This window comes from Algivirga pacifica (assembly GCF_039543525.1).
GTDB lineage: Bacteria > Bacteroidota > Bacteroidia > Cytophagales > Flammeovirgaceae > Algivirga > Algivirga pacifica.
The window spans coordinates 1-57671 of the sequence record NZ_BAABJX010000052.1 but is presented as its reverse complement, the minus strand read 5'-3'; the positions used below and the strand labels follow the sequence as shown (position 1 = coordinate 57671).

Annotated in this window: 43 protein-coding genes and 6 tRNA genes (1 of these 49 running past the window's edge); 27 read left to right on the top strand and 22 right to left on the bottom strand. The window is 38.3% G+C overall.

The genetic code is table 11. The features are described from left to right. Positions 1 to 99, bottom strand: the 5' end (the start) of a protein-coding gene (locus ABD985_RS16565; protein WP_345373665.1) for a hypothetical protein. Its footprint begins 1167 nt before the window's first position; the window shows 99 of its 1266 coding nt (coding positions 1-99); it begins with the start codon at positions 97 to 99; its stop codon lies off the left edge, out of view. A 162-nt stretch (positions 100 to 261) separates the two neighbouring features. Here ABD985_RS16565 and ABD985_RS16560 point away from each other — a divergent pair, with 162 nt between their 5' ends. Beyond that, positions 262 to 792 carry a DUF3575 domain-containing protein gene (locus ABD985_RS16560; protein WP_345373664.1) on the top strand — a complete coding sequence of 177 codons (531 nt, stop codon included), beginning with the start codon at positions 262 to 264 and terminating at the stop codon, positions 790 to 792. Between the two features lie 224 nt (positions 793 to 1016). Then, a complete protein-coding gene (locus ABD985_RS16555; protein WP_345373662.1) occupies positions 1017 to 1919 on the top strand; it encodes a hypothetical protein in 903 nt (300 codons plus the stop codon). A gap of 69 nt (positions 1920 to 1988) precedes the next feature. Here the strand turns inward: ABD985_RS16555 and ABD985_RS16550 are convergent, their stop codons facing one another. Beyond that, positions 1989 to 4973, bottom strand: a complete 2985-nt coding sequence (locus tag ABD985_RS16550) for a M16 family metallopeptidase (protein WP_345373660.1) — start codon at positions 4971 to 4973, stop codon at positions 1989 to 1991. A 311-nt stretch (positions 4974 to 5284) separates the two neighbouring features. Here ABD985_RS16550 and secA point away from each other — a divergent pair, with 311 nt between their 5' ends. Both secA and ABD985_RS16540 read left to right on the top strand, forming a co-directional pair. After that, positions 5285 to 8644: a preprotein translocase subunit SecA gene (gene secA / locus ABD985_RS16545; RefSeq protein ID WP_345373659.1), complete on the top strand. Its 3360-nt coding sequence runs from the start codon at positions 5285 to 5287 to the stop codon at positions 8642 to 8644. Between the two features lie 72 nt (positions 8645 to 8716). Next, positions 8717 to 9286 carry a lipoprotein gene (locus ABD985_RS16540; protein WP_345373657.1) on the top strand — a complete coding sequence of 190 codons (570 nt, stop codon included), beginning with the start codon at positions 8717 to 8719 and terminating at the stop codon, positions 9284 to 9286. A gap of 166 nt (positions 9287 to 9452) precedes the next feature. On the opposite strand, the gene ABD985_RS16535 is transcribed toward ABD985_RS16540, so the two are convergent. From ABD985_RS16535 to rpmH, 5 genes are all read right to left on the bottom strand, one after another. Further along, positions 9453 to 10340: an SDR family oxidoreductase gene (locus ABD985_RS16535; RefSeq protein WP_345373655.1), complete on the bottom strand. Its 888-nt coding sequence runs from the start codon at positions 10338 to 10340 to the stop codon at positions 9453 to 9455. 152 nt (positions 10341 to 10492) lie between these two features. Next, positions 10493 to 12154, bottom strand: a complete 1662-nt coding sequence (locus tag ABD985_RS16530) for a S41 family peptidase (RefSeq protein ID WP_345373653.1) — start codon at positions 12152 to 12154, stop codon at positions 10493 to 10495. 410 nt (positions 12155 to 12564) lie between these two features. After that, the gene (gene rnpA / locus ABD985_RS16525) at positions 12565 to 12960 is read right to left on the bottom strand and encodes a ribonuclease P protein component (protein ID WP_345373651.1); all 396 of its coding nucleotides are present in this window, start codon (positions 12958 to 12960) and stop codon (positions 12565 to 12567) included. 39 nt (positions 12961 to 12999) lie between these two features. Then, on the bottom strand, positions 13000 to 13128 hold the full coding sequence (locus ABD985_RS16520; protein ID WP_345373649.1) for a hypothetical protein: 129 nt from the start codon (positions 13126 to 13128) through the stop codon (positions 13000 to 13002). 29 nt (positions 13129 to 13157) lie between these two features. Continuing rightward, positions 13158 to 13313: a 50S ribosomal protein L34 gene (gene rpmH / locus ABD985_RS16515; protein WP_345373647.1), complete on the bottom strand. Its 156-nt coding sequence runs from the start codon at positions 13311 to 13313 to the stop codon at positions 13158 to 13160. A gap of 266 nt (positions 13314 to 13579) precedes the next feature. Between rpmH and ABD985_RS16510 the strand changes: the two genes are divergently transcribed. Together ABD985_RS16510 and ABD985_RS16505 are read left to right on the top strand one after the other, a co-directional pair. Further along, positions 13580 to 14602, top strand: coding sequence for an agmatine deiminase family protein (locus tag ABD985_RS16510; protein ID WP_345373644.1), 1023 nt, complete (start codon positions 13580 to 13582; stop codon positions 14600 to 14602). A 415-nt stretch (positions 14603 to 15017) separates the two neighbouring features. Continuing rightward, positions 15018 to 15404, top strand: coding sequence for a response regulator (locus ABD985_RS16505; RefSeq protein ID WP_345373642.1), 387 nt, complete (start codon positions 15018 to 15020; stop codon positions 15402 to 15404). A 61-nt stretch (positions 15405 to 15465) separates the two neighbouring features. Here ABD985_RS16505 and fabD read toward each other — a convergent pair whose 3' ends face one another. Next, positions 15466 to 16338, bottom strand: coding sequence for an ACP S-malonyltransferase (gene fabD, locus ABD985_RS16500; protein ID WP_345373640.1), 873 nt, complete (start codon positions 16336 to 16338; stop codon positions 15466 to 15468). 392 nt (positions 16339 to 16730) lie between these two features. Here fabD and yihA point away from each other — a divergent pair, with 392 nt between their 5' ends. From yihA to ABD985_RS16465, 7 genes are all read left to right on the top strand, one after another. After that, the gene (gene yihA / locus ABD985_RS16495; protein WP_345373638.1) at positions 16731 to 17336 is read left to right on the top strand and encodes a ribosome biogenesis GTP-binding protein YihA/YsxC; all 606 of its coding nucleotides are present in this window, start codon (positions 16731 to 16733) and stop codon (positions 17334 to 17336) included. 152 nt (positions 17337 to 17488) lie between these two features. After that, positions 17489 to 17562, top strand: a tRNA-Asn gene (locus tag ABD985_RS16490). 23 nt (positions 17563 to 17585) lie between these two features. Beyond that, a tRNA-Asn gene (locus tag ABD985_RS16485) sits at positions 17586 to 17659 on the top strand. 26 nt (positions 17660 to 17685) lie between these two features. Next, positions 17686 to 17759, top strand: a tRNA-Asn gene (locus ABD985_RS16480). Positions 17760 to 17785: 26 nt separating this feature from the next. Then, a tRNA-Asn gene (locus ABD985_RS16475) sits at positions 17786 to 17859 on the top strand. A 27-nt stretch (positions 17860 to 17886) separates the two neighbouring features. Continuing rightward, positions 17887 to 17960 (top strand) — tRNA-Asn (locus tag ABD985_RS16470). 28 nt (positions 17961 to 17988) lie between these two features. Continuing rightward, a tRNA-Asn gene (locus ABD985_RS16465) sits at positions 17989 to 18062 on the top strand. Positions 18063 to 18106: 44 nt separating this feature from the next. Here the strand turns inward: ABD985_RS16465 and ABD985_RS16460 are convergent. Beyond that, positions 18107 to 20431 (bottom strand): GAF domain-containing protein, encoded by a 2325-nt coding sequence (locus ABD985_RS16460; RefSeq protein WP_345373636.1) that lies wholly within the window; start codon positions 20429 to 20431, stop codon positions 18107 to 18109. A gap of 394 nt (positions 20432 to 20825) precedes the next feature. On the opposite strand from ABD985_RS16460, the gene mutS reads away from it, so the two are divergent. Beyond that, complete coding sequence (mutS, locus tag ABD985_RS16455) at positions 20826 to 23405, top strand: DNA mismatch repair protein MutS (RefSeq protein ID WP_345373919.1); 2580 nt, start codon at positions 20826 to 20828, stop codon at positions 23403 to 23405. A gap of 114 nt (positions 23406 to 23519) precedes the next feature. Here the strand turns inward: mutS and ABD985_RS16450 are convergent, their stop codons facing one another. Together ABD985_RS16450 and ABD985_RS16445 are read right to left on the bottom strand one after the other, a co-directional pair. After that, entirely contained in the window at positions 23520 to 24509 is a 990-nt protein-coding gene (locus tag ABD985_RS16450) for a hypothetical protein (protein ID WP_345373634.1), read from the bottom strand. 138 nt (positions 24510 to 24647) lie between these two features. Continuing rightward, on the bottom strand, positions 24648 to 25094 hold the full coding sequence (locus ABD985_RS16445) for a nucleoside deaminase (protein WP_345373632.1): 447 nt from the start codon (positions 25092 to 25094) through the stop codon (positions 24648 to 24650). Between the two features lie 615 nt (positions 25095 to 25709). Here ABD985_RS16445 and ABD985_RS16440 point away from each other — a divergent pair. Both ABD985_RS16440 and ABD985_RS16435 read left to right on the top strand, forming a co-directional pair. Then, on the top strand, positions 25710 to 26312 hold the full coding sequence (locus tag ABD985_RS16440) for an RNA polymerase sigma factor (RefSeq protein ID WP_345373630.1): 603 nt from the start codon (positions 25710 to 25712) through the stop codon (positions 26310 to 26312). Then, a complete protein-coding gene (locus ABD985_RS16435) occupies positions 26284 to 26529 on the top strand; it encodes a hypothetical protein (RefSeq protein WP_345373628.1) in 246 nt (81 codons plus the stop codon). Before ABD985_RS16440 ends, ABD985_RS16435 begins: the two co-directional genes overlap by 29 nt. A gap of 152 nt (positions 26530 to 26681) precedes the next feature. Here ABD985_RS16435 and ABD985_RS16430 read toward each other — a convergent pair whose 3' ends face one another. Continuing rightward, positions 26682 to 27383 (bottom strand): potassium channel family protein, encoded by a 702-nt coding sequence (locus tag ABD985_RS16430; RefSeq protein WP_345373626.1) that lies wholly within the window; start codon positions 27381 to 27383, stop codon positions 26682 to 26684. Then, a complete protein-coding gene (locus tag ABD985_RS16425; protein WP_345373624.1) occupies positions 27376 to 28005 on the bottom strand; it encodes a uridine kinase family protein in 630 nt (209 codons plus the stop codon). Before ABD985_RS16425 ends, ABD985_RS16430 begins: the two co-directional genes overlap by 8 nt. Before the next feature lie 175 nt (positions 28006 to 28180). On the opposite strand from ABD985_RS16425, the gene ABD985_RS16420 reads away from it, so the two are divergent. The 5 genes from ABD985_RS16420 (at position 28181) to ABD985_RS16400 (ending at position 33410) form a co-directional block, all read left to right on the top strand. Beyond that, positions 28181 to 29209: a DHH family phosphoesterase gene (locus tag ABD985_RS16420; protein ID WP_345373622.1), complete on the top strand. Its 1029-nt coding sequence runs from the start codon at positions 28181 to 28183 to the stop codon at positions 29207 to 29209. A gap of 429 nt (positions 29210 to 29638) precedes the next feature. Beyond that, positions 29639 to 30979: an FKBP-type peptidyl-prolyl cis-trans isomerase gene (locus ABD985_RS16415; RefSeq protein WP_345373620.1), complete on the top strand. Its 1341-nt coding sequence runs from the start codon at positions 29639 to 29641 to the stop codon at positions 30977 to 30979. A 184-nt stretch (positions 30980 to 31163) separates the two neighbouring features. Next, positions 31164 to 32093 carry an FKBP-type peptidyl-prolyl cis-trans isomerase gene (locus tag ABD985_RS16410; protein WP_345373618.1) on the top strand — a complete coding sequence of 310 codons (930 nt, stop codon included), beginning with the start codon at positions 31164 to 31166 and terminating at the stop codon, positions 32091 to 32093. Between the two features lie 3 nt (positions 32094 to 32096). Continuing rightward, positions 32097 to 32675 (top strand): FKBP-type peptidyl-prolyl cis-trans isomerase, encoded by a 579-nt coding sequence (locus ABD985_RS16405; protein WP_345373616.1) that lies wholly within the window; start codon positions 32097 to 32099, stop codon positions 32673 to 32675. Positions 32676 to 32831: 156 nt separating this feature from the next. Further along, positions 32832 to 33410: a non-canonical purine NTP diphosphatase gene (locus tag ABD985_RS16400; RefSeq protein WP_345373614.1), complete on the top strand. Its 579-nt coding sequence runs from the start codon at positions 32832 to 32834 to the stop codon at positions 33408 to 33410. Between the two features lie 116 nt (positions 33411 to 33526). On the opposite strand, the gene ABD985_RS16395 is transcribed toward ABD985_RS16400, so the two are convergent. Continuing rightward, positions 33527 to 34939 carry an ATP-dependent DNA helicase gene (locus ABD985_RS16395; RefSeq protein WP_345373612.1) on the bottom strand — a complete coding sequence of 471 codons (1413 nt, stop codon included), beginning with the start codon at positions 34937 to 34939 and terminating at the stop codon, positions 33527 to 33529. 174 nt (positions 34940 to 35113) lie between these two features. Here ABD985_RS16395 and queA point away from each other — a divergent pair, with 174 nt between their 5' ends. Continuing rightward, positions 35114 to 36160 (top strand): tRNA preQ1(34) S-adenosylmethionine ribosyltransferase-isomerase QueA, encoded by a 1047-nt coding sequence (queA, locus tag ABD985_RS16390; protein WP_345373610.1) that lies wholly within the window; start codon positions 35114 to 35116, stop codon positions 36158 to 36160. A gap of 92 nt (positions 36161 to 36252) precedes the next feature. On the opposite strand, the gene cdd is transcribed toward queA, so the two are convergent. Next, positions 36253 to 36750 (bottom strand): cytidine deaminase, encoded by a 498-nt coding sequence (gene cdd, locus ABD985_RS16385; protein ID WP_345373608.1) that lies wholly within the window; start codon positions 36748 to 36750, stop codon positions 36253 to 36255. A gap of 242 nt (positions 36751 to 36992) precedes the next feature. On the opposite strand from cdd, the gene ABD985_RS16380 reads away from it, so the two are divergent. After that, positions 36993 to 38351, top strand: coding sequence for a saccharopine dehydrogenase C-terminal domain-containing protein (locus tag ABD985_RS16380; RefSeq protein ID WP_345373606.1), 1359 nt, complete (start codon positions 36993 to 36995; stop codon positions 38349 to 38351). A 145-nt stretch (positions 38352 to 38496) separates the two neighbouring features. After that, positions 38497 to 39267, top strand: coding sequence for an alpha/beta fold hydrolase (locus ABD985_RS16375; protein ID WP_345373604.1), 771 nt, complete (start codon positions 38497 to 38499; stop codon positions 39265 to 39267). Here the strand turns inward: ABD985_RS16375 and ABD985_RS16370 are convergent. Further along, positions 39230 to 41515 (bottom strand): PAS domain S-box protein, encoded by a 2286-nt coding sequence (locus ABD985_RS16370; RefSeq protein WP_345373602.1) that lies wholly within the window; start codon positions 41513 to 41515, stop codon positions 39230 to 39232. The genes ABD985_RS16375 and ABD985_RS16370 overlap by 38 nt on opposite strands. A 569-nt stretch (positions 41516 to 42084) precedes the next feature. On the opposite strand from ABD985_RS16370, the gene ABD985_RS16365 reads away from it, so the two are divergent. Together ABD985_RS16365 and recA are read left to right on the top strand one after the other, a co-directional pair. Beyond that, positions 42085 to 43872 (top strand): SLC13 family permease, encoded by a 1788-nt coding sequence (locus ABD985_RS16365; protein WP_345373600.1) that lies wholly within the window; start codon positions 42085 to 42087, stop codon positions 43870 to 43872. Between the two features lie 217 nt (positions 43873 to 44089). Next, complete coding sequence (recA, locus tag ABD985_RS16360) at positions 44090 to 45160, top strand: recombinase RecA (RefSeq protein WP_345373598.1); 1071 nt, start codon at positions 44090 to 44092, stop codon at positions 45158 to 45160. Positions 45161 to 45519: 359 nt separating this feature from the next. On the opposite strand, the gene ABD985_RS16355 is transcribed toward recA, so the two are convergent. The 3 genes from ABD985_RS16355 to ABD985_RS16345 all read right to left on the bottom strand — a co-directional run bounded on the left by ABD985_RS16355 (position 45520) and on the right by ABD985_RS16345 (position 51019). After that, complete coding sequence (locus ABD985_RS16355) at positions 45520 to 48003, bottom strand: DUF6089 family protein (protein WP_345373596.1); 2484 nt, start codon at positions 48001 to 48003, stop codon at positions 45520 to 45522. Between the two features lie 227 nt (positions 48004 to 48230). Further along, positions 48231 to 48929, bottom strand: coding sequence for an NAD-dependent epimerase/dehydratase family protein (locus tag ABD985_RS16350; protein ID WP_345373594.1), 699 nt, complete (start codon positions 48927 to 48929; stop codon positions 48231 to 48233). A 254-nt stretch (positions 48930 to 49183) separates the two neighbouring features. Further along, complete coding sequence (locus tag ABD985_RS16345; RefSeq protein ID WP_345373592.1) at positions 49184 to 51019, bottom strand: ABC transporter ATP-binding protein; 1836 nt, start codon at positions 51017 to 51019, stop codon at positions 49184 to 49186. 291 nt (positions 51020 to 51310) lie between these two features. On the opposite strand from ABD985_RS16345, the gene uvrA reads away from it, so the two are divergent. Continuing rightward, positions 51311 to 54133, top strand: coding sequence for an excinuclease ABC subunit UvrA (gene uvrA, locus ABD985_RS16340; protein ID WP_345373591.1), 2823 nt, complete (start codon positions 51311 to 51313; stop codon positions 54131 to 54133). 135 nt (positions 54134 to 54268) lie between these two features. On the opposite strand, the gene ABD985_RS16335 is transcribed toward uvrA, so the two are convergent. The 3 genes from ABD985_RS16335 to ABD985_RS16325 form a co-directional block, all read right to left on the bottom strand. After that, on the bottom strand, positions 54269 to 55828 hold the full coding sequence (locus tag ABD985_RS16335; protein WP_345373590.1) for an Rne/Rng family ribonuclease: 1560 nt from the start codon (positions 55826 to 55828) through the stop codon (positions 54269 to 54271). Between the two features lie 360 nt (positions 55829 to 56188). Further along, complete coding sequence (locus ABD985_RS16330) at positions 56189 to 57016, bottom strand: tetratricopeptide repeat protein (RefSeq protein WP_345373589.1); 828 nt, start codon at positions 57014 to 57016, stop codon at positions 56189 to 56191. 96 nt (positions 57017 to 57112) lie between these two features. After that, positions 57113 to 57415, bottom strand: coding sequence for an HU family DNA-binding protein (locus ABD985_RS16325; protein ID WP_345373587.1), 303 nt, complete (start codon positions 57413 to 57415; stop codon positions 57113 to 57115). Positions 57416 to 57671 lie beyond the last annotated feature (256 nt).

Genomic DNA, 57671 nt, shown 5'->3' with positions numbered 1-57671 from the left:
TATTGATAAAATCAATACTCCATAAAAATAATTCATCAAAAAAGTTGATTGGTTGGTTGAAAAACGATCAAAAGTAAGTGATGATAAAGAATTTTCCAATAAGTAATATTTTCAAATCCCTGCAATAACACAGTCTCAGTATCCCCTGCCACATTGTTACATAATCTTAATTTTTTTCACCATAAAATCGACAATCTTAACATATAAAGTGTCCTTTATAAAGACATGAATTCTTATAATAACTCAACTAACAGATCTACAATGAGATACCTTTTCTACCTCTTACTACTATTCAGCACGTTGAATACTTATGCCCAACAAAAACCTAAGGCCATCAAAGCTTCTACTGGGTTGAATAGTGCTGGAGGCTATGATATTGGCATAGGCTTTGAACAACTTATAGGAAAGAAATCATCGATTGCGGCTATAGTCGATTTTTTACCACATCCTAATGTCAGTATGAAGCGACTAGAACTGGCCTATCGTTTTCGATTTCATAAGAGAGATTACAGCTTAAAAGGATTTTATTTGGGACCATCTATTCATATACGCACACCGTTCTCGAAAGCCACTCATGGTGATCCCGTTAGCAACCTCAAACTTGCATCTACCATTACACAAAAACCTTCTTCAATACAGACGGGATATGGGATACAAGCTGGTTATGAATGGGTCATCAAGAAACATTTCGGTATTGAAATCTATAGTGGCATTAGTTCCTATAGCTCTGTTTATGATCCTTGGGTTTCTGTACAAGGAAGAGGAGGGATAAGTTTCGGATATGTTTTTTAACGTACCCTAGAGAACAATTTTATTAGTAAAATGACAAAAAAATCGTCCATCTATCATTTCTATAATATTCCTTATAAAAAAAGCTTTGAGTAATCTGACGAATGTAGTATTTATGTACTCAATTTGGATTCCAACCTTCCCCCTTAAATAAACCTGGAATACCCGTAGCTAATAAATGATCACGCTCGTGATCCCAACAAAAAAACGAATAACCTTTATTAAAAATGAAAAGACTAAACGCATTAATTCTCTTATCACTTGTATTTTTCGGAATGAGCTGTGATGATGACACAGATCCAACAACAGATGCACCGGTTGTATCTATTACTACTGCAGACAACCAGACGTTCACTGTAGGTGATACAATTACTGTCGAAGGTACTATTGAAGCTCCTAACGAGTTGACTGGCTATGTTGTTACTATTACGGACTCCACTGGAAACTCTACAGAAGTAGATAATGTTGGCGTAAGTGGACCTATCACTAGTGAATCTTTCGCTTATGAAATAATTACAGAATCAGCAGGTGTCTTTACTTTCACTGTAGAAGCGACAGACACAGAAGGTCTAATGAGTGTTGATTCTATTATGGTAACTGTGGAGAAAGTAGCTGTACCTGCAATGAGATATTCGCAAGTATTATTGTTTGTTCCTCTTCAAGGAGATACTTCTACTGAGACATTCTACTCTAGCAGTAGCAATGAAACATACTCAAGAGACGAAGTTGAGAACACTCCTGATCCAGTTTCTTCTACTATTGACTTTGGCTACTACTATGGCGCTACTGATAATGCTTCTATCTCAGCTCCAGTCAATTATCCTACACTATTCTCTGATCTATCTGCTTGGGGTACATTAAATGCTACAATGTTCAAATTAGTGAACGATTTTGAAGGTTTTGATGAACTAACAGAAAACGATGGAGACTTAATTGAAGCTGCTTATGTTTCTGCAGATACAGAAGCTACAGGAATCATCACCAATCTAGAAGTAGGAAACATTTTTGCTTTTATGACCGATGAAAATAAAGATGGAGGTAGTAAATATGGTCTTGTAAGAGTAACATCTATCACTGGTACCTTTAACCAAGATGATCAAATTGATATCGAGGTAATCGTTCAACAATAAGTTGCACAACTATTTTAAGGGGCAAAAAAAGGCAAGCAGTAATGCTTGCCTTTTTTTATGTTCATACCGCTACAGTTCTTTCTCTACTCTCTCAGGGCTCTCAAAACCAAATAGATCTTCCAAAGAAAGCTCCTGTACTTTTCCATACTGAGACAATACCTCAAAATCCAGCTTTTCTTTATCTCCCACAACACATAGGGTGTAGTTCTGCCCTTTCACAAATTCCTCCTGGAATGTTTTTACATCTTCCAGTGTCATATTTTGTATCGCCTCATAGACATCTTTGCGGATATCATGATTCAACCCTTTTTTCAAGGTACGCTCATAATCGAACAAAACAGAAGCTTTTGTAATACGCTTACTTTCCATCTTACTAAGCATTGATTTCTTAGCATTCTCAAAAGACTTCTCATCCAGAGGCATATCCGTTAATAACTTCTTCATACCTTTCAGTGACTCTTCGAGCTTATCAGCCTGAGTTCCCACATAAGCAAAAACATAATCTGATTTCCCTTCTTTACTCCCTTGTGCATACATACTGTATACGGAATAAGCCAAGCCTTGTGCCTCTCTCATTTCCTGGAATACAATCGATCCCATACCACCTCCAAAATACTCATTGTACAAACGAGCTACCGCTTCTCGCTTTGGTGTATACTTATCACTTTTTGCTAAAAACAGTATTTCTGCCTGTACCATATCATAGTCCGTCCAATACACCTTTGGTTCTACAGCATCTTTCATTTCAAATTTCTTCTCCTCCGGAATAGCTGTCAATGTTTCTGGAAGAGTATGCAACTCATTAAGCACTGCTATTGCTTTTGAAGAGGCTCTTGGACCATAATATAGAACTCTGTGCTCCATTTTCGTTAATCCTTGAATCATCTGTACCAAGCTGTTCGCTGCTACTTCTTGTAACTCCTGGTTACTTAGATCATTTCGCAATGGAGAGTCTGCACCATAAAGCCCGTAATTTCTTAACCCTTGCATCAGAATAGCACGTTTGTTCTTTTTCAGGTCTTCTCTCATTTTGAGTTTATTGGCTACCATCAGAGAAAGTGCTTCTTTATCTGGCTGTGCATTTGCTAACAACTCTTCAAACAAGGTCAAAGCCGGTTCCATATTTTCATCCAACCCTTGCAAATACACATATACCTGATCTGAGGATACATTCACACCAAAATCACAACCTAGTTTATAAAACTCTTTCTGTATTTGCTCAGAGGACATCTTATCCGTACCCAAAAACTTTAGGTACTCTACCGCCATACTCAATGTTGGGTTCGTATTACTTCCGACATCCAGCAGATAATATAGCTTGAAAAGATCATTTTCTTCATTTTGCTTATAGCGTACCAATACGCCCTTATTCATTTTCTCTTCTTGAATCACCTTATCATAAGCCAAAAATACTGGCTCCAGCTTCTTGCTTTGAAGGGTATCCAATACCTGGGAAAAAGTAGAAGTGACCCCACGATTTAGGTCTACTTTAGTAATTTCTGGCTTTTCAATTTTACGAGCATTAGGATCTTCCCCTACTCGTTTATAAATCACTGAATAGTTTTTTGCATACTGTGCATTAGCAAAGGCTACCAACTCTTCCTTGGTAATGGTACGCATTTCCTCTAAATCATTGACATAATCCTTCCATGGAATATCATTAGTAAAGGCACTTACAAACATACTCGCACGAGCTGAATTTGATTCGAATTGCTGTATTTGTGACTTTTTAAAATCATTAATGACCGCATCAATTAACCAATCTTCAAATGCTCCTTGTTTTAGTAACTCAATCTGTCCCAACAATAAATCTCTTGCTTCTTCCAGTGTTTGTCCTTCCTTAGGAGTTGCATAGAATGAATGTACAGTATAGTCATTCATAATCATCGGGTAGCAACCTGCACTTACTACTTCTTGCTTCTGCTTAAGGTTCAGGTCAATCAATCCTGCTTTAGAGTTTGATAAAATCATGTCACACAACTTCATTTTCAAGAAATCCCTGGAGTTGCTGGCTTCTCCCGGAAAACGAAAGTTCACTGTAACATTAGCTGCATCAGGGCCGAACACTTCTCGTTCAACGACTTCTTTTATAGGTGCTTCTTCCTGATAGGTATACTCTTCTAGCGGTTTAGCTTCCCAATTGCCAAAGTATTTCTCAATCAGATCAATTGTTTGGTCAGGATCTAAATCTCCACTCAAACAAATGGCTACATTATTCGGACGATAATATTGATCAAAATATTTTCTAATTTCAGTAATGGAAGGATTCTTCAAGTGATCAATAGTTCCAATCACTGTTTGCTGTCCATATTTATGGGTCGGAAACATGGTCTCTAATGTAGCAGCATACACTTTCCACCCATCAGCATCCAAGGAGCGGTTCTTCTCTTCATATACGGCCTCCAGCTCTGTATGGAATAAGCGGTTAACGATCATACTGAAACGTTCTCCTTCTATTTTCAACCATTTTTCTAAGGAAGTAGAAGGAATATCGTTTATATATACTGTACGATCTGTAGTGGTATAGGCATTTGTTCCTGTAGCTCCAATACCAGAAACCATCTTATCGTATTCATTGGCAATCGCTAGCTTGGATGCTTGATTAGATACTTCATCAATCAAGGTATAATATTCCTTCCGCTCTTTAGGATCTTCCAATGTACGATAGTGCTCAAACATACGTTCGATACTATCTAACAAGACTTTTTCCTCTGCATAGTTCATGGTCCCGAATTCATCAGTTCCCTTGAACATCATATGTTCCAAATAGTGCGCTAGTCCTGTAGCCTCTACTGGATCATACTTCCCTCCTGCCTTTACGGCAATATAGGTCTGTATTCTAGGAGCATCTTTATAAACACTCATATACACTTTAAGCCCATTCTTAAGGGTATAGATTTTTGCTTTTAGGGGATCTCCTTCTACTTGTTGATAGTCATACTTATAGTTTTCTGAAAGTTGAAAAGGGGTAGAAACATTACAAGCAGTCAATAAGATTGGTAAAGCAAGGGCGCCCAAAAAAGTGTTTTTCAGGCGTAACGAGAGTAACTTCATACGTAATTAAAAGTAAGGTTATTAAAAATTGACACAAATCAATATAAGATCTTTTCAAGAAAATTTTGACGTATTTTCAAGCGATCTACAATAGATCATTAATTTTATACCAACAAGGATTGAAATTTATCAAAGATTAACACCCATTTTCAATTACATCTCCCTCATTATTCTCCTAAGACCTATTATATTGCGTTCGCTGTCAAAAATTATTAAATACTTATACTAATTTGTAAATTTGCATATTAGGGCATTTGAGGAAAGACGCTCAGGTGCATTTACTTTTTGTCAATTTGTCATACCGAATAAATATGCTGGATATTATCACCAAGGCAGTTTCCAAAATCTTCGGAACCAAGTCTGAACGGGACTTGAAGGAGATCGTGCCAATCGTAGAGAAGATAAAAGAAGAATATAGCAAGCTAACAGACCTCTCAGATGATGCCCTAAGGGGTAAAACAGAGGAGTTTATTGCACACATTGAAAAAGAGTTGAGTGATATCGACGCTAAGATCAATGCTGCTACAGAAAAGACAGAATCTGCTGACGTCAACGTTAATGAGAAGGACGAGCTATTCCGCGAAATCGATAGCCTGAAAGAAGAGCGTAACGAGCGTTTAGAGGAAGTATTGAATGACTTACTTCCAAAAGCCTTTGCTGTAGTAAAGGAAACTGCAAGACGTTTGACAGAAAATAAGCAGCTGGTTGTAAGCGCTTCTCTATACGACGAGCAAATGGCTGCTAAAAAACCTAACGTAACGATCGAGGATGGCAAAGCGATCTGGAGTAATAAATGGTTAGCTGCAGGTGCTGAAGTGGAGTGGAATATGGTACACTACGACGTACAGCTTGTAGGGGGTATTGTATTACACCAAGGTAAAATTGCCGAGATGATGACGGGTGAAGGTAAGACTTTGGTGTCTACCCTTCCAGCTTACTTGAATGCCCTGGCTAAAAGAGGAGTTCACTTGGTGACTGTCAACGACTACCTGGCGATTCGTGACTCCGAATGGAATGCACCATTATTCGAGTTCCATAAGCTGTCGGTAGACTGTATTGACAAACACCAACCACATTCTCCTCAGCGTATCGCTGCCTATAATTCTGATATCACTTACGGTACCAACAACGAGTTTGGTTTTGATTACCTTCGTGATAATATGGCACGTAGCAAAGATGAATTGGTACAAAGACGTCACCACTTTGCCATGGTTGATGAGGTTGACTCCGTGTTGATTGATGATGCCCGTACACCATTGATTATCTCTGGTCCTGTAGCCAATGGCGATCGCCATGAGTTTCTACAACTGAAGCCTATGGTAGCTCAGTTGGTAGAAAACCAGAAGCGCTTAGTACAAAACTTCCTGGTAGAAGCTAAAAAGCATATCAAGGCCGGTGAAAATAAAGAAGGTGGACTAGCTTTACTAAGAGCACACCGTGCCCTTCCTGAATACAAGCCTTTGATCAAGTTCTTGAGTGAGCCTGGTATGAAACAGCTCCTTCAGAAAACAGAGGGATACTATATGGCAGACAACAACCGTCTAATGCCTGAGGCAGATAAGCCGTTGTTGTTCCATATTGAGAAAAAACAAAACTCCGTAGATCTTACGGAAAAAGGTTTGGGAGCTATCACTGGTAACCTAGACTCCAACTTCTTTGTCCTTCCTGATATCGGTACAGCCCTAGATAAAATTGAGCACAGTACTGAACTGAATGACGAAGAAAAAATTGAGGAAAAAGATAAGTTGATCGCTGATTTCGAGATCAAGACACAACGTATCCACTCCGTACAGCAGTTACTTAAAGCTTACACCCTATTTGAGAAGGATGTAGATTACATTGTCAACGAAGGCAAAGTAATGATCGTTGACGAGCAAACTGGTCGTGTGATGGATGGTCGTCGTTATTCTGATGGTCTACACCAGGCCCTAGAAGCTAAAGAGAATGTAAAAATCGAAGCGGCTACACAAACCTATGCTACGGTTACCCTTCAGAACTACTTCCGTATGTACCACAAGTTGAGTGGTATGACTGGTACGGCCGAGACTGAAGCGGGTGAACTTTGGGAGATCTACAAACTAGATGTAGTAACTATCCCTACTAACCGTCCTATTCAGCGGGATGATAGACAAGATAAAGTTTATAAAACGGTAAGGGAGAAATTCAATGCGGTAGCAGAAGAGGTTCAGAATATGGTAGAGCAAGGAAGACCTGTACTGGTCGGTACCACTTCTGTAGAGAACTCTGAATTATTGAGCCGTCTATTGAAAATGAAAGGTATTCCTCACGAGGTACTGAATGCCAAGCAGCACGCTAGAGAGGCTGAGATTGTTGCGATGGCTGGTAGACCTAGAGCCGTAACTATTGCTACCAACATGGCCGGTCGTGGTACGGATATCAAGCTTTCTAAGGAAGTAAAAGATGCCGGAGGTTTAGCGATTATTGGTACAGAGCGTCACGAATCAAGACGTGTTGACCGACAGCTGAGAGGTCGTGCCGGTCGTCAGGGTGATCCTGGTAGCTCACAGTTCTACGTTTCTTTGCAAGACAACCTAATGCGTATGTTCGGTTCTGACCGTATCGCTAAAGTAATGGACCGTCTTGGACTGGAAGAAGGTGAGGTAATCCAGCACTCCATGGTAACCAATGCCGTAGAAAGAGCTCAGAAGAAAGTAGAGGAAAATAACTTTGGTATTCGTAAGCGTTTGTTGGAGTATGACAACGTAATGAACGAGCAAAGAAAGCGTATTTACCGTAGAAGAAAGAATGCCCTATTTGGCGATCGTCTTTCGGTAGATATTATGGACAACTTCTATAACACTTGTCAATTTATTGCAGAAGCCAATATGGGGAACTATGATGGCTTTAAGCTAGATGCATTGAGAGCTTTCTCTGTACACACAAAAATCACAGAGGAAGAGTTCAACAAGATGAGTGATGATAAACTGACCGTTGCCCTTTACAAGGAAGCACTTGAGAAATACAAGACCAAGAACAAGAACCTGATCGACAAAGTAATGCCTGTATTGCAAAAAGTACAGGAAGAGCGAGGAGCTATTGTTCAAAATGTAGCAATTCCTGTAACAGACGGTAAGCAAATGATGCAAGTGAATGTCAATCTAGAAAAAGCAATTGAGACAGAAGGACAGGAGCTTGTAAAAACGTTGGAGCAAAACATTACGCTAGCCGTTATTGACCAAGAATGGAAAGAGCATCTTCGTGAAATGGATGACCTTAAGCAACAGGTACAAAATGCGGTACACGAGCAAAAAGATCCACTATTGATCTATAAGTTTGAAGCATTTGAGTTGTTTAAAGGGTTCATTCAGCAAGTAAATGAGGATTGTATCTCATTCTTGAGTAAAGCGAATGTAGCAGTACAGGAAAGGCCTCCTATGCCTGTAAGCAATCCTACTCCTGCAGCTGCTCCCAAAGTAACTGCTGAAAAAGAGGAAGTGCATTCTGCTCTGGAAAGCCGCCCTTCTCCAGAAAGCCAGCAGGCTAATGCTCCTCAGCAAAAGGAAGTAACGAAGCCTATTCACTCTGAAAAGGTTTATGGTAGAAATGATCGCGTGACAGTAAAATATACTGATGGTTCTGTGAAAGAAAACGTAAAGTTCAAAAGTGTTGAGCAAGACGTTAAAGATCAGAAATGTGTGATCGTTAGCTAATATTGATTGTAAATAAGCTAAAGAGGATGGTGCCATTAAGTATCATCCTCTTGCTTTCATCCCTTATAAAACATGAAAAAGTATCTATTATTCCTCAGTATCATTGCGGTTGTTTCTGCCTGTAAGAGCAGTCAAAGCACTACTGCAGGCACAAGTGCTAAGGGAGACTTCAATGATATTCTCAATGAAGACCTAAGTGTATATCGACCTGCTCTTACCCTGGAAGATACTTTAACGTTGGATATCGAAAACTTTAGCAGCAGTAGTGTAACTCCTGAAGGAGATATTCGAGACTCCCTACAGCACAAGCTTTCCTTGATGAAAGAAAGACGCAATGGTGTAGTTGACGGATACAGTATTCAAGTATATTCTGGTATCAGTCGCAGTAAGGCACAACAAGCTGTAGGTAGACTTTATAACATACAAGAGTTTGGTTCTCCTACCTTAGATTATGAGCAACCAAACTACAAGGTAAAAGTAGGAGAGTATACTTCTAAGTTGGCCGCTTATGGTGCTCATAAGCAACTCAGAAAAGTATTTCCAACAGCACTGATCGTCAGCGATAAGATTTATCTAAAACGAGCAGATATGGAAACTCCCACAGACTCTACACAGCAAAATATGGAAGAAGAGCGATATTAAGAGCTTGTTTAGAACCACATCTTTTGGAATAAAACTCTTCTAATTTTCACTGAAAAAGTCCTGATTATCTCCCAATAAAACCACTATTAGGAGATAATCAGGACTTTTTCAGTTAATTTATAGAAGCTTTATTCTCAAAATCCGGATTCCAAACAAGCTCTAAGCTCTAATTATCGCTCTTTTTTTTATTGGCTCGTATCGTCTTTGCGACTTCCATCCATGTCTCCTGATCCACCTCATCCAGCTGATTAAACTCTCCCGCACCTTTCAACCATTCTCCTCCATCAATGGTGATCACTTCCCCATTAACGTAAGAAGAAAAGGGAGACATTAAATAAGCAGCAAGATTTGCCAACTCCTGATGATCGCCTACTCTCTTTAATGGAATACGTTCTTTAGGATCAAACAGATGTTGAATGTTTTCAGGAAATAGTCGATCCCAAGCTCCTTTAGTAGGAAAAGGTCCTGGTGCAATCGCATTGGAACGAATTCCATACTTTGCCCACTCCACTGCCAAGGATCTGGTAAGTGCCAATACTCCCGCCTTAGCACAGGCAGAAGGAACTACATACCCTGAGCCTGTCCAAGAATAGGTCGTTACAATATTCAATATAGTCCCTTCAATTTTTTCTTTAATCCAATACTTGCCCATTGCCAAAGTGAAATTATAGGACCCCTGCAAAACAATTCCTACTACTACATCAAATGCTTTGTGTGATAAAGCTTCTGTAGGACTTATAAAATTCCCTGCAGCATTGTTCACCAAACCATCGATACGCCCCCACTGTTGGTGTACATTTTCAATCAGGGATTCTACTTGTGTATAATCCCTCACATCACACGTCAAGGGTAAAACTTCTCCCCCTGTTTCTTTGGTTAACTCTTCCGCTGTCGCATTCAGTACTTCTTCTCTACGGCTACAAATCACTACTTTGGCGCCCAGTGTTAAAAAATACTTTGCCATGGACTTCCCTAGTCCTGTACCTCCACCAGTTACAAGAATCGTTTTAGATTTTAGAGCATTGTCTCTAAGCATTGGTTCTGTGTGCATCATTAGATTGTATAGTTTATTGGTTTTATATATTGGTGTAAAAAGGAGTATAACTTTTCAAAATAGAGAAAGGAGAAAGGATGAAGGATATAACACCCCTTTCTCCTTTCTCCTTTCTCCTTTCTCCTTTCTCCTTCAACGTACGTCGTTGAATACTAATGTTTCGCAGACAAAATCTGCTTATATTTATTCATATCATTCAAGACATCAATCGCCTCCTTAATAGTTGTATCATCATCAAAAGAAGCCTCTATCTCACCATTCTGTAAATAATATCGCTTCACGATCTCTTCTTCCAATACTTCTTTCAATTCCTCCTGAAACTTATATAAGTCACTTTCTTTACTGCGATAGATTTTTGTTTCCAGGGTTTCGATTTCAGACTTAATATCCGAGTAATACTTATCATCTTTGGCACTACTGATTAGGTTTTCCAAAGCTTGCTCTACGGTGTTCTTATAGTCGTAATCCTTATCCTTTAACCATTTCACAAAAGCCTCAAAATCAGTATCCGTTAAATTGAATGTTTTTGCTGAAGCAATCTCAGGATTTTGATGGTGATAAATTGTAGCATAGTCGAAGATTAAATTTTTACGCAATAGGCTACGAGTAATTTGAGCATAATTAAAGTTTTTCACTTCAATATCTGGTTTTACTCCTCCTCCATCGTATACGGTACGGCCATTTTTCGTTTTAAATGCTGTTCGTAAAGAATCCGGAACTTCCTCTGCTTTCCCATTCTCATCTCTATGGCTATAATCAATAGCCTGAATACAGCGTCCACTAGGAATGTAATACTTAGCTACGGTTACTTTCAGTTTAGAGTTATACTCCAATGTACGTGTAGCCTGTACCAGTCCTTTTCCAAACGAACGTTGACCTACCAAAACTCCTCTATCATAATCCTGAATTACTCCTGAAACAATTTCAGCCGCAGAGGCACTGTTTCCACTAATCAATACTGCAACAGGAATATCAATATCTACAGGGTCATTCATTCCCCTATGTGAGCGATTCCAATCTTCAATTTTTCCTTTAGTAGTAACGATCTCATGTCCTTTAGGTAAGAATATATTGGAAATCTTAATCGCTTCACTTAATAAACCTCCCGGATTTCCTCTTAAATCAAGGATAATCTTTTCAGCTCCCTGACCTTTTAAGTCGACTAAGGCATCTGATACTTCTTTACTGGCTTTTCTCGTAAAATCAGAAAGCTTAATCATACCTATATTATCGGTCACCATTCCATAATAAGGCACATTCTTCAAATGGATATTTTCTCTTTCGATGGTCACTTCCAATGGAGAAGGTTGTCCGTAACGATTAATGGTCAGCTTAACCTCTGTACCTGCTTGCCCTTTGAGAAGCTTACTGATTTCCTCTGCATTCTTCTCTGTAATGCTGATATTATCTACCTTAACAATCTCATCCCCAATACGTAAGCCTGCCTTAAATGCAGCAAACCCCTCATTAGGCATCAGTACTGTCACCTTCCCATTGCGATTCCCTACCACAACACCCAGACCTCCATATTCCCCGGTAGTCATCGTTCTATAATCCTCGATCTTATCCTCTGGAATATAATTAGTATACGGGTCTAAGGTGTTAAGCATAGCTTCGATACCTACATTCATCATTTGTGTAGGACTCACCTCATCTACATAATAGGTGTTGACTTCTTGAAAGAGCTTCGCAAAGATTTTCATATTCTTTGCAATCTCGAAATATTTATCGTTCGTAGGAACAGTCGTAAAGGAGAGTAAAACAAGGCCTAAGAAGGCAGCTCCAAAAATTATCTTTAGTCTTCGTCTCTGCATAATCTGAAAGTGTTAGTATTCGATGAATAGGGTTTCAAAAAGAAGGTTAACAATAATTTACAACTTTTATGCAAATGGGCAAAAAAATCCCACCTTCAGTGATAAGAATATCACAAGAGCTTTTCGCTTTTAAAACAACGATTCAAATACTTAATTGTATTTTAACTAGAAAGTTTAAGAAAACAAAGAAGAGGAGGGGTGTTCTTGTTCATCCATTATACCACATAAGTTTATTAAACTTTGCTTATCCATGGCATCAAACGGAGAAGAGGGGGGAAAGGGGTTGTGTACTAACCCTTGCCTGAGGCAAAGGCCTACATTACGTTAACTAAACGTAAAATTGATTTTCACAAACAGAATCTAATTGATAATTAAAAATTAGCAACTGCTCACTGTTCACTACTCACTGCTCACTGTTCACTGCTCACTGCTAATCGCTTCAATGCTTTACGCATACCACGATCCAACAGTGCATAAGGCTCTTTCTTTTTGCCTACATACAGAAAGCCAATCGCAGAAAAATCTTGGGCGCTATCACCTAACAGATTTTTTTGCAAGCGATATGCTTCTCGTATCTGCCTTTTGAGACGGTTACGATCCACAGCATGTTTAAAATTACGCTTGGATACAGAAATTAATACTTGGGGGGAGTCTACCTCTGGATTAGAGGCAGCGGGAAGGTAGAATACCTTATAGGGGTATAAAAAAGTAGAGGAGCCTTTTTCGAAAAGCTCCCTTATGAGTTTCTGACTCTTAAGTTTTTCCTTTTTAGGAAAAGTATATCTTATATTGGAAGAATGTTCCATCAGATTGCGCCGTCAACTCAAACGCAGGAAGCATATAAATTATGCTCCTGCCTTTGCGTTTCTTCTTTCTACTTTTGCGATAACGTTCTTAGCCTTGTGGATCTGACCGTTATTGTAGTTAAGCGTCTCTTGATTTGTCAAGATCTTCTTTGCAACTCTCTTTTTCATTTCTTTATGAGTTTATATGCCCTCAAAAATTATTTTCCTTTTCTTTCAGAAGAAACAGTCAATTTCTTTCTGCCTTTCTTTCTTCTAGCTGCCAAAACAGATCTGCCACCTACAGAAGACATTCTAGCCTTGAAACCGTGCTTGTTTCTTCTCTTTCTATTCGAAGGTTGAAATGTTCTTTTCATTGTTAACTATATTTAAATTCGGCTTGCAAAGGTAAGAATCTTTCCCAAAAGATCCAACCTTTTCTTCCTGATATCAAAATAATTACTTCATAATCATGGGTAGTATCACACTATCCATCTCCTCTCCTGCAAAAGGATTTCGCAAAAATAACACTTTTCTTAAAAGTTTACAGCAAAAAAAGAGCAAAAGATAAAAAAGAGCTAAATTCCTTGTAGAAGGGTGTATATTTGTATGTTAAAACCACAGATAATTAATTCGATAAGCTATGTTAAGACTACCAGCCGAGTGGGAAATGCAAGATGTCATACAACTTACATTGCCACATGAAGAAACCGATTGGAATGACATGCTGGAAGAAGCGCAAGCCTGCTTCCGGGAAATTGCACAACAAATCAGTCGACATCAAAAGCTATTGTTGGTTTGCCATAACATTAACAATGTAAAACAATGGCTTTACGGCCTCAAAGGAGACAATGTCTTTTTTGCAGAAATTCCTTCCAACGACACCTGGGCTAGAGATCATGGGGGTATTACCATCTACCAAGATGAAAAACCCCTCATTCTAGATTTCACTTTTAATGGGTGGGGACTCAAGTTTGCTTCTGCTCTGGATAATGAAATCACATTAAAACTAGAGAAAGCTGGCTTCTTTGGAAACACCCCCGTAGAAACCACTGGGTATGTACTGGAAGGAGGTTCCATAGAATCTGATGGGCAAGGTACTATTATGACCACCACTGCCTGTCTTCTGTCTTATCATAGAAACCCATCCCTTAATCAACAGCAAATTGAGGAAAAGCTAAAAGAGTGGTTTGGTGCATCCCGTATTCTATGGGTAACAGAAGGAGAGTTAGAAGGAGATGATACCGATGCCCACATTGATACATTGGCCCGTTTTTGTTCCCCTTCACGTATTGCTTATGTAAGCTGCGAAGATCCCGAGGACCCTCATTATTCCTCCCTCAAGAAAATGGAGGAAGAGCTTAAAGCTTTTCGACAGGCAGATGGTAGCCCTTATGAGCTGTTTCCTCTTCCTATGGCTACTCCTCAATTTGACCCTGAAGATGGACATCGCCTACCGGCAACTTATGCTAATTTCTTAATTATGAACGAAGCAATCCTACTTCCTACTTATGGAGATGAAATACGGGATCAACAGGCTCTAGAAATAATGCAAAAAGCTTGTCCAGCACATCGCATTATAGGTATCAATTGTAATGCCCTAATCAAGCAACACGGCTCTTTGCACTGCGTTACCATGCAATATCCCGCAGGGAGCTTTCTTTAGAATATACATTTATTAACAATAAACCTTGGTTTTCAATGAATTAATCAGAGAATGCCAAGGTTTTTTTATTCCGGATAATATACATGAAAATGTGAAAACTTTACTTGATAAAAACCAAATCGGCACAGTTTGTGTAAAGCAAACAGTAAATGTTTATTAACCAGATATAAAGGAGAAATCCCCGAAGATTAACATTTGAAAAAAATTCTATAAATATTAGGGAAATTCATTGAACTTTTTCAATAAATTTTACGAAATTTAAAACGCAGCGAACATCAACAATGACTCATTCTTGGAGACCCCATAGAATGATGAATATTCTAACATCTAATACAAGAATCGTGAGGAACCCTCTTGCGAATTCCATTTTTCAAGTTTAGTGCAATTGTTACTCCCCATAACGCCAAAGGAAAGAATGAATTCAGTACTACTAGCCGAAGCAAAATCCATAGACGCCGCTTATATGGATCTAATGCTTAAAAGAAGCGGTTGGCTTGTTGATCTTATTAGAGACGAAGCATCCTTAGAAGAAAAACTTCACAGCAACCCATACAAGGTGGTCATTTTAGATGACGACACTTTAGGAGAAGACCTTACTGAGGCTGTGAAAGCAATTCGTCAGTTTGAGCAAGCAAATAATCAAACGATTACTATTATTGGAACGACTTCTTATTCATTAAGAGGCCAAAAGAAAAAACTTCTTGGTTGTGGAATCGACCACTGTTTAAGCAAACCTATTTACAAGAATGACTTGAACAGTATTTTAGAAACAGTTGTAGAAGAACTAGTGACTGTTCAATAAATAAAAATGCCATTGCAATAAATAAAACTGCAATGGCATTTTTTTGTATTGAAGCGGTACCTTATACTGCATCAGTTTCTACGCTTCTATCAATCTTCATAATCAGTCCTTTCAAGACTTTTCCTGGACCACACTCTGTAAACTTCGTAGCGCCATCGGCTACCATGTTTTGCACTGACTGTGTCCATCGTACAGGAGCAGTAAGTTGTGCAATCAAGTTCGCCTTGATTTCCTCAGGATCTGTATGAGGTTTTGCATCTACATTTTGATATACCGGGCAAATTGGGGTATTGAAGGTAGTGGCTGCAATCGCCTTTGCCAATTCCTCTCTTGCAGGCTCCATTAATGGTGAATGGAATGCTCCACCTACTGGAAGGGGCAATGCTCTTTTTGCGCCAGCTTCTTTAGCTAAAACACAAGCATGCTCAATCGCTTCATTGGCACCTGAGATCACCAGCTGCCCTGGACAGTTATAGTTTGCTGCTACCACAACACCATTGGCTTTTTCACAAACTTCTTCCACTTGCTCATCAGACAATCCCAATACAGCTGCCATAGTCGAAGGGTTTTGTTCGCAAGCCTTCTGCATGGCCATCGCTCGTTGAGCTACCAAACGCAACGCATCTTCAAAGTTCAAGGTTTTATTCGCTACCAAAGCGGAGAATTCGCCCAAAGAGTGCCCTGCTACCATATCTGGTTTCAACTCCTCTGTAGTCAAAGCCAAAGCCACTGAATGTAAAAAGATGGCTGGTTGTGTCACTTTGGTTTCCTTCAGCTCTTCTTTAGTGCCTTCAAACATGATGCGCTTAATATCAAATCCTAGAATATCATTGGCTGCATCAAATAGTTCACGAGCTTTCTCCGATCCCTCATACAACTCTTTTCCCATACCAGGAAACTGGGAACCTTGTCCCGGAAATACATAAGCGTTCATAAAAATATTTTATTTTTTTTCGTAAAAAGTAAAACGATTTGCAGGACAAATATAACAATCCCCCCTTCCTTCTTCACACTCTGAAAAGGATATTTACAAGATAATCCAGCAACATAGCCCTACACCTATTGAATAGAAAAATACTCATTCACTATTCTATAATACTACAAGGGTAAGTTATTACTTTACCTCTTGTTTATCGGTTATGGGTTATCGGTTAAAAGTATAATACATTCCCCACAACAACTAAACATTATGAACGAGTAAAGCTCAACCTAAACAACATGAACAAGAATGCCTGTCGACTATGTTCTATCTCATGGTTTCCCATATAATTGTTTATATATTCTTAAGGTTGACTACCTTTGCAGTTCAGAAAATAGTAATACGATATGAAAATCAAGAAAGCCTCTTTTGTCATGAGCAATACGGATTACCGTAAATGCCCGACACCCAATCTTCCTGAATATGCCTTTATTGGACGATCCAACGTAGGTAAATCGTCACTGATCAATGCCCTTACCAATAAGAAAGGACTTGCAATGACTTCCTCTACACCAGGCAAAACACAATTGATTAATCATTTTCTCATTAATGAAAATTGGTATTTAGTCGATTTGCCAGGATATGGATTTGCGCGAGTAAGTAAGACTGAAAAAGAAAATTTCCAGAAAATCATCTACTCTTATCTAGAAAAAAGAGAGAACCTGCTTTGCACTTTTGTGTTGGTGGACATACGTCATGCTCCTCAAAAAATTGATCTGGAGTTTATGCAATGGCTGGGAGAACATGGAGTACCTTTCTCTATTATCTTCACAAAAGCTGATAAGTTGAAAAAAGGGGCAGACGACAAAGCGGTGGAAACCTATAAAGAAGAATTCTTGAAAACATGGGAAGAAATGCCTCCATATTTCGTAACATCATCGAGCAAAAAAGAAGGATTAGAAGATCTACTTTCATTCATTCATGAGATCAATCAGGAATTCCGTCAATCTTAATTGATTTTTTTCCAATTGATTACCAAAAGGATACAAAAAAAAATAAGGTTTTCACGTTTTTTTCTTTGTAAATAAAAATCTTACTTATAATTTTGCACAGCTAAATCGGAAGCCTATCGGGTTTTTTACCTCATCTGCTTTCGTTATGTTATTCCTCAGTAGCTCAGTTGGTTAGAGCATCTGACTGTTAATCAGAGGGTCGTTGGTTCGAGTCCAACCTGGGGAGCAAAAGCTCCTTAAATAACATATTCCTCAGTAGCTCAGTTGGTTAGAGCATCTGACTGTTAATCAGAGGGTCGTTGGTTCGAGTCCAACCTGAGGAGCTTAAGCTTTTAAAATAACATTACTTTCCTCAGTAGCTCAGCTGGTTAGAGCATCTGACTGTTAATCAGAGGGTCGTTGGTTCGAGTCCAACCTGGGGAGCAAAGCTTTTAAACATAATATTATATTCCTCAGTAGCTCAGTTGGTTAGAGCATCTGACTGTTAATCAGAGGGTCGTTGGTTCGAGTCCAACCTGAGGAGCTTAAGCTTTTCAATATAATATTATATTCCTCAGTAGCTCAGCTGGTTAGAGCATCTGACTGTTAATCAGAGGGTCGTTGGTTCGAGTCCAACCTGAGGAGCAAAAAGCTTTTAAACATAATACTATATTCCTCAGTAGCTCAGTTGGTTAGAGCATCTGACTGTTAATCAGAGGGTCGTTGGTTCGAGTCCAACCTGAGGAGCAAAATAAAAAAGGTTAGCTATTCTTATAGCTAACCTTTTTTATTTACAGCTCAGAGATCTCATGCTTAGCTTTCAAAGCTATAACTTCTTTTTCCAACAGCATTATCTTCTTTTCCATTGCACTCCTTTGCTCTGACAAAGTAAGTTGCGTTACTTGCATCTCCTCGGTACTTTGTACTAACTCTTCTTCTCTTACCCTCAGTTCTTCATTCAATAGCTGTTGCTGTTCCAACATATGATTGATACGCTCTGTCTGATACAAGTTGCTTAATGCTGCAGTAAATATCTCTAAAACTCGCTGTAAAAGCTCTATCTCAAAAGCCTTCACCTGACGTACGCTCAACAACTCAACAACTCCTAATACTTGAGTATTGATTTTAAGTGGTAATAGTAATAAGCTATGATACTTTATTGGACGACCTCCCAGTAATACATTTCCATACTCCTCTGGAAGGTGATCAATGCAAATCACTTCTTCCTCCTGATAAGACCTTCCAACCAAAGACTCATCCCATGCAAATCGTTTATTTAAATACTTTTTACGTTGACTTGCATAACAGCTCACTAATTCCAAGCCCGTCTCATCTGCCATGTAAATAGCACCTTGCTCTATGCCTACATATTGTAAAAGCTCAGGTAAAAATGTATTCAACAATGTTGAGACATTCCAATCTTGCCTTCTTAACAAGGTACTGAAGTAATCTTTCCCCTCTATCATCCATTGTTGCTCTTTTTCCCTCTCCTTTGTTTTATGAATCTTCTCCTTTAAATCATAAAGCACTTTCCCCAATCCCCCTGTTAACCTAGGAGATTTTTCCATTGCTCCAATATCATCTGAAAACATTCCATGGAGATGTTGTATGTATTCTTGTTGTTGCTTAACAAGACTATTGATTGTATCCTTAATCTGCCCAATATCCCCTGTTTGCTCATGAGGTAAATATTCAGGAATCTCTCCTATAAATAACTGATGAAGTACTTCTTTCACTTTCATTAAACTCCTCTTCAAAGGGGAAATAAGAAAAATAGATATATAGGCTACTAATAAAACCACCACTATCACTCCTGCAGCAATACTCCAAGCCAATTGAGACATCTTCTCCTGTATCACGCTCAAAGGGCGCTCTATAATAATACCCCATTCATTTCCCTTCCACTCTAAGGGTGTGTAAACACTCAACACTTCTTCTCCAAGATAATTCTTTCCTTGTATAGCCTGCTGTTTTCTCTCTTTTAGGTGTTTACGAGCTACCCCCTCTAACTTATGAGCCAGTACAGCTGTATTGTATTTTTTTACCTGATGATACAGTTCCACACTAGACGCTTCATCCATTACTTCATGTACGTACTCCTCCAGTGATTCCTGAAACAAACTAGGACTAGAACGAAACATTTCATCTTTACCAACTAAGTAAGCATCATAGGTCGCCTCTTCTGTTTCCTTTGTTTCCTTTCCTAACATCAATCGATTTAGAGGCATCTCATCTAATGAAAAAATCAATACTCCATACCCCTGCTGCTCATGTACTATTGGTATTGCTGCCAACATCAAGGGGATTCCATAATTTCCAGTATAAAACTGCACATCTTTCATGAAGACCGTTTGATCTTCCTGATTCTCATAAGCCGTTTGCGCCCTCAAAAATAGATCTGCCAAATGTGAATCCTTAAAAGGCCCTGCCAACAAGTTTGTTCCAAAATCTATTTGTTTATTCACGGAGTAAATAATATCTCCTTTAGGATTGACCAGTAAAATATCATGGTACTGTTTATCCTCCTTGTATTTTCTGAAATAAGCATGACACTTCCGATGCCATTGATCATATAGTAACGTATCAGAAGGAGAGACATCCAACATTTCCTTCTCAAATAAACCAAAAGGATTCCTAGCCATATAAGTTGCTTGCAAATGCACTCCTGCTGATTTGCCTAAAGTGGGAAAATCCTTTACTGACAGTAACACTTTTTCGTCCTCTATACGTGACCACACCATTTCGTTCATGAAGCCAATAAGATCCTCTTTATCTTGTTGCTGTTGCTTCTCACTTAATACGGTGTCTATTTCTAAAAAACCCTGATTTAACCCCTTAGCCATCTCGATACAAAATGGATTTATAGCCGACAACGTTAAATCCTCCTCTAGCTTTTGAAGATAGCTTCCTAGTAAGTGCTCTTTTTCCCTCCTGATTCCTTCAAGCTTCTCCAACTCTAGTTGTCTCATGTTCTGATATGCATACCAATAAGAAAGGCCGCCAATACCAATACTGCTTCCTGCTGAAATAAACAGGATTACCCAGAATAATTTCTGAGCTGTATTTGTTAAAAATAATTGCTTTATATAATGAAAAAGATGAGTAAAATGCAGCATAAAAACAGTTATCGTAGTATCTAACCAGAAGGTTAGACATAGGGTTAAAACTCAATAACTTTAAATCAGGTCAGGGATTAACTATATTTGTTTATAAGTATCGTTAAAATGCTTATGTTTTTATTATTTTTGAACGCTTTTTTTCAAAGCAAAGTATTTTACTTTTCTCATTATCAAGATATAATGACAAAGGTTACCCTATAAATACAATTGCTTTCTATAGTACATCAAGTTAAGCTTGTTGCTGACTATGAATTCATACGAGGTCTATAAACGACTAACAAAATCTAACAGCATCAACCTTCATGACTATATAATAAAGCAGCAATCATCTACTGGTAAATAAACTTCAGATCCCTTGGCAAAGACAGTAAAGAAGAAAGAAACACCTTTAATGAAACAATACAATGCCATCAAGGCGAAGCATCCTGGCGCTTTGTTATTGTTTAGGGTTGGTGATTTTTATGAGACGTTTGGAGAAGATGCCATCACGGCAAGCAAAATCCTAGAAATCGTACTAACAAAACGCTCTAATGGTAGTGCTTCCGAAATTGAATTGGCGGGATTTCCTCACCATGCTTTAGACTCTTACCTTCCTCGATTGGTCAGAGCTGGACAAAGGGTTGCTATCTGCGATCAATTAGAAGATCCTAAAACTGCTAAGGGAATTGTCAAAAGAGGGATTACCGAACTGGTTACTCCTGGAGTTTCTTTTAATGATAACGTATTAAGTGTCAAAAGAAATAATTACCTCGCTTCTATACATTTCGAAAAAAACACCACCGGAATATCTTTTCTGGATATTTCTACCGGAGAATTCTTAACCGCCCAAGGGGATGTTACTTATATAGACAAGCTACTTCAAAGCTTGCAGCCTTCGGAGGTTATTTATTGCCGAACAGCAAAAGCACTCTTTGAGCATAATTTTCAAGAATCCTTCACCACCTTTCAGTTAGATGATTGGGTATATACTCTTGACTTTGGGTATGAGAAATTAACCAAGCACTTCGGCACCCAAAACCTGAAAGGGTATGGTATTGAAAAAATGACGGCAGGTATCACGGCTGCTGGGGCTATTCTTCATTACCTGGAAGTCACAGAACACCACCAAACAGGTCATATTTCTACCATTGGTAGAATAGAGGAAGAACAATACGTTTGGCTTGATAAATTTACGATCAAAAACCTGGAGCTACTTTCTCCTCAACATGAGGGAGGAGCTTCCTTGATTGATATTATCGACAAAAGTATTACTCCTATGGGGAGCCGTCTATTGAAAAAATGGATCGTATTACCCCTAAAAGATAAGCAAGCCATCAATAAGCGATTGGATGCAGTAGAGTACTTTTCCAAAGAGGAAGAACTTATGGACCAACTGCTACAGCACCTAAAGCAGATTGGAGATATGGAACGACTGATCTCAAAAGTAGCGGTAAACCGTATCAACCCAAGAGAAATGGTACAACTACTCAAAGCGCTAAAGAACACACAACCCATCAAAGAGTTGTTGCACAAAACCTCCTGTGGAATCACACAGCAACTCAGCGATCTCCTTCATCCTTGTGAACATTTGGCACACAAGATTGAAGCAGAACTAGAAAGCAATCCTCCTCTGCACCTTCATCAGGGAGGTGTAATTTGTAGTGGTGTGGATAGTGAGCTGGACGAACTTCGAAAAATTGCCTTTTCTGGAAAGGATTATCTTCAGCAAATTGTGGAGCGTGAAAGCCAGCGAACAGGAATACCTTCTCTTAAAATTGGCTATAATAAAGTCTTCGGATATTATATTGAAGTGCGTAACACCCACAAAGACAAAGTCCCTTCAGAGTGGATACGTAAATCTACGTTGGTTAATAGTGAACGTTATATTACAGAAGAGCTTAAAACCTACGAGGAGAAAATTCTAAATGCTGAGGTACAGATTCAAGCACTGGAAAACCGTATTTATACGGAACTGGTCATTACAGCTACTGAATTTATTGGCCAGATACAGCAAAATGCACATACAGTAGCCCAAATCGATTGTCTTTTGTGTTTTGCACAAAATGCCATTAACTATAACTACAAACGTCCGTCTATTAGTGAAGACAAAGCGCTGGACATTAAAGCGGGAAGACATCCTGTTATTGAGCGTTTGTTACCTATTGAAGAACAATATATTCCTAATGATATATTCCTGGATGATAGCCAGCAACAAATTGTGATCATTACCGGCCCAAATATGGCAGGTAAATCAGCTCTTTTAAGGCAAACAGCCCTGATTGTCTTGCTAGGACAAATGGGATCCTTTGTTCCTGCTTCTAGCGCACATATTGGTATAGTTGACAAGGTATTCACTCGTGTAGGTGCTTCTGATAACCTTTCAAGAGGAGAGTCTACTTTTATGGTAGAAATGACCGAAACAGCCAGTATTCTAAATAATTTATCTGATCGAAGTCTAGTATTAATGGATGAGATTGGTAGAGGGACTAGTACTTACGACGGTGTCTCTATTGCCTGGTCTATTGTAGAATACCTACACAACAATAAAAAATCCAGAGCCAAAACACTGTTTGCTACCCACTACCACGAGCTCAATCAGTTGACTGAGGATTTCCCTAGAATCAAGAACTACAATGTCTCTGTCAAGGAGGTTAATGGGAAGATTCTATTTATGAGAACACTTCAAAAAGGAGGAAGTGCACACAGCTTTGGTATTAACGTAGCCCAACTAGCAGGTATGCCTACAAGTATTGTCAGTAGAGCTAATGAAATTTTGGGACATCTGGAACAAGATAAAGACCGTGCTGCTCATCAAAAAAGAGTAAAAGATATTCCAAAGAACAATTACCAACTTAGTATTTTTGATGCTGCAGACCCCGTAGGAGAAGCTCTAAAAGAAGCCTTAAATCAAACAGATATCAATACGCTTACTCCTATAGAAGCATTGATGAAACTCAATGAGCTTAAAAGCATACTACAAAAGAAAAAATAGTTTGTTCATGTTGTTTAATTGAGCTTCGCTCGTTCATAATGTTTAGTTGTTTTGCTTTAGAAACTAAATAGCATGAACACGAAAAAAGCTGACCCTTTATGAGTCAGCTTTTTTCTATGATTCTAAAATTAAATTAATCCGTTTAGTAATTCTGGCATCTCTCCCAATAGACCTTACTTGTCGGAGGAGTAAATCCACACTGATTTCCTCCGGGAGGTCATAGAGTACTCCTACCTCATTAATCGCTTTCTGAAATAACTCTCGAGCACCTTGTACACCTAAGTTTACAGATAACGTAATAATTGCTGCCATTAAGCGCTGATCATTTCCTACAAACTGCCTCCAGTCATAAGAATCTCCCTTAAATCTAAACGAGCTATATAAGAAATTATAACTGTACTTCTGGTGTAAGAAAAGTCTTTGTGACTTACAAATCTCCGGATGATGAGCTGCCGCAATAAAGCAACCTATTACTTGTATATCCGTTGCCATATACTCCCAAGCCTGATCTGCTCTCAACAAAACTCCTTCCTTAGTTAATACACGGACCTCTTCAGCTCCTTCTTCATCTCTCTCCACTAAAATTCCTTTATGCTCAAAGTAGCGTTGATAAAGAGAGTAATATTCATTTTTCAAGTAACTCATATAAGCTGTCAGCTCTCCCTTCTTGGCATTATTTTGAATAAAACCAAAAGAAAAAACACCTCTATCATAAGTATTGATAGCATCATACTTCCCTTCTACAGCAAACAATACCTCATACGCCAAAGAATACACCCTTTCCTTATAGTCAGCACTTCCTTCTTTAAATCCCACACCACCTAAGTACTGGAACCCATTGGGATTAATCATATACTTACTCGTATTCCCATCTGCGATAGTTACTTTTTTATCACACTCCTTTAAGTAAAGCGTATAGTGTGTCCTATATCCCCGAGGATACTTTCTCCCTTTTTCTTTTTCTACATAGACTACGGAAACAGATGTTTCCCGCTCTTTCAGAATCGCTGAAACTTCACGACCACTCTCATCTGCAAAAAGAAAAGTAGGAACTAAGAATAAGCAAACAAGAGGAAGCAGAGATAATTTTGAATGAATTCTCATAATGGATTAAAGCTGGCTTAACGAATTTTCTAGTCAGAAAAAATATAAGTGCTTTAATCCAGCAGTTTGATCGTGTTAAATAATTAAAACATTCTTTTACAATAGTTTTAAAATATTTTTCACCATTCTAATTACTTATTAGGATGTTCTAAGAGACTTGAAAAAATTTAGAATCAATGCTTGACACTCCTCCTCCAAAACTCCGGAGACAATCTCTGTTTTAGGATGCTTTACCTCTGGAGTCAAGCGCATAAAACCTCTTTTGGGGTCTTTTGCTCCGAAAACAATTCGTCCCATCTGGGTCCAAAAAGTAGCCCCTCCACACATTACGCAAGGTTCCAGTGTAACATACAAAGTACACTCACTAAGATACTTCCCCCCTAGGTGATTCGTTGCGCTGGTGATGGCTAGCATCTCCGCATGTGCTGTAGGATCATTAAGGCGCTCTACCTGATTATACCCTTTACCTAAAATCTTTCCCTGGCTTACCACTAAGGCTCCTACTGGAATTTCTCCCTCAATAGCTGCTTTCTCCGCTTCTGCGAGAGCTATTCGCATATAATACTCGTCCATATCTATTTTCATACAATCTTTTCCTTATTCATTTATAGATAAAAATCACCCCTTCTATATGACTAACACAAATAATAGTAATAATTCAATGCACTAAGTGAATAGATATTCACAAACCATAAACAATTACTTCACAACTTGTTAATCAAAGGAAGCAAATGCATTAAATACCAAATATAACTAACACATAAAGCCAAATAATATTTTAAAATAAACTACAACGATATAATACCATCGTGAGAGAATAGCTTCCTTAAAATTGTACTTTTTCAAGATAACCTCCCTGTGCACTTCTTTTAGCTCACTGCTCCTTCTTGATTTAACCAACTTTCGGCAGGTCCAAATAATTGTCAGAAAAATACCTTTTTAGGGTACGACAACTGTTTAATACCTCCTTGATTAGATCAACCCCCCTCAACTTTCGATGAATGTCATGGATTATTAGATTAATAAATTTGAATTCCAGCAGTATTTACAAAAATTTACAAATGAGCGTTAACGGAATCTGTTTTCAAAACAATCCAGTCATGTTACTTTTCTACTTCAAATCTTTATTTGACTTTTTCTGATAATGCTCGCTTTAAGACAATACAACTATTACTCTATCGTTAACTAAATGTATCTACCATGAAAAAATATAGTGTTAGTGACTGTGATCTGATCAGACAATACATAAAAGGAAATGAGGCGGCGTTTGAAACACTTGTCAACAGACATAAAAATAAGCTTTATACCACAATCCTTGTTATTGTAAAAGATCAATACGTGGCTGAGGATATCTTACAAGACACTTTTATTAAAGCCATTAATACCATAAAATCGGGTAGATACAACGAAGAAGGTAAGTTCCTTCCTTGGATTTCCCGAATAGCCCACAATATGGCAATTGATCATTTCAGAAAACAAAAACGTTACCCAACTATTATAATGGAAGATGGCACAAACGTTTTCAATACCCTGGAATTCTCAGAGGACTCCATCGAAGAGCTAAAAATCAAAAATGAAACTCATTCAACTGTTCGTGAATTGATCAAAAGACTACCTGACTCTCAAAGAGAGGTGTTAATGATGCGTCATTATATGCAAATGAGCTTTCAGGAAATTGCGGAAGCGACAGACGTTAGTATTAATACGGCTTTGGGAAGAATGCGCTATGCTTTGATCAACATGCGAAAGATGATGGACCAAAGCTCAGATTCTCATGCCAACACTACAAAATTACAGCAGTAAACAAGACTTATTAGTTAAATACCTGTACAATGATTGTTCTCAGGAAGAAGCTAGGGAGGCTAGCCGTCTACTGATGGAGGATGATCAGTTTTGTGAAGAGTTTTTTAGGCTTCTCTCCTTGAAGAAGTCCATACAAGCGATAGAGAAAAAACCCAGCAAAGAAGTGACCGATAGGATTCTATCCTACTCCAAGTCGCTGCGTTCCGTTGTCAAATAAAGTATAAATAGAGAAAGGATAAAGGAAAAACTGATCCTTTATCCTTTATCCTTTATCCTTTATCCTTTATCCTTTATCCTTTATCCTTTATCCTTTATCCTTTATCCTCAAAGCTACCAATCTATTACTTTTACTCAAGTAATTTAAGCTCGCTATTTATTAACTTTAATAAAGGTCTCTATATCCAATGTCTTACCATAAAGGATTAATATATCGGTAGGTGCTAATACCAGATTCAGTTGAGGGTTCGCCACCAGATGCTCTTCTTTTTCTATCCTCAATGTACCATCCAAAGCCGGCACTTCATACCCTCTCAATAGCCCTATCAATCTTAAGTCATAGTTGTCCTGAAAGTCAATTTCATCAACTGTACTTCCCACTACCCGCGTAGGAGTCTTTATTTGGACAATTTCATATCCATCAGGCAAAGCCATAAAGGAGCGTCTTTCAGGAGTAATAAGTTGTTCTGCAACCAATCCCCCCACATGCGTTTCTGGATCAATAATTTCTTCGACCTGTAATTTCTCCAGAATCTTCTTTTGCTGTGTACTCACAGCTCTTGCCACAATACGCTTCACTCCTAACTCCTGCAACAAAACGGTAGTCAATAAAAGACCTTCTACATTTTTACCGATCGCTACTAGAATAGCGTCCATTTCCACAACGTTCTGAGCTTTTAAAGCTTTAATATCTGTAGAGTCTAATGCCACTGCATAAGCAACATCATCCTTAATAACATCTACTAACTCTAAATCTCTATCTATAGCCAACACCTCCACTCCTTGGGCTGACAGCTTTCTAGCTACCGCTCTACCAAAATGCCCTAAGCCAATGACTGCGATTTTCTTATTCATTAATCCTTTCTTCGATTTTGCTTTTCAAAAAAGTAGTCACCACATTCAGTGCTTGATCAAAGCCGTGGTCATTACAGATAACCAAATCTACAGTATTTTTATGGATTGCTATATACTTTTCATAAGAAGGCATAATATGATGTTCATAGCGATAGAGTACATCCGTCAAATCACTATCTCTTTCCATAGTATCCCTCATAATCCTACGCTTAATCTGAACGTGAGGTTTAGCATCTACAAATAACTTGAGATCTATTAAATCAGAGACCTCTTTGTTATGAAAAACAAAAATGCCCTCCAGGATGATAATAGGCCTAGGTTCAAAAGTAAGTAGACGAGGAGTCAAGGCAGGATTATTAAAGGTATATTCCATACGCTGGATCACTTCCCCTGCTTTAAGCTTTTTAATATCCTCCGCATAGGAGTGTAAATCAATAGATTCCGGGCGGTCAAAGTTTTCGACACCGTTGCTGTCCTTAGGCTGCTGGTCTATCGTCCTATAATAATTGTCATGAGAGACAATACATAGGTTCTCAGCACCTAACTCTGCCGTTAATTTTTTCTGAAAGTATGTCTTTCCGGAACCACTCCCTCCGGTAATTCCAACCACAAAAGGCCTCATAATTATGACTAGTATATGTGTAAATGATCGTTGTCTTAATAAAAGAACAACAAATATACTCAACACATTTGCAAAAAAGAGCGATGAATAGGAGGTTATACGTCAGGAATTTTCAAATATTTGTGATTATAGGGAAAACTTTAGACCTTTGCCCTTTATTATTTACGTATTGAATATGAATAATTTTAAAGCGCTACAAGATATTTTATTAACGCCAAAGAAGGTGGTTATTTTTCCACATATCAAGCCAGATGCTGATGCATTAGGTTCTTGCTTGGCGCTGTCTTCATATCTTCAAAAAAGTGGACATACCACCACGGTCATTTCTCCAACGGACTACCCTAGCTTTTTGTTCTGGATGAAAGGCAACGATGACGTCCTTATCTACACCCATAAAGATCAGCGAGAAAAGGCCGAAGAAAAGCTAGAAGAAGCCGATATCTATTTTTGTCTGGATTTTTCGGCACTTAGCCGTATTGATGGTCTTGGTCATCTATTATCTACTAAAGTAGGGCAAAAACCTATTGTTCTTATTGATCACCATAGAGGAAAAGAAGACTTTGCTGACTTTGAGCTTTGGGATATTAATGCCGCAGCGACAGCACAGTTAATCTATGAGTTTATTGAAATGGACAATGGTCTGGAAAAGATTGACGAAGATATTGCCAAATGCATTTATGCAGGTATCATGACAGACACAGGCTCTTTTAAGTTCCCTAGCACTTCTAGTCGTACCTTAAGAATTGCAGCCAACCTTAAAGAAGTAGGAATTGACACTAGTTTGATTCACAACTTGGTCTATGACAATAATACAGAAAGTCGATTACGCTTCTTGGGTTATGCTCTTCAAGAAAACCTTACCTTTATCCCTGAGCTAAAAGCCGGGTATTTTTGTATTTCTATGGAAGTACGTGATCGCTTCAATATTCAAACTGGAGATACAGAAGGACTAGTGAATTATGCATTATCTGTTGCAGGAATACAAGTAGCTGCCCTCTTTAAAGAAAGTGATGATTCTGAAGGCATCAAATTATCACTCCGCTCTGTTGGCGATGTTTCTGTCGCAGATATGGCATCAAAATATTTTAATGGAGGCGGACATAAAAATGCCGCTGGCGGAAGACTTCCCCACAGCACACTAGAGGAAGCTGTTGATATCTTCAAGAAAGCACTACAGGAAATTCAACAAACGGTCAGCGAGTAAATGTTCATAGTGTTTAATTGAGCTTCGCTCGTTCATAGTGTTTAGTTGTTTTATTCAGTTTGGATAAGTAACCATCATACTTGCTCAACAGTTTTGTTGAATCCATTACATGGCATCTTGAATTTCACCTTCGGTGAGTTGAACTGAGGCTTTGCTCGCTCAACTCATTACAAAGCAATGAAATTCAACAGAGTCATTTATTAGTGTAACAGTTATTCTTCATAAGAAGAAAATAAGCATCAACTAAACATCATGAACGAGCGAAGCTCAATTAAACATCATGAACAAATAAAGGAGAAGACACTAGGACACAGTGTTTTCTCCTTTTTTTATTATTATTTAACGACTAAGGCCGTTTGGCTCTTTAAGATTTATAGTAGTTTAGGGGTTTAATGCAAACAGAGTAGATTTTTATAGATTATTAAGGACATGCTAAACAAAAAACAAGCAATCATCGCATTGGCAGCGATGGCAACGACCTTTACTGCCTGCAACGACGCTGATAAACTGAAAACCACAAAATCAGGTTATAAATATTATCACAAAGTCAACACTAAAGGAGAGAAACCGGGTGTTAATGACATTGTAGAATTTCATTTCTCTGTATATAATTCCAATGACTCTCTTTTATTTGCTTCTGATAGAGATGCTATCTCAGCACCAAGAGTAGCTTTGGAACGTAGCGGTTCTCCTTACCTAAAAGAGATCTTCCGTGTAGGCGCCAAAGGCGATAGCCTTTTGTTTGAAGAAAAGTCACAAACGATCTTCGGACCACAAATCCCTCCATACACACAACCTAATGAGGATATTAAATTAGGAGTAAAGATCATCGATATCATGTCTCCGGAGGAAGCAGAAGAAAAGCAAAAGCAGCAGGAAGAGGAGATGAAAGCAAAAATTGAGGAACATAAAACCCTTGATGATGAAGAAATTGCTAAATACCTAAAAGAAAATAACCTGGAAGGTACCAAGACAGAGAACGGGGTATATATCGTATTTGATAAGAAAGGAGATGGCCCTATCCCAACCAACAATGAGTTTATCAAAGTGATGCTTAAAGGGATGACCCTTGATGGAAAATCCTTAGGTAAAGATCCTCAAGAGCCTGTCACATTCCCTATCGGCCGCCAGCAAATCAGAGGTCTGGACGAAGGGTTCAAGCAGATTCCTAAAGGCTCTCAGGCAACTATCTATGTCCCTTCTGGATTAGCGTTTGGACCTCAGCGTGTGAGCGAAGATATTGGTGCTTTTAGCATATTGAAATTTGAAGTAGAAATGATGGATATTCTTAACAAAGAAGAATATCAAGCAGAGCAAAAAGCCCTAGCAGAGAAGCGTAGACTAGAGCAAGAAGCAAAAGTCAAAGAGCACGTAAATATCGATGACCAACTTATTCAGGAATACCTGAAAGAAAATAATATTGATGCTCAAAAAACAGAGTCAGGACTATATTATGTAATCACCGAAAAGGGAGATGGAACAAAACCTACTCCTGGTGACACTGTAGACATTCATTATACAGGTACCTTGTTGAGTGGTGAGAAATTTGATTCTTCTTTGGATAGAGGACAGCCATTCTCTACTGTTATCGGAAAAGGCCGTGTAATCAAAGGATGGGACGAAGGTGTAGTTCTTCTACCTACAGGAAGTAAAGCAACTTTCTTTATTCCTTCACACTTGGCTTACGGTAGCCGTGGGGCTGGTGCGATGATCAAGCCTTTCAGCGTATTGAAATTTGATGTTGAGCTTCTAGGAATTAAGAAGCAATAAGGTTCACTACATTTAAACTAATTAAGACTGAGTACTTTAGGGCATTCAGTCTTTTTTTTATCTTCGTCCAATATTTTATAGGATTTATGCCTTATACTTTTTTTGAGATAGGCTTACAACTATTTGGCGCCTTTTTTGGTCCTTTTAAAAAAGACTAGACGATACTTACAACAAACAGCTTAATATGATGAACAAACTTTTTAAAAACTTCGCCGCAGCTTCTATCATGATGGGAGCTCTTACTTCTTGCTTTAGCGACAGCATTGAAGATTCTCTGGAAAACGATAAAGAAACCATTGATAAATTCTTGATCGAAAATGAAATCGCTTACCGTAGCACAGACGGGGGAGTACGTATTGTGACTTTAGAAGGGGGAGAAGGCGCTATTTCTACAGAATATACTGGTAAGATTCTGGACATTGCTTTCTCCAACAAGGTATTTCATAAGGATAGCTTAGAAACTACTCCTTTCCTTTCGTCAGATAACTATACTATTGTTCTTGGCTATGGATACGGAGCGCCTCTATATGGTATGTCCGATGGTATTGCTAACCTGTATGAGAACGAAAAAGCAGAGCTTTATATGCCTTCTTTAATGGCTTATGGCAGCAATAGTGGTACGATTAATGGAATAGATGTTCCAGCAAATGCTATTATCCGTTCTGAAGTAGAGGTATTAGAAGTAAGGGATACTTTAGAGCAGCGTTTTCATGAAGACGAGCTGCTGATCACCTATATGCAAGATTCTCTCGGAGTAGAAAATGCCGCTACACACCTTATCCCTGGCTCTGATGTGTACAAGGTTATCCTTGAAGAGACTGCAGATACCACTAGTATTGCAGAAGGTGATACCGTAACACTAGATTATACTGGAAAATTCTTGTCTGGACAAGTTTTTGATTCCAATACAGATTGGAAAGTACCGTTTGTTTATGCTAACTTTGTTAAAGGATGGTCTGAGGGACTACAAACCATGAAAAAAGGAGAAAAAGCTATTATCCTTATTCCTTCTCATTATGGATATGGACAAATTCCAAGGCTACTTAATCCAAACAGTTCTTTCCCTCCGGTTACTCCGATGGTATTTGAAATCAATCTTAAGGATATTAATTAAAAAATGATAAGACACTTATTTTTTGGCTTACTTTCGTCTACCCTATTAATTTTTGGGACCTCTTGCGAGGATGACGGAGAATTAGAAGATCTTTCAAGAAGTGCAAGAGAGGATCGTATTATCCGTACACACTTAGAGTTTGACCTGGATTTAGTAGAGGGAAGCTCCTTCGATCGTACTGAGGATGGAATTTATTATTTCAACCATACAGAAGGCAGTGGTACAGCTATCGCCGATGACAACGACTCTTTGAGACTAAAGTATACTGGATGGGTACTGTATGGAGATCTGTTTGATAGCTCAGTACTCACCGATAATCCTTTTGAGGTGGTCTTGGATTCAGCAGATATAGCCAAAGGAATCCCTGTTTTAACAGTGACGAGTGACACTACCTCAACCTTCAAGTATAATCCTGTTATTCAAGGATGGCAAAAAGCCCTACGCCTGATGAAAGAAGGAGACTCTACACGTTTCTTTATTCCTTCTGAGCTAGGCTATGGAAATGCTGGAAGCGGTAGCTTGGTTCCTGCAAATGCCATTTTGGTATTCGACATTAAAGTAGACGAGCTTATTAAGCAGTAAAAATATCTGTACAATAATTCGTACACACGGACTGGAACTCCTTATGGGGTTCCAGTTTTTTTATATCTTCATAATTGCAAAGCAATTAAAATTAACATAAGCCGCGTAGCGGTATGAAAAAAATATATTACGTAGATCTTATAAACTTTAATCGATATGAAATCCATTTGCTTCGCTACCAATAATGCCAATAAACTCAAAGAAATCCGTAAGCAACTTGACGGTTTTTATGAAGTTGTAGGACTAGACGCCATTGGCTGCACAGAGGATATTCCAGAGACCGAACCCACTATTGAAGGAAACTCCCAGCTGAAAGCCTCCTATATCTGGGAACGCTACAAGGTAAGCTGCTTTGCCGATGATACAGGCTTAGAGGTCACTGCCCTCAATGGAGAACCAGGGGTGCTTTCTGCTCGTTATGCTGGCCCACAAAAAGATAGTGAGGACAATATGAGTCTACTCCTAAAAAACCTTGAAGGTAAAGAAGACCGTAGTGCCCGTTTCAAAACAGTCATTACTCTAGTATTAGATGGAAAGTTCCATCAATTCGAAGGAATTGCAGAAGGTGATATTATCACTGAAAAAACCGGAGACGAAGGCTTTGGCTATGACCCAATCTTCCAACCGAAAGGATATGACAAAACTTTTGCTCAAATCAGTATGGAAGAAAAAAACAAGATTAGCCATAGAGGGAAAGCTGTGGATAAGTTGATTGACTTCCTTAAAAAGCAATAATGCTTTTAATTTTCAATTATTAATTTTCAATTTTTAATGAGGCGACTATCTATCGAGTAGATAAGCATAGTGATAGGCAAATAATTAAAAATTGAAAATTAATAATTGATCACTGTTTACTGTCCAAAAAAGCGCTGATTAAAGTTCATAAAGAACAACTCTGACTTTGCTCTGGTAACAGCTGTATATAGCCATCGAATAAAATCAGTATCAATCGCATCTTCCCTCAAAAAGCCTTGATCCACAAACACAGCATCCCACTGTCCCCCTTGTGATTTATGACAAGTGAGTGCATAAGCAAACTTCACTTGAAGGGCATTGAGATAAGGGTCCTGACGAATCATTTTATTACGCTTCGCTTTTGTTTCTACATCGTCGTATTGCTGCACCACCTCTTCATAGAGCTGCATATTCTCTTCCCGATTGAGATTGGGCGTATAAGAATGTAGCGTATTCAAATGTACCTTGACGTCAATTGAAGGATGATTGTCATAGTCCAAAAGTCGTATCGTCAGGTCGGCAAAACGAAATCCCAAGGTCTCTTCTATTCCTCTTACCCGAGTTACTTCTACAAACTCACCATTAGCCAAAAAACCTGCCGGAGAATCCTCTGGTAACCAATGATAGTTATTCCTAACGATCATCAAGAAGTCTCCTACCTCTATTTCTTCTTCCCTAAAATGTATTCTACGACGAATGTATTCATTATACATGGTCGCATTTCGATTGGACCTACAGATAATGACCGTATTTTCTATCCCAAACTTATCATATCCATATAAAAGGCCATCTTCCAGCTTCTCGCTTGTCATGCGAAAAACATCCTTGAAACCTTTGGTTTGTAGCTTTATATCTGCTTGCTGACTCGATAAGACCTCTCGGATACCTGTAGCATTGAGCAAAATACCGGAATCATTGGCTTGCCTAACTACTTGGGTTAGTTCCTGTACACCCAAAGAAAGCTTAAATTGACTTTCCAGGTATACAGGATCCAATGCCGGGCTAAGCTCTTGATGTACCGGAGGTAGCTGAGCGATATCCCCTACTAACATCAATTTATTCCCTGCCTCCGGAACTTCATATACAAAACTAATCAACTCTGAAAGCAACCCATTACTTCCATACTCTTGCGCATCGTTGATCATAGAAGCCTCATCAACTATAAATAAGGTATTGGTATAATAGTTTTTCTGTCGCTTAAACTTTAGTTGAGCGGTATTTGGATCTTCCGTCTGCTTAAAAATAATTTTATGAATCGTAAAAGCCTGGCGTAAGGCATAGGAAGACATCACCTTTGCAGCCCTACCTGTAGGGGCTAACATCAGAGGCTTGTACTGAAAATGCTTCAATACTTTTACCAATGCGCTCACCATACTGGTCTTACCAGTACCGGCATATCCTTTTAATACAAATGCGGATCGAGGACTATTCTTATCCAGAATAAAGTCATTTAAAGCTTTCATTAGCTTTACCTGACCTGCCGTAGGTGAAAAGCCAAATTCTTGTAAAATATAATCTGACGGTAACATATAATTGTTGTCGTGGAACTTATTTCTTACATTGATTTAAAATCAACAGGAGTGCTTTTAATAAAAAAATATTTACTTTTCAAAAAAATACAGAGATATTTATTAATTTTGTTTCTTGTTCTTTAGCCTAGAAAAACATTCTGGTGTATAAACCATATAAATCAAAATTTCAGAATGAAGTTATCTGAATTTAAATTTACTCTTCCGGATAAATTAATTGCTCAATACCCTACGGAAAACAGGGACGAATCCAGACTTATGGTCATCCATAAAGATACTGGTAAGATAGAGCACAAAGTATTTAGAGACATTGTAGACTATTATGACGAAGGAGATGTGTTTGTAGTCAATGACACAAAAGTATTTCCAGCTCGTCTATACGGTAACAAGGAAAAAACAGGAGCCAAGATTGAGGTATTCTTGTTAAGAGAATTGAACCGAGAGTCACACTTGTGGGACGTATTGGTAGATCCTGCCCGAAAAATTCGTGTGGGTAACAAGCTTTATTTTGGCGATGGCAACTTAGTCGCTGAAGTCATTGACAATACTACGTCAAGAGGTCGTACTATCCGTTTCTTATTTGATGGGGATGATGCAGAGTTCTACAAAACCATTGATGAGCTAGGAGAAACTCCTCTACCAAAAGATCTTAACAGAGATGCTGAAGATTCCGATAGGGAGCGTTTCCAAACTATCTTTGCCGACAAAAAGGGTGCTGTAGCTGCTCCTACAGCAGGGTTACACTTTACGCCTCAGATCGCTAAGCGATTAGAGATTAAGGGTATTGATATTTCTCCAGTAACCTTACATGTTGGATTGGGTACTTTCAGAGAAGTTGACGTAGAAGATCTGACAAAGCACAAGATGGACTCCGAAAACTTTCAGGTTCCTCAACCTACTGTAGATATTGTCAATCGTGTTTTGAGTGAGAAAAAGAATGTATGTGCTGTAGGTACCACTGTGATGAGAGCGTTGGAAACCTCTGTATCAGCCTCTAACCTACTCAAAGCAAATGAGGGATGGACAGACAAGTTCATTTTCCCTCCATATGACTTTAAGATCTGTCGTTCATTGATCACCAATTTCCATAAGCCACAATCTACGCTAATGATGATGGCTGCTGCCTTTGGTGGTTATGAGCTAGTAATGCAAGCTTATGAAGAAGCTGTAAAAGAAGAATACCGTTTCCTTACTTACGGAGATGCGATGTTGATTATCTAGTATCGTATCAGCAAACCGTTTGGTTATTGGTTATCGCTTATTGCTTATCGTTCATTATTTATAAACGGTAACCAATAAACGATAACCTTTTTTTATTCATCTCCCAGTAGAGATTCCTGATCAAAAGTTACCGGCAAAAGGCTTCGAATACTATCTACCACCAAAAATCCATGGTTTTCGGTCTCCATAATCATAGCAATGGCTTGTTCTTGCTTATGTTCATACTCTAATAATGCCTGTCGACAAGCGCCACAAGGTGAAATAGCAACAAACTCATGTTTTTGTTGATTATTTGCTACCACGGCAATTGCCTTAATTTTCTGTCCTGGACGATTTCCTCCTATCCAATACATCGCACTTCTTTCCGCACACATCCCTGAGGGATAGGCTGCATTTTCCTGATTATTTCCCAAGATAATTTCTCCTGTCTCCAACTGCACTGCAGCTCCTACATAAAAAGAAGAATAGGGAGCATAGGCATTTCGAGAAGCTTCTCTTGCCTTAATGACCAATTGCTGATAATCTTTTGGCAACTCCTCCAAAGAAGTATATCTCTCTAGCTGTATGGTATAATTAATTTTCTCTGGCATAAGACTTTAATTCAAGTATTCGTTTTAGGTCTTTATAAACATATCAATTATTTTTTTTATTATGCCTTGACCATAATTACCAAAAATACATCTTACGAACGTTTTTAAACAGAACATTCATTTTAACCAATATAATTATATCAATTCTTATTTTTCCTGAGTGTTTGTATTACAGTAGACATGCTTCACACTCATTTTGAAAAGTGGGATTCTAATTATAATTACGAACAACCATCAACAACATGAAAAATATCACGATCCTTGGTGCTGGTAGGTCAGCATCCTCCTTGATCAATTATTTAATAGAACGTGCCCCAAAAAATGGGTGGCATATTACAGTGGGGGAGTACAATCTGGAGCTAGCCAAAGAAAAAACAAAGGGGCTTGATTGCGCTTCAGCCATCTTCTTTGATGTTCATGACGAAAAGCAAAGACAGCAAGTAGTTCAAAAGGCAGATATCATTATCTCCATGCTTCCTGCTTACATGCATACCATGATTGCCCGAGAATGTGTACAATACGGCAAACATATGCTTACAGCTTCTTATGTTTCCAAAGAAATGGAAGAACTGCATGAAGAGGCTCAGAAAAAAGGCGTATTACTACTCAATGAAATCGGACTGGACCCAGGCATTGACCATATGTCTGCCATGAAAATGATTGAGCAGGCAAAAAGTAATGGGTATGAGCTGGAAGCCTTTGAATCCTTTACTGGAGGATTACTCGCTCCTGAAAGCGAGAATAACCCCTGGAAATACAAGTTCACCTGGAACCCTAGAAACGTTGTCATCGCTGGACATGGAGGTGCTGTAAAATTCCGTCATAACGGAAGATACAAATACATCCCTTACCACAAGTTGTTCCGTCGTACCGAGCTAATCGATATTGAGGGGTATGGTCGTTTTGAAGGCTATGCCAATCGAGATTCTTTGAGCTATGTTGACAAATATGGTCTACAGGGTATTCCAACTATCTATCGAGGGACATTGCGTCGTCCAGGTTTCTGCCGTGCCTGGGATGCTTTTGTACAATTGGGAGCTACAGATGATAGTTACATTATGGAAGGCTCAGAAGACATGACGTACAGAGACTTTATCAACTCCTTCCTTGCTTATAATGCACATGATTCTGTAGAGCTAAAATTAATGTATTACCTGAAGCTGGATCAGGATTCAGATGTTATCGAAAAACTGCATTCACTGAATATATTCAGCAATACCAAAGTCGGTATTAAAAATGCTACTCCCGCACAGATTCTACAGAAAATTCTAGAAGAAAGCTGGACCTTGGATCCTAATGACAAGGATATGATTGTCATGCACCATAAGGTAAAATATAAGAAAGAAGGAGAGCTATACCTTCACACAGCTGATATGGTGATACAAGGAGAGGACGCTATAGAAACGGCTATGTCCAAAACTGTTGGATTACCTATTGCCGTAGCTACAGAACTTCTTTTGGAAGGAAAAATTTCCCTTACTGGTGTTCAAATTCCAGTAAAGAAAGAAATTTATCTTCCGGTACTTGATAAGCTTGAACCTATGGGAGTACGCTTTATCGAAAAGGAAGTAAAATTGGCCTCTGAGTTACCAGTAATGTAAGACTGGTTGATTATTAATGATTATTTCTTCCTGATAAGCTACAAGAGGTCAATAATAAAAGCACAGGAAAATAAGAAAGGTCGTGGTTTTTAAACTACGACCTTCTTACATTAAACCTTTCTTATGATCAAAGACTGATTTCAACATGCTTGCTTATACTGATAAGGGCAATGGCCCTGTACTTGTTTTCGTTCATGGCTTTTGTGAATCCAAAGAAATATGGGATGATTTTAGTATTGCCTTATCCAATACTTATCGTGTTATTTGTGTAGACCTACCAGGATCAGGCCAAAGTGTACTTCCTGATGAAACGAACAGTATTCCTGATTACGCTGACCAATTACAAAAAACTTTACAAAGCCTAAAGATTACTGACTTTATCCTTATCGGACATTCTTTAGGAGGATACATCTCCCTAGCATTTGCAGAAAACTACCCATATATGCTTAGGGGCCTTGTACTTTTTCATTCTACGGCTTATGCCGATTCAGAAGAAAAAAAGAATAACCGAGACAGAGCCTGTCAAATCATTCAGGAACAAGGGTCGAACAAGTTTATACGGAGTATGATCCCGAATCTTTTCTCAGAAGAGTTCAAAAAAACACATGCTAGTAGTATTGAACATTTGATTGCTACGGCCCAAAAAAACAACACCCAGGAAGGACTCATTAGGGCCGCACAAGCCATGAAAAAAAGAAAAGACCGTAGTGAAGTACTTTCTTTAACTGATATTCCCATCCTGTTTATTATAGGTAAAGAAGATAAGGCCGTTCCCTTGGAAGATAGTTTAGCACAATGTCACCTCCCAATGGATAGCCATGTTCATCTTCTTGCAGAAGTAGGGCATATGGGTATGTTGGAGGCTCCTTCTTTAACCCTTAAGAAACTGAAGAACTTTGTATCTTATTGTGAGTAATACTCACATCCTTCAATAAGGCCATCACCATATGTATCTGATGGCCTAAATCTTTTACAGGTAATAACTTTAACTGGTAGGCCTTAATTTCTTCCTTACTTGTAGAAAAGAAGGTTGTTATCTCTATAGCCTCCCCTCCAAAGGCTTCCTCTAACAAGAGCTTCAGATTTTGCTGTGCCTCTTCCTCTACCAATAAATCCGTGAAATTTAGCTGTCTTAAATCTTTACGACTAAAACCAAAGGCACTAACAAACGCTGCATTTGCCCTTTGTACAGCACCTTCCTTATTCAGTTCCAAAATAGGCCATTCTTCTCTGAGCCACTTTAGTTTCTCTTCATCCAATTTTTTCCTTTCGGCATCTTCTGTCGTAAACTGTGCAAACTGAATTACCTTATAGGTTTCTCCCTGACTATTACGAATAGGACTGTATGTACCTTCTACCCAAAGCAACTTTCCTTTTTTATGCGACCTTCTATATTGTCCGGAAATTGACTGCCCTACTTTAAGGCTCTCCCATATCAACTCATATTGTCCTTCCAGATCTTCCTTAGGCACCAAAGTTTTTTCATATTGTTGCAATAACTCTTCTCTCTGATAACCTGTCATGGCCAAGTACATATCATTTACCTCAATAATACGTCCCTCCATGTCTAACTCTACACAAGCAGTGTGCTGACTAATCGCCTCAAGAATACTTTTCTTGAGTACATCTTCCTCCTGTAATTGTAAGTATTGTTGTTGCAGAGTCTCTTTTGTCTTTTTTAATTCCTCTTCGTTATGGAGTAGTTGTGTCTCGTGTTCTTGCAAACGTTCATTCACAAGCATACTCGATTTTAATAGCGTTTCCGTATGTCTATGGGCATAAAGTAAAGTCAGTGTTTTCCCCATCCGCTCAGAGGATTCCTCCAGAAAATACGTCTGATAAGATTCCAAGGCTGTAAACGAAGCTAGCTCTATCACTCCTAAGACCTCTCCCTCACTCATAATAGGACAAATAACCAAACAAGAAGCTGTTGCTTCCCCCATACCTGAAGTAATTTCAATATATCCATCAGGTACATGATTAAACAATAACAAACGTTTTTCCTCTGCTGCCTGTCCTAGCAACCCTTCATCCCACTCCAGTACCTTCTCTATATATTTTTTCTTTCCATAAGCAAAACAACCTTTCAACTCAAAGAATTGCTGCTCCTTATCCTTAAGGTATACTCCCCCTTGGTTACACCCCAATTGTAAAACCATAAATTTCACAAAGTCCAGGCAAACTTCCTCTACACTTTTGGCTTCTGTATTGTTGAGCATTTCCCCTAAGGCAGCCATACCCTCCGCATGCCACTTAGTATGTCGATCATGTTCCTCCAGTTGCTGTAACGCATTGCCTACACTTTGTAGCGTATGTCCTAAAAAATGACTTTTCAGTGTGTCTGATACTTGTAACGTAAATTCTCCTTTACCTAAACTAGCAATATGTCTATCGACTTCTGAAAGTAGCCCTTCCAATGCTAACGTTCCCTCTTCAATCTGTTGCAGATTTTCTTTAACATCCATCGCTTCCAGTGAAATGCCATCTTCATGAGTCATCGCCATCAACCCTCCTCTCAATTCACTAATTTTTTCAATCAATTGCCCATATAATTGGCGGTAAAGATAGAATAGCAAAAATGTCGTTAGTAAAAACATCAGTCCATTCAGAATCAGATACTGCTGGGCCTTCCCGTCAATATATTGATCCAAACGATTCTTGAGTACTTTGTTCATACTCAAAACTCCACTTATTTTTTGATCTACTATATCAGAAAACTTTCCAATACTAACATCAATAGCTCCTTCCTCATTGGACCACTTTGATTCCTTTAGCCAATAATCACTTAACTCTTGATACACGTCCCCATACAATGTAGAATACCGCTGTAAGGCAGTATTTAGTTCTTCATTCATAAATGGAACAATTTGTACCTTCTGTCTACCTGATAGCAGTATCCCTCCTTGTTGAAATAGCTGAAGTTCATAGTTAAGATGATCTGCCTCTTGTTTGACTTTCAGCAATAAACTCCGCTCTTTGGTTCGTTCGTATTCTTTCAGATAAATCGGTAAGACTGATAGTTGATATTCTTGCTGAATAACCTGCTCAATAATAAAACGTTCCTGACGGTGTTCCAGCTTCACGAAGGTAATCACTCCCATAAGAGCCATCACTCCTATAAGTACCAAGGATGCTACAAACCGAAACTCTAATGATAATTTCATGAAAGTGAATGCAATAGGGTTATGAATTTCTACTCCCTCCTCAAAAGGTATACGAAGGGGAGACTGGTTTTCTGGGTTATTAATATTGTTTACCTATAAAACTACTTCTTCTACCTTTATATTGTAGGCTGTGACTTTATCCTACCACCAAAAATGTAATCTCCATAAATACATTACCTAAAAGTCTTGTGGTATTGGATGGTAGATACATTCTCATTAACCTTTGTATGGTAATAAATATTAACGAATACTCTTAAGATAAAACTTTAAGGAAAAGTTTTCTTTAAAATTTCCCATTTACTTCAACAAACTGAATCATGAAAGGTACTTTTCACCCTCCAGACTTCCCTTATAGTCTCCTAGGTTAATACTGTCGCAGTCTATGGAAAAAGAATCAGGTTTACGGGTTACTATTAAACGATAACCAATAAACCAAAATTGATGTGACAATACTGACTCGCCCTTTGTTACCACCCAACATTACTATAGCCACTTACTAAGTATCTACTAACCCATAAAACAATGCATCCTTTAGCGTAAGGACGCATTGCACTTAACCTACTATGAGAATGAACTTCTCTTTATATTCACCGGAATATACTTCCTATATCGTATTTGCAGTATTAATTGCTATTATCGTCGCTCTATATCTCAATATAAGAAAGCCCTCTACAATTTTCTTTTTTGGAGCCTTAGCGCTTATACTTCTAGGAGTTACTACTCCTTCCGAATTCCTGAAGGGCTTCAGTAATCAATCCATTGGTATTGTAATTATCCTAACAGTCATCTCTAGTATTGTCAATAAATCTTTTCCGGTTGATCGCCTGTTTAATACTTTATTCAAGGGGATCAAGAGTTCCAGAGCATTCCTAACTCGCATGACAACTCTTGTAGCTATTTTCTCTTCCTTTTTCAATAATACTCCAGTGGTTGCATTAATGACTCCTTATGTCTACAAATGGTGTAAGGATAATGGCGCACACTCCTCCAAAATGCTAATCCCTTTATCTTATGCCACTATTCTAGGGGGAATGATTACCATGATAGGTACTTCCACCAATTTGATGGTTAATGGATTAATACAAAGTGCCGGACTACCAGGGCTGCAATTTTCAGACTTCTTATACTTGGGCTTAATTGTTACTATTATAGGTGTACTTTACCTCATTACTTTTGCTCAAAAAATACTCCCTAAGAAAAATGAAAATTTCAATGACGCACGCAATATTGCTCCAGAGTACTGGGTAGAAACTGAGGTAATAGGGGACTCTCCCTTAGTAGGAAAAACAGTAAAAGATTCTGGGCTTCAGGAGTACAGCAAAGAAGGTGCTTACCTTATTGAGCTTCATAGAGCAGGAGAAGTTATTACTCCCGTCACAGAACAGGTTATACTAGAAGCCCATGATCACCTATATTTTATGGGACAAAGAGAAAAAATCATCACTATTATAGATTCCGGCATCGGGCTTATTCTCCCCAAGCATAAGGATGATAAAAGAGTCGTAGAAGCTATTATCCCCGCCCATTCACCTTTGATTGATTGTAAAAATACAGACATTGACTTGCCAAAAAAATACGATGCAGAACTACTCGCAGTCCAGAGAGATGGTAAAAAAGTACAGAACAACCTAAAGGACGTTACATTTAAAAGCGGTGATATGGTTTTGCTTTCCATCGATGAAACATTCTTGAGAAACAAGTATGCTGATCATGCATTCTATATTGTTTCTGAAGTCGTCCCAGAGTCTGATGCTCCCAATCGGAAACATAAACGCAATTTTATACTTGAAATATTGACCCTCGGAACCATTATAGGCACAGCACTAGGCTTATGGAGTGTTTTTATGGGAGTATTATTAATTTTCGCCCTATTACTTTTCTTTCGATACACCAGTACTGCCGATTCCATTACTCATCTGGATGCAGATCTTTTAGTCCTACTAGTCTCTGCTTTGGCTATTAGTAATGCCTTTACAACAACGGGTGCGGCTAAGATCATCACCAATGTATTTGTTACTTTTCTATACAACTTTGGGACTATAGGAGTACTCACTGGACTATTTATTCTAACGGTTATTCTGACTTCCTTTGTCACCAATATTGCCGCTGTTTCCATTGTTTTTCCCATTGCCTATTCTGCCGCCCTACATCTGCAAATTGACGGAACTCCTTTCTTTGTTGGAATTGCTTTTGCTGCCTCTGCGGCATTCCTCACCCCTGTAAGCTATCAAACCAACTGGATGGTCTATAGTCTTGGACAGTATACTCCCAAAGACTACTTCTTTACTGGCCTTCCACTAACCATCCTCTATACTGCTGTATGTATCGCTTTTATTAGCCTTCGATATCAACTTTAATTAACATTGTTAATTTTTTTATCCTTTTATGATGAAAAAATAAAAATTTATTATTTATTTCAGAACGTAATTCGTTTACGTTCTCAGTATATACTTTTGTAATAAGAAATAATTAAAGTTATTAACACAAGGACCTATATATTACCCTGAGAGCTGGTAACTATACGGTCTATATGCATTCAGAGATCTATTTTCACTTTTAAGAAATCTATATACGATGGCATCAGATAAAGAACAACAAGAGAAGCTTAAAGCCTTAGAACTTACTATTGCCAAATTGGATAAAACCTATGGTAAGGGAGCAGTAATGAAAATGACTGACGACAATGTAGTCGATGTTCCAGCGGTATCTACCGGATCATTAGGATTGGACATTGCGTTGGGTATTGGAGGTTTACCAAAAGGTAGAATTGTAGAAATCTACGGACCTGAATCTTCTGGTAAGACGACTTTAGCATTACACACTATTGCTGAAGCCCAAAAACAAGGAGGAATGGCTGCTTTTGTAGATGCGGAACACGCATTTGACAAAATTTATGCGGAGAAGCTAGGGATCGATATGGATCGCCTATTAATCGCACAACCAGACCACGGTGAGCAAGCTTTGGAAATTGCTGAGCATTTGATCCGTTCTGGTGCTATTGATGTATTAATTGTTGACTCCGTGGCTGCTTTGGTTCCAAAAGCGGAATTGGAAGGCGAAATGGGAGACAGCAAGATGGGCTTACAAGCAAGACTAATGTCTCAAGCCTTAAGAAAAATTACGGGTGCAGTAAGTAAAACCAACTGTTGCTGTATCTTCATTAACCAATTGAGAGATAAGATTGGGGTCATGTTCGGTAACCCTGAGACTACGACTGGTGGTAATGCACTAAAATACTACTCATCTGTCCGTTTGGATATCCGAAGAATTGGTGCGATCAAAGAATCAGCAGACAACATTACAGGTAACCGTACAAGAGTCAAAGTACAGAAAAACAAAGTGGCACCTCCATTCAAGCAAGTGGAATTTGACATTCTATATGGAGAAGGTATTTCAAGAGCTGGAGAAGTACTCGATATGTCTGTAGACCTAGAGATCGTTAAAAAAGCCGGATCATGGTTCTCATACAAAGGTACCAAGCTGGGTCAAGGTCGTGAAACGGTCAAAGATATGATCAAGGACAATCCAGAACTTATGGAAGAACTTGAAGCACAGGTAAGAGCACATTATGAAGGTACTGCACTACCTGCTGAAGAAGAAGTAAAAGAAGAAAGCAAGAAACCTCAAGCAGAAAAAGAGGGATAAGTCAAGCTTAAAACTTTTAAATCGCAAGATGAGTCATCCCATATTAACATCTAAGGGGTGACTCATTTTTTTGTTTAAAAAGTGCCTTTATATATCTAAAAATGGCCTTGAAGAATTGCCGTTAAAATTTTTAATCGTAAAAGCGTCAAGAAAATTCCATTGTTTGAGCGCAGCGAGTTTGGAATTTTTAGCTTTTGTGATTAGAAATTAGGCAAATTCTTCAAAGCCTTGATTTTTTTGCTTCGTTTTTTCATCAAGGAAAAAATGAAGAAGCTCATAAAGGGCTTTTGAGATAGCTGTACAGGGATGAATTCTCAGAAAGCTAAGCCATTTGTTAATATGGGATGATTCATGTTTTATTAGTTCTGCAAGTTAGAAGATTCTAACTCTATATCTACTTGTATGGTAGAGGCTACCGCTTTATCCGCCGTACTGATATCTAACTTTTTCTGTAAGTGTCCTTTTTTCTCTACCAATACTGTATACTTTGTCCCCCTCTTAAGATTTACCTCATAATTACCATCCTGATCTGTCGTCATCTTTTGCTTTTCATCATTATTCAAGTTCAGAATAGTCAATGAAGCCTCTTGTATAGGTCCCGCTACACCTTTTACCACTCCTTTGAGGGTAATATTGTAACTATTATGAACAATCTCCAAACGTTGCCACACGGCCTCATCTGAAGAAACTCCCACCGTAGAGATCTTCACAGGTTTTACCCGTTTGAATCCCATCATGACAGCGTGTAAATAATAAATTCGATCATTCTGTATCTCAAACTCAAAATGACCTGTACGATCCGTAATTGTACGTCTTTTATCATCATAAAGAGAGTCTGTCAGGATCACTGTTACCCCTCGAACCAATAAATCTCTCCCTTCTATTGCTACAGCACCTTTCAGCTTCAGCTTCTTCTCTGCTAGCAATGGTGCCTCTGTATCGGTTAATACCCTGCTCTGAGGGATCTTTTTCACCTTTAGTTGGTATAAATCGTTACCACCTTTCCCTCCCTTTCGGTTAGAAGTAAAATATCCTTCTCTTTTGACACTATTTAAAATTAAAGAGAAATCATCTTCAGAAGAATTTATAGGGCGTCCAAGATTTACAGGTTGCTGAGTATACACTCCTGCCATATCAGGTCTTGCCTCAAAGATATCCAATCCACCTAATCCTGGATGACCATCCGAAGCAAAGTAAAGTGTACCATCCTCATGTACATAAGGAGCTATCTCATCTTTCTCTGTATTAATTACTGGGCCCAAGTTTTTAGGGTAGGTCCACTGTCCTTTATGAAAGTACGAAACATAAATATCTGTTCCTCCATAACCTTCTTTCATATCAGACACAAAATATAACGTATTACCATCCTCTGAAATGCTAGGGTGTGAAATAGAGAAGTCTCCCGTATTGAATGGAAGCTCATCGTCTACCGACCAATGATGCTCACTCGTTGCATCGACCCTCAGTAATTTATGCATTTGCATTTCATCAAAAGGATTATCTCGCTCGCAAACAGCTACTATCAATTGCCTTTTCCCAGGAATAGCCGTTACTGCTTCATGATGACATTCTCCCAGTAGAGAAGTAGAATCCACCAATACCGGACGAGTAATTTCATTTCGGAACATATCATTCTTAGGGGAATAAAAGAAATTGAAATACCCTTCTCTATGCTTTTTGTGTACTTCCTTATTTTTGGAATATTGATCTGATGTAAACAATATACCTCGTTTGTAAAACGATGGAAGTGCTTCCGAATGCTCTGTATTTACGGCTAAAGGAGTCACTTGATAGCGTTCCTCCTGAGAGGTTACCTCCTCCAGTTCCACACTCCTTTTGGTATAATGATTCTTTCGAATATACCAATGGCTATCCGTATCTCTTATCGTATGAAGATCATAGATCTTGGAAAGATTTTTACTGTGTTTATTTTTAGATAGAATATAAGTCAACTTAAGTGTCGAAGTCCAGAACCCATCATAAGTACCTGTATCACCTCTTTTATCAAAAGGCTCAAAATAGACATCATTCACAACCCTTTCCTCATTAGTCAGACCTGCCAACAACTCAGTTGATCGATTCGCCATTTTATTACCTAGATCACGCCCCGGAAAATCCGCCGGATCGCGATAATAACCACTGACGTCATCCAGATAATCTGTAGAACTCAAATTAAGTCCTATTTCCAGTGCCAACCCCATACGCTGATTCAGCTTGGCTTCAAAACCAACTCCCAAAGGCGCTGAGAATGCAAACTTATTATAATTAAACCCTTCCGTTTGTAACTGTCTCAATGAAACCCATATACGGTCATATTCCTCAGGTGCTTTTGCATAAGGGGAATGAAGGAAGGCAGATGCTCCTGCAAAAAGATACGGAGCTACTGTTGGTCGATCGATATAATGTCCCCTATGAGGAAGAATATCAAATCGTCCTTTCACAGACAGTCCCCATAAATCATTTCGGAAATGCAGATTTCTATTGTAATTATGCGAATTGACAGGGTTACTACTAAAATCATCTCCCCATAGTCTTATCCAGTGTGCTCCTGCACTTAAATGTATCCTTCTACTTCTTCTAGAGCCTATCCCCAACCCTATTACCTGTCCAGGCAAAAAAGGGTTTAGCCCCATAGGTCCCACCTTACTCGAAAGATCTCCATAATAAAACGATGTGCCGGCCTGTACTTCTACATTATAATAATGGTCAGATATAATTCTAGGTTTATAATAAGGGATATCCTTGTTTGTCCCAGAATGATCTTGCCCGTAAGCCGTCAAAGAAAGCAGAAAGCTTACAGCAAAAAGTACAGGAAGTAATCGTAGCTCCTTACCTGTTAGCATGACGAATATAAGTCAACAATATTGATTAGTCCCGTTTTTGGATAAAGTTAAAAACAGGCTTTTATAATTTTAGATTCACTTCTCAAGTAGCATGAAAGCATCAAAAAAGTCTGTAAAGTTACCGAAATCACTTTGTTTGACCTACTCATTCTACAGACTAGCTATTAGTCTATTTTGAAAACGATCCCTTTACCGAAATTATTATAAAAGCCCAAGAGGTTCTTTCTTTAATCTAAAACCTCTTCAGTATTCATTGCAGAAGCCAATAGTTTAATCTTTTCAGATTCTAACACTTCTACGTGAGATGTTTTTGAAGAAAGCGTATTTACAGCAAAAAACATGGCCTGGGCTACTTGTTCTACCCTAATCCCTTTGAAGCGATCAGGAAGCATAAACCCTAAGATACCAACAAGAAATTTACCCAAGTCTTCTCCTAAGCGAACTTCTTCTCGATCTCCCAATAGTAATGATGGCCTTAGTATCACTAACCTATCAAATTTTATACCTTTTAGCATATCTTCCATCATTCCTTTGACCCTATTGTAGTAAAAAACTGAATTTTTTTTCGCCATTGATGCAGATACTACTGAAAAAGTTCTCACTTGGTGCCTTTGGGCTACTTCAGCAAAGTATTGGACATATGTAAAGTCCACTTTATAAAAGGCTTCTTTATGCTTTGCCTTCTTCATCGTAGTACCTAAACAACAAAATGCATCATCAATAGAGTAATCAAAAGAAACGGTATCCAATCGATCAAAGCTCGTTACGACCTCATGCAACTTAGGGTGCTTAACATCAGACATTCTGCGTCCAATAGCGATCACTTTCTCATAGCGATCATCCTCCAATAATAACGATAGTAGTTGCTTTCCAACCAAACCGGTTGCCCCTATGATCAGCGCCTTCTTTTGCCTTGGTTCTCTCATTTTGATCTAAATTAAACTCTGATTTTATTTAGCCATATGTTGGCATCTGTTATAACATGATACCTCAGTACACTCATCTTTGTATACAAAGAGATGTAATGTCATTCTCGTAAGCTAAAATAGTTCTTTGTCTAAGATTATTTAATGATACCTATCATTTCTGCCGTATACACACTATATACCGCTTATCGGCTATTGTTTACCCTTTAAAACATTATAAGCGATAAACAATAGCCTATAAATAACTACGTTTCTCAAGACTGTAACTCCTGCAAAGTTTTATAAACTCCTCCTTTTGCTATCAGTGAGTCGTGTGTACCTTGCTCTACCACTCGACCTTCTTTAATCACAATAATGAGATCAGCATTTTGAATTGTACTTAAGCGGTGAGCAATCACCAATGCTGTTCTATCTTTCATCAAATTGGTGATCGCATCTTGTACTAGTTTCTCAGAAACCGTATCCAAAGCAGACGTTGCTTCATCCAAAATCAAAATAGATGGATTCTTAAAAACAGCCCTTGCAATACTTAAACGCTGTCTTTGTCCTCCAGAAAGCTTGGCTCCTCTTTCTCCAATCATAGTATCATACCCATCTTCCATGTTCATAATGAAATTATGAGCATTGGCAATCTTTGCAGCCTGAATCACTTCTTCTCGACTAGCATCCGGCTGGCCAAAGGCAATATTATTGAAAACCGTATCATGGAATAATATAGATTCCTGAGTAACTATTCCCATATAATCTCTCAAAGAATCAATGGTGTATTCTTTAAGGTCCTTACCATCAATTAAAATTTGTCCACCGGAAGGATCATAAAAGCGAGGAATCAAATCGGCAATAGTAGATTTTCCACCTCCTGAAGGCCCGACCAAAGCAACTGTTTTTCCCTTCTCTAAACGGAATGAAATATCATGCAACACCTGCTTATCTCCATAAGCAAAAGATACTTTGTCAAACGTTATTGCCTCGTCAAAAGACTTCAATGGTAAACTCTTGCTTTGATCTTGTATACTTGGCTCTAAATCCAATACCTCCAAAATACGTTCTCCTGCAACTAGACCTCTTTGCACATTTCCAATAGCATTGGAGATCGCTTTCGCTGGATTAAGTACTTGAGTAAAGAAAGCAATATAAGTGATAAATTCACTGGCTGTTAAAGGAGCTTCTTCTCCTTTGTCCAATACCAATGATCCTCCATAAAACAAAATAATCCCTACGAATACCATTCCCATGACTTCTGAGTAAGGGGAGGCTAATTCCTTTCGATTAGCCATCTTTCGAAATGACTTTACATACTCTTGATTCTCAAAATCGAACTTACTTTTCACATAACGCTCAGAACCAAATGCTTTAATCACCCTCATTCCTCCCAAGGTCTCGTCCAGCACACTTAATAAAGAAGCTGAAAACTGTTGTGCATTCTTAGAGTGTTTCTTTAATTTCTTAGCGATATAAGAAATCACACCTCCAGAAATCGGAATAATCAAAAAGGTGAAAATGGTCAACTCAAATGATAAAGTGAAAAGATAGGCAAAAAATACAATTAGGGTAATTGGTTCCTTTACAAAAGTAGTGATAGATTGTGTAATGGATGCCTCTACCGCAAAAACATCATTGGTTGCCCTTGACATCAAATCACCTTTGTGCTGGTTTGTAAAGTATCCAATATGCAATGATGTAATTTTATCAAATAAAGCTGCCCTAATTCTTGCAACCGTCGTTGCTTTCAATCCTTCTGACATTCTTCTGCTGACATAACGAAAGATGTTCGCAAATAGAGAGGCTGTAATCGTCACTCCACAGACAATAGCTAAAACAGTCATCTTACCAGACTCTTCTATAATTCTGGCAAATTCCTGATAAAAATATCCCTTGATAAATTCTTTAGATAATGTAAAATCGTCCCAATACAACTGTCCCTCAGGTGCTTGTTCTGGAATCTCATTGAAAAGTACATCCATCAAAGGTGTTAGCATGGCAAAGTTTACCAAGCTAAAAACAGTATATAGGATCGTTAAAATAAAATAGGGTACTAAAAAAGGAGTAATTGGCTTTGCAAACTCCAGTAATCGAAAATAAGTCTTCATCTTTTTTCGCTCAATACATCTATATTCCTCTCACTTTCCAAATGCAAGAAAGTGCTCCTTAATAAATTAAAGCGACAAATTACATTATATTTACTAACATTCGCCCACTGTCATTCTAAATAAATCCTACTTAAAGTAAGTATCCTTCTCTTTTACCTTATTCTCATTGATGTAAAAGATTATTTTATCTCTTTACCAGCATTCCTTTAAGGTCATTGTTCTAGTGATAGAATATCACTAAATAACTATATATTTGTATGAAGAGGCTAATTGTCTGCTAGAATACCTGAAATGAACGAAGTAATGCAAGAAGAGCAAATAAGTGTCTACGGTGCCCGAGAGCACAACCTTAAAAATATTGATATCAGTTTTCCCCGTAATCAACTGATTGTAATTACTGGAATCAGTGGAAGTGGTAAGTCTTCCCTTGCATTTGATACCATCTACGCTGAAGGACAAAGAAGGTATATGGAGAGTTTTTCTGCCTATGCTCGCTCCTTTATTGGCAATATGGAAAGACCCGATGTCGATAAAATTGAAGGATTGAGTCCTGTCATCTCTATCGAGCAAAAAACTACCTCTAGAAACCCTCGCTCTACGGTAGGAACCACTACAGAAATCTATGACTTTCTTCGTCTACTCTATGCTAGGGCCGGAGAGGCTTTTTCTTATGTTACAGGAGAGAAAATGGTCAAGCAAACCGAAGACCAGATTCTTGAAATAATCATGCAGAAGTATGCCAATCAGAAGCTTATCCTTCTAGCTCCTGTTGTTAAAGGTAGAAAAGGACACTATCGAGAGCTATTTGTTCAGATCAGAAAACAAGGCTTCGGAAAAGTAAGGGTCGATGGAGAACTAATGGAACTGGTTCCCAAGATGCAGGTAGACCGCTATAAAACACACGATATTGAAATTGTCATCGATAGAGTTATAGTGAGTGAAGAAGACCGTTTTAGGATAGGACAATCCGTAAAAACAGCACTAAAACACGGGGAAGGTGTCATGATGGTATCCGAACCTGAGAAAAATACAGTGCAACACTTCTCCAAATTCCTCATGGACCCGGTCTCTGGAATATCCTATGATGAACCTGCTCCTAACATGTTTTCTTTTAACTCCCCTTATGGTGCTTGCCCAACCTGTAATGGTTTAGGACAAATAGAAGAAATCACAAGAGAGTCAGTGATTCCCGACCCAAATCTAAGTATTAGTAGGGGTGGATTAGCTCCACTAGGAGAGTTCCGTGACATTTGGATTTTCAAAAAAATAGAGAGCTTCCTTAAAAAGGAAAATTTGAGTATCTCTACCCCTATCAAAGACCTTCCTGAGCAAATTGTGGAAACCATTCTATATGGTAGTGATGAGGAAGTAGAGGTAGCTTCAGTAAAACATCCAGGTACCTTATGGCATACAAAATTTGAAGGGGTGATTAACTTCCTCACTAGGCACCTTAACGAAAGCTCCGATAAAGTAAAGGAATGGGCTGCCGAGTTTACATTAATACAAGAATGTCCTGAGTGTAAAGGAGGTCGTCTCAAGAAAGAATCACTACACTTTAAGATAGATGAAAAAAATATTGCAGAGTTAGCAGAAATGGATATTACCTCTTTAGGTACTTGGTTTAATGGATTGGAAGAACGCTTAAGCGAACGCCAGAACACCATCGCCAGTGAAGTACTAAAAGAGCTAAGAAAACGTATAGGATTTCTATTAGATGTAGGTCTTGGATATCTCACACTCAACAGACCGCTAAAAACCTTATCTGGAGGAGAAGCACAACGTATACGTTTAGCAACACAGATCGGAACACAACTCGTAGGGGTACTTTATATCCTTGATGAACCTAGTATAGGTCTCCATCAGAGAGATAATGTAAAACTCATTAATGCCTTAAAGAATCTTAGGGATTTAGGAAACTCCGTTATCGTGGTAGAACACGATAAAGATATGATGCTAGCGTCTGACTACATTCTTGATATTGGTCCAGGTGCTGGTATACATGGAGGAAGAGTAATGGCTGCAGGGCCTCCTGAAAAATTCCTCCAACAAACAGGTACTACTGCCGACTTCTTAAAAGATAAACGTAACATTTCCGTTCCTACAACAAGAAGAAAAGGAAATGGAGAAGTATTACACCTTGAAGGAGCTAAAGGGAATAACCTTAAAAATATCTCCGTAAAGTTCCCTCTAGGCACTTTCATTACTATCACGGGTGTTTCCGGAAGCGGTAAATCTACCCTGATTCACGATACACTGTATCCAATCTTGAATCAACACTTTTATCGCTCTAAAAAGGATCCTAAATCTTATAAAAGCATTAAAGGCTTAGAGCATATTGATAAGGTTATCGAAGTCGATCAGGCCCCCATTGGAAGAACTCCTCGCTCAAACCCTGCGACTTATACAGGTATGTTTACCGATATAAGAAGTATCTTCTCCAACTTACCAGAATCAAAAATCCGGGGGTATAAACCGGGTCGATTCTCCTTTAATGTGAAGGGAGGTCGTTGTGAGGAATGTCAGGGTGGTGGAAAAAAACTCATCGAGATGGACTTCTTACCTGATGTATACGTTGACTGTGAGAAATGTAAAGGAAAAAGATACAATCGAGAAACCTTAGAAGTTCGCTTCAAAGGAAAGTCTATCTCTGATGTTCTAGATATGACCGTAGAGCAAGGCCTTACCTTCTTTGAGAACAACCCTAAAATTCTCAAGAAACTACAAGCACTCAATGATGTAGGTTTAGGTTATATTACATTAGGGCAACACGCTACAACACTTTCTGGAGGTGAAGCCCAGCGTGTAAAATTAGCAACTGAACTAGCAAAAAAGGATACCGGAAAAACATTTTATATTTTAGATGAGCCAACCACCGGTTTACATTTCCAAGATATAGAACATCTTTTGAATGTTGTTCAGAAGCTAGTGAATAAAGGGAATACGGTATTGATCATTGAACATAACCTGGATGTGATCAAGGTATCGGATTACATTATTGACCTTGGTCCTGAAGGAGGTAGTGCCGGAGGAAGTATTGTCTGTCAAGGTACACCCGAAAAAGTAGCCAAGAACAAAGAAAGTTATACGGCTCAGTTCCTCAGGGAAGAACTATAAATCGTAAAAAAATAAGCCTGAAGATATTCAAATCCTCAGGCTTTTTAATGTTTTTGTGCGTCATAAAAGATTGTGCCGTTTAATAAAGGTGGGCAATCATCGTCACATCTCTTACGACTGATACTAATTGCTTGTTTAGGAAATCTCAATTACTTCATCCAGATAATTCTCAAGTCTGTAATCAGATATTCCTAATGATGAATCTTGTACCATTTTCACCCATTTAAAGTACTTCATAAACCATTTCATACGCTTAGAAATCAAGCCATTATTGAAATAGCTATACAAATATGGATGAAGATACAAAGTCACATTTTTTTCATTTTGCATACCTAGAATATATTCTACATCCGTTTCAATTTGATCAGAGATCATAATGGAGGCAGAAATCTTTCCAGTTCCGTTACATGTAGGGCACTTCTCCTGTGTTTTAATATTAAGCTCAGGTCTTACCCTTTGTCTGGTAATTTGCATCAAACCAAACTTACTCAATGGAAGCACAGTATATTTGGAGCGATCTGTTTTCATCTCCTTTTTCATGTGGTCATAGACCGCTTTCCTATGCTCCGCCTTTTTCATATCGATGAAGTCAATCACAATAATCCCTCCCATATCCCTTAGCCTAAGCTGTCGGGCAATTTCAGAAGCGGCTTCTAGGTTGACATTAAAGGCAGTAGTTTCTTGATCTGACTCAGCATTTGATTTATTTCCGCTATTCACGTCAATGACATGAAGAGCTTCCGTATGCTCTATTACCAGATAACCACCACTCGGAAGACTTACGGTCTGTCCAAATAGCGCTTTGAGTTGCTTCTCAATTCCGAAGTGCTCAAAAATTTTGGTTTTACCAGTGTAATGCTTTACTATTTTCTCCTTGTCAGGAGCAATGGTCTTGATGAATGATCTGATCTCTTCATATGATTCTGGATCATCTACGGTAATACTATCAAAAGACTCATTAAGAATATCTCTAAGCATAGAAGTAGCTCTGCTCATTTCACCAATGACTTTTTGTCTTGGTTTAGCATTTTTGAGGTGATTCACCCCTTTTTCCCACTTCGATAATAGATCCCTAAGGTCTCTATCTAGCTCTGCGACATCCTTGCCTTCTGCTACCGTTCGGATAATCACGCCAAAGTTTTCCGGCTTGATAGAAGAAATCAAGCGCATTAAGCGCTTACGCTCTTTTGCATCAGAAATTTTCTTGGAAATATTGATTGAGTTGGAAAATGGTACTAGTACCAAATAACGTCCAGCAATCGATAGTTCACAAGATAGTCTTGGTCCCTTTGTTGAGATAGGCTCCTTTACTACTTGAACCAAAATTCTTTGGTTCTGCTTAAAAACTTCATTAATTCGACCAAGTTTATCAATTTCTGGTTCCATACGGAATGAAGCCAACTTATGACTCACGTGTTTGTGATGTTTTCCTTGTCCGAGTTTAATAAACTTCTGTAAAGAGCGTACTCTAGGTCCCAAGTCAAGATAGTGCAAAAATGCATCCTTATCGTATCCTATGTCAATGAACGCTGCATTCAAGCCTGGAACAACTTTTCTTACTACTCCCAGATAGATATCACCTACCTGAAATTTGTCGTCCTCACTATCATAATGCAGTTCAACAAGACCCTTATCTCTTAGTAAAGCAATACGACCACCATTCTGAGTTGAATTGATGATTAATTCGTTGCTCAACTTGATAAAAGTTTAATTTTTTTTTTAAAACATCCCTATTTAAAGGGCTTGTACCTGATATAGTCAATACCATGACTATAATAAACGTCAGACCTTGACTTAACGCTAAAAGCTAAAGTCAAGGTCCAAAATGTTTTTAAAGACTTAATTACTTCTTCTTGTGTCTGTTTTTTCTAAGTCTTTTCTTTCTCTTGTGAGTAGCGATCTTATGTCTCTTTCTCTTCTTTCCGCAAGGCATATGCTTTACAGTTTAAAGTTCTTAAAATTTATTTTCTTATTTTAGAACGCCTCCTAAAAGGCTATCAGTTCAAAACAAGTCGCAATTTAATGCAATTAATTGACAAATCCGACATAAAGAGATTATTTCGCCTCCAATTCTGTCAAGTATTTATCTACTGTCGCAATAATTTGCGCATCTTGTGCTTTCTCCTTCACAATATTTAATTGCTGGATGGCTTTATCTTTATCTCCTAACTCTTTGTAACATACTGCTAGATAAAATCTACTTTGTATATCCTCTGAGTCAAGATCAACCAATTTCTTAAATCGACCTACTGCCTTATCAAACTGATTCGACTGTAGGGAAAGTGTTCCCAAATTAAAGAGTGCTAACTTATGGTTAGGGTCTTTTTTCAAAACTTCTCTAATCATAAATATTCCCTTCATAGGAGCCTCTGTAGATACATAGGTTACTCCAAGCTTCACCTTAGCATCCAAATCCTCTGGAGACTTTTCCAGGTACTTCTCATATAAGCCTCTGGCTTTGGCCCCCATCTGAGCTACCTTTTCCGTATTAACCGCAAAAGTAAAAGCTTCATAATACAAATCGGCCGCATTCAACAAATAAGGCTGCTTTGTATGAACGGTATAAAAGTCTTCTGCAGCTACTGCTGCACTATCATACCTGTTAATCATTTTCCATTCTGCAATCAGTTTATCTAATAAAGGCAATGCCTCTTGTTCTGTTGCTTGTTGTATATTGGCTTGCAGCTGAGCAATGCGCTCTTTCTTGTCTTCAGGAATTGTTTCTGAATGAGTAGTATTTGCTGTATTCTCAGTTGCAGAAGCTGTAGTAGCTTCCTTCACTTGCTTGTCATTGTTTCGAACTACGGCTCTAGGCATGAACATTAGTCCTGCCACGAATACAACGCCAATCGCGATCAATATATACTGAGACTTAGACATCATAATAGTTATATTTACCTACTCTTTTCGTTTACTGAAAACCTCAGTAGGGTTTATTTACCCTACTGAGACTTGTCTTTGAAATTAGTGATATCAATCTTACTTATTCGCAAGCTTTACTCTATCACTATTTTTAATTTTTTCCACAAATGACTTTGATGGCTTAAAACTAGGAATAAAATGCTCAGGAATCTCAATTGCTCTATTCTTTGAAATATCACGACCAATCTTGCTCGCTCTTTTCTTATTAATAAAACTTCCGAACCCTCTTACATAAATGTTTTCGCCATCGGCCATTTTTGTTTTCACCACTTTAAAAAATGATTCAACTGTTGTTGTCACATCATTTTTATCCAAACCTGTTTGGTTGGAGATCTCCGCTATAATATCCGCTTTTGTCACTGTCCTAAAGTTTTGTTTTTAGACTTAAAAATCTCGTAATCAATCACTTCAAAAGGCTTGCAAATTTATAAGTAAATTTTGTCACTTACAACTATACAACCAGCTTTCGTACAATAAAATTGTAAATATCTTTATATATTAGTTTACATGTTACATATATAAGGAAGACAAAAAAAGCCTTATCCAGCATCCTGTGCTGAATAAGGCTCTATACTTAATTACTAATTGAAAATTAATAATTAATCATTATAAGGAG

Excerpts from the sequence above, each read along its gene's own strand:
- ABD985_RS16560 (WP_345373664.1), top strand. The coding sequence starts at position 262 with ATGAGATACCTTTTCTACCTCTTACTACTATTCAGCACGTTGAATACT.
- ABD985_RS16555 (WP_345373662.1), top strand. The coding sequence starts at position 1,017 with ATGAAAAGACTAAACGCATTAATTCTCTTATCACTTGTATTTTTCGGA.
- ABD985_RS16550 (WP_345373660.1), bottom strand. The coding sequence starts at position 4,973 with ATGAAGTTACTCTCGTTACGCCTGAAAAACACTTTTTTGGGCGCCCTT.
- secA (WP_345373659.1), top strand. The coding sequence starts at position 5,285 with ATGCTGGATATTATCACCAAGGCAGTTTCCAAAATCTTCGGAACCAAG.
- ABD985_RS16540 (WP_345373657.1), top strand. The coding sequence starts at position 8,717 with ATGAAAAAGTATCTATTATTCCTCAGTATCATTGCGGTTGTTTCTGCC.
- ABD985_RS16535 (WP_345373655.1), bottom strand. The coding sequence starts at position 10,340 with ATGATGCACACAGAACCAATGCTTAGAGACAATGCTCTAAAATCTAAA.
- ABD985_RS16530 (WP_345373653.1), bottom strand. The coding sequence starts at position 12,154 with ATGCAGAGACGAAGACTAAAGATAATTTTTGGAGCTGCCTTCTTAGGC.
- rnpA (WP_345373651.1), bottom strand. The coding sequence starts at position 12,960 with ATGGAACATTCTTCCAATATAAGATATACTTTTCCTAAAAAGGAAAAA.
- ABD985_RS16520 (WP_345373649.1), bottom strand. The coding sequence starts at position 13,128 with ATGAAAAAGAGAGTTGCAAAGAAGATCTTGACAAATCAAGAGACGCTT.
- rpmH (WP_345373647.1), bottom strand. The coding sequence starts at position 13,313 with ATGAAAAGAACATTTCAACCTTCGAATAGAAAGAGAAGAAACAAGCAC.
- ABD985_RS16510 (WP_345373644.1), top strand. The coding sequence starts at position 13,580 with ATGTTAAGACTACCAGCCGAGTGGGAAATGCAAGATGTCATACAACTT.
- ABD985_RS16505 (WP_345373642.1), top strand. The coding sequence starts at position 15,018 with ATGAATTCAGTACTACTAGCCGAAGCAAAATCCATAGACGCCGCTTAT.
- fabD (WP_345373640.1), bottom strand. The coding sequence starts at position 16,338 with ATGAACGCTTATGTATTTCCGGGACAAGGTTCCCAGTTTCCTGGTATG.
- yihA (WP_345373638.1), top strand. The coding sequence starts at position 16,731 with ATGAAAATCAAGAAAGCCTCTTTTGTCATGAGCAATACGGATTACCGT.
- ABD985_RS16460 (WP_345373636.1), bottom strand. The coding sequence starts at position 20,431 with ATGCTGCATTTTACTCATCTTTTTCATTATATAAAGCAATTATTTTTA.
- mutS (WP_345373919.1), top strand. The coding sequence starts at position 20,826 with ATGAAACAATACAATGCCATCAAGGCGAAGCATCCTGGCGCTTTGTTA.
- ABD985_RS16450 (WP_345373634.1), bottom strand. The coding sequence starts at position 24,509 with ATGAGAATTCATTCAAAATTATCTCTGCTTCCTCTTGTTTGCTTATTC.
- ABD985_RS16445 (WP_345373632.1), bottom strand. The coding sequence starts at position 25,094 with ATGAAAATAGATATGGACGAGTATTATATGCGAATAGCTCTCGCAGAA.
- ABD985_RS16440 (WP_345373630.1), top strand. The coding sequence starts at position 25,710 with ATGAAAAAATATAGTGTTAGTGACTGTGATCTGATCAGACAATACATA.
- ABD985_RS16435 (WP_345373628.1), top strand. The coding sequence starts at position 26,284 with ATGCCAACACTACAAAATTACAGCAGTAAACAAGACTTATTAGTTAAA.
- ABD985_RS16430 (WP_345373626.1), bottom strand. The coding sequence starts at position 27,383 with ATGAATAAGAAAATCGCAGTCATTGGCTTAGGGCATTTTGGTAGAGCG.
- ABD985_RS16425 (WP_345373624.1), bottom strand. The coding sequence starts at position 28,005 with ATGAGGCCTTTTGTGGTTGGAATTACCGGAGGGAGTGGTTCCGGAAAG.
- ABD985_RS16420 (WP_345373622.1), top strand. The coding sequence starts at position 28,181 with ATGAATAATTTTAAAGCGCTACAAGATATTTTATTAACGCCAAAGAAG.
- ABD985_RS16415 (WP_345373620.1), top strand. The coding sequence starts at position 29,639 with ATGCTAAACAAAAAACAAGCAATCATCGCATTGGCAGCGATGGCAACG.
- ABD985_RS16410 (WP_345373618.1), top strand. The coding sequence starts at position 31,164 with ATGATGAACAAACTTTTTAAAAACTTCGCCGCAGCTTCTATCATGATG.
- ABD985_RS16405 (WP_345373616.1), top strand. The coding sequence starts at position 32,097 with ATGATAAGACACTTATTTTTTGGCTTACTTTCGTCTACCCTATTAATT.
- ABD985_RS16400 (WP_345373614.1), top strand. The coding sequence starts at position 32,832 with ATGAAATCCATTTGCTTCGCTACCAATAATGCCAATAAACTCAAAGAA.
- ABD985_RS16395 (WP_345373612.1), bottom strand. The coding sequence starts at position 34,939 with ATGTTACCGTCAGATTATATTTTACAAGAATTTGGCTTTTCACCTACG.
- queA (WP_345373610.1), top strand. The coding sequence starts at position 35,114 with ATGAAGTTATCTGAATTTAAATTTACTCTTCCGGATAAATTAATTGCT.
- cdd (WP_345373608.1), bottom strand. The coding sequence starts at position 36,750 with ATGCCAGAGAAAATTAATTATACCATACAGCTAGAGAGATATACTTCT.
- ABD985_RS16380 (WP_345373606.1), top strand. The coding sequence starts at position 36,993 with ATGAAAAATATCACGATCCTTGGTGCTGGTAGGTCAGCATCCTCCTTG.
- ABD985_RS16375 (WP_345373604.1), top strand. The coding sequence starts at position 38,497 with ATGCTTGCTTATACTGATAAGGGCAATGGCCCTGTACTTGTTTTCGTT.
- ABD985_RS16370 (WP_345373602.1), bottom strand. The coding sequence starts at position 41,515 with ATGAAATTATCATTAGAGTTTCGGTTTGTAGCATCCTTGGTACTTATA.
- ABD985_RS16365 (WP_345373600.1), top strand. The coding sequence starts at position 42,085 with ATGAACTTCTCTTTATATTCACCGGAATATACTTCCTATATCGTATTT.
- recA (WP_345373598.1), top strand. The coding sequence starts at position 44,090 with ATGGCATCAGATAAAGAACAACAAGAGAAGCTTAAAGCCTTAGAACTT.
- ABD985_RS16355 (WP_345373596.1), bottom strand. The coding sequence starts at position 48,003 with ATGCTAACAGGTAAGGAGCTACGATTACTTCCTGTACTTTTTGCTGTA.
- ABD985_RS16350 (WP_345373594.1), bottom strand. The coding sequence starts at position 48,929 with ATGAGAGAACCAAGGCAAAAGAAGGCGCTGATCATAGGGGCAACCGGT.
- ABD985_RS16345 (WP_345373592.1), bottom strand. The coding sequence starts at position 51,019 with ATGAAGACTTATTTTCGATTACTGGAGTTTGCAAAGCCAATTACTCCT.
- uvrA (WP_345373591.1), top strand. The coding sequence starts at position 51,311 with ATGAACGAAGTAATGCAAGAAGAGCAAATAAGTGTCTACGGTGCCCGA.
- ABD985_RS16330 (WP_345373589.1), bottom strand. The coding sequence starts at position 57,016 with ATGATGTCTAAGTCTCAGTATATATTGATCGCGATTGGCGTTGTATTC.